The following is a 57089-nucleotide window of genomic DNA, read 5'->3' on the forward strand; positions in this document are numbered from 1 at the left end:
GGATGAGCCGCGCCTTGCGCAAAACATCATCCATTTTGCCCGCGCGCTGCGCAGAGCTGGCTTGCCGATTGGGCCGGGCCGGGTGATCGACGCGATCCGTGCCGTCGAAGCCGCGGGTTTCAGCGACCGCATGGATTTCTTTTGGACGTTGCACGCCTGTTTTGTAAATCGTCCCGAACACCGTTTGATCTATGCACAGGTCTTTCGGCTGTATTGGCGTGATCCGCGCTATCTTGAACATATGATGGCTTTGATGCTGCCGGCCGTCCGCGGCGTTCAAGAGGACAAGCAAGCCCAATCAGGTGAAAAACGCGCTGCTCAGGCCTTGCTTGGCGACGAGATGCCCGATGTCCCCGAGGGCGAACAAGAAGAGGACGGCACCCAGATCGAAGTCGACGCGTCGATGACGATCAGCAGCGATGAAATGCTGAAGTCTTTGGATTTCGAGCAGATGTCGACAGAGGAGATCGCCCAGGCCAAACGGATGTTGTCCCGACTGTCCTTGCCGGTAAAACCCTTTGCATCGCGGCGGTCTATGGCGTCGGCGCGCGGGTTGCGGACGGATTATCGCAAAACCATGCGCAATGCTCTGCGGCAGGGCGGAGAATTTCGCGCCATTGCCCATGCCAAACCGCGTTTGCGCTGGCCCAATCTGGTGGTGCTTTGCGATATTTCCGGCTCGATGAGCCAATATAGCCGCATGGTGCTGCATTTTCTTCATGCTGTTGCCAATGAAAAGGGCGCTGGCTGGTCCAAGGTCCACGCGTTTACTTTTGGAACCCAGTTGACCAACATCACCCGCCATTTGGCCACCCGCGATGTGGATGCGGCGCTGAAATCAGCCGGAGCCGAGGCTCAGGACTGGGAAGGCGGCACCCGTATTGGCGATTGCCTGCACGCTTTCAATCGGGACTGGTCGCGCCGCGTGATGGGACAGGGCGCAGTTGTTTTGCTGATCACCGACGGGTTGGATCGCGGTGTACCTGAAGATCTGGCCAAGGAAATGCACCGCATTCAACTGTCATCACGGCGGTTGATCTGGTTGAATCCATTGCTCAGGTGGGATGAATTCGCCCCCAAGGCCACTGGCATCCGCACCATGCTTCCCTTTGTTGACAGTTTTCGCGCGGGGCATTCGATCCAGTCTCTCGAGGATCTGGCCAGTGCGATTTCAAAGCCGGATGATGCAGGGGAAAAAGCCCGTTTGATGGCCATGCTCTAGCAAGAAGACACTCCAATTTTTGAAACACCTATTGAAATTGGAATGTATTTGATTTGAATCATTCTGATACTGGAATGTGTTCTTATGATCCTTCTCTATGAAATCCATTGGAGAGATCAAAATGGCACTTGATTGGAAAATCGGAGGCGTGCTTTTGGGGCTCGTCTTCTTTGCGGCGGTCTTGCTGGTCAAGCCGATCGGCGTATCAACGCAGTTTGTAATTCTGGACGGGATTGTGGCTGATGTTGCTTCACCGGACTTTATCACCCAAACCGAAGATGGTTTTACGTCTACCAATGCCTATATGGCCAAGTCGGACGGAAAATATGCCAAAAGCGCTGCCAATCCGTTGAACTATAGCTTTGTTTTTGTGCTGGCCATGATGATTGGTGCAGCGGCATCTTCCTACTTGCGCGGCGGGTTTGCAGCGGCGTCGCGTCTGCCAGATGTATGGGTTGCCAACTACGGAAATACACCACTCAAACGCTATATGGTTGCCTTTGTGGGCGGGTTTATTGCGCTCTATGGTGCGCGTTTGGCAGGGGGGTGCACCTCCGGTCACATGATGTCTGGTATGATGCAGACATCGATTTCGGGGTATTTGTTCACTGCAGCGACCTTTGCTGCCGCCGTTCCAACCGCAATGATTATGTATAAAAGGGGCTAAACCATGCAAATTTTACTAGCACTTTTGATCGGTGCGGGCTTTGGCGCGATGCTTGACCGAATTGGCGCTACCAATCCAAGTGTGCTGACGGGCATGTTGACACTGCGCCGTTTGAACCTTGCGAAAACCATTATGATGGCCATCGGAACCGGATCCATTTTGATGTTTGGCGGCCAGATGCTTGGCTTGGTCGATGTGGCCCATATGAGCGTCAAATCCGCTTATGTCGGGGTGTTGATTGGCGGTTTGATGTTGGGGGTCGGCTGGGCCATATCTGGCTTTTGTCCCGGTACAGGCGTTTGCGCGGCTGCGACAGGCCGCAAGGATGCGGTGTTCTTTATTTCTGGCGGATTGCTTGGCGCAGCTGCTTACATGGTGACTTATCCGGCATGGAAAGCATCCGGTCTGTTGGAGGATATCCTTGGCGGTAAGGTCACCTTGGGCGATGTTCCGGGTTCAAAATTTGACGGCCTTTTTGCGGTGCCAGGCGACATCTTGGGCATTTTGATCGGGGTGATCTTTATCCTTGTCGCCTATGTCTTGCCACACAGCTTGTCCGGTTTGGACAAGGGCGCAGAGGTACCTGCGGAATAAATATTGACAGACAAAACTCAAAAGGGGCGGCTGATGTTCAGCCGCCCCTTTTTGTCATTCTGGGTCTGGATCGGTCAGCTTGTTCAGACCATCATTTCCTTGGTCGCAGACAAGGTCACATCGGGGTAATCCCGTTCGATACGGTCAATGTCCCATTGCAGCCGTGTCAGGTAGACGACATCACCATCGTTGTCATAGCTGATGTGCTGTTTGTTGGCGTTGACGAATTTGTCGACCGCCGCATCGTCACCATGAACCCAGCGGGCAGAGGTGAACTGAGATGCGTCAAACCGCACCGGCAGACCATATTCCAGCTCGATCCGGCTGCCGAGCACTTCGAATTGCAAGGCACCAACAACGCCAACAATAAAACCGGACCCGATCATCGGTTTAAAGACTTTGGCGGCCCCTTCCTCGGCGAACTGCATCAGCGCTTTTTCCAGATGTTTGGATTTCAGCGGATCTCCGGCCCGCACCCCTTGCAGCAATTCTGGCGCAAAGCTCGGGATACCGGTGACTTTGATGGCTTCGCCTTCGGTCAATGTATCGCCGATGCGCAACTGTCCGTGGTTGGGAATACCGATGATGTCACCGGCCCATGCCTCTTCGGCCAATTCACGGTCGGCGGCCAGAAACAGCACGGGATTCGAAATCGCCATCGGCTTTTTCGTGCGCACATGGGTCAGCTTCATTCCGCGCTTGAAATGGCCAGAGGCTAGCCGGACAAACGCCACGCGGTCCCGATGTTTCGGGTCCATATTGGCCTGGACCTTAAATACAAATCCTGCAACCTTCTTTTCCTCGGGCGCGACAGACCGCGGCGAGGCGGTTTGGATCTGTGGTTCCGGCCCGTAGGTGCTGATGCCGTCCATCAGTTCTTTGACGCCAAAACTGTTGATCGCGGACCCGAACCAGATCGGGGTCATATGCCCTTCCAGCACTGACTGCGGGTCGAGTTTCGGCAGCAGTTCCTTGGCCATCTCGACCTCTTCGCGCAGTTGGGTTAGCAGCGCTTCGGGGATGTGTTTTTCCAGCTCGGGATCATCAAGGCCGTTGATCTGGATTGTTTCGGCCACAACGTTCCGGTCGGCGCGGTCCATCAGTTCCAGCCGGTCGTTGAGCATATCATAACAGCCAAGAAAATCGCGGCCCATGCCGATAGGCCAGCTGGCTGGTGTGACGTCGATTGCAAGGTTTTCCTGAATTTCGTCAATAATATCGAATGTATCCCGCGCTTCACGGTCCATTTTGTTACAAAACGTCAGAATGGGCAGGTCGCGCAACCGACACACTTCGAACAGTTTTTGGGTCTGGCTTTCGACGCCTTTTGCGCCATCAATCACCATCACAGCCGCATCCACCGCCGTTAAGGTGCGGTAGGTGTCTTCGGAGAAATCCGAGTGGCCGGGCGTATCGACGAGATTAAAGCGGTATTTGCCAAAATCAAAAGACATCGCGGAGGCGGAAACCGAAATCCCGCGGTCCTTTTCCATCTGCATAAAGTCAGAGCGTGTGCGCCGTGCTTCGCCTTTTGCACGCACCTGTCCCGCCATCTGAATAGCACCACCATAGAGCAGAAATTTTTCTGTCAGCGTGGTTTTCCCGGCATCCGGATGCGAGATGATCGCAAAGGTGCGGCGGCGGGCAATCTCGGGCGGGAGCGCGGGGCGGTTTGAGGCGGTGTCTTGCATGAACCGGCATATAACGATGCGGCGGGCGGCCTGCAATGGATGCCTGCGCTCCGGCCATAAAAGACGTCTCTATTCGTTCCCCTAGGGTCTGGTCGGCAAGCCTATAGGTTTAGCTGGTGGATGATTTGCGCAAGAGGTCAGCCAGATTGGGCTGTGACAGCAGGGATTTTTGTACTTCAAGCGCACCAAAACCAGACCGCTTGTGCCCCGGAATCAAGTCGCCAAGCGCACTGTCCAGCTCTTTTGGAAGGGCGGCGCTGGTGCGCGTATCAACCAGCATGCTTTCCGCAGCGATTCCTTCGGCATAGATGATTTGGTGACTGTCAAAGAGCATTTGATAATAGTCGATGAAGCCGCCAGTTACTGGCACCACGGTTGTGTCATTCACCAGATGCCGGGCGCGGACCAAAATCTCGGACCGGCCAACGCCAATTTCATCGCTGCGTTGATAGATGAAAAGCCTGTGGTCAGGGCTGACCAGCAAGTCACGAGAATTGTTCAAGGTGCCTTCGCGGATCAAGACGGGTGCAAAATCCCCGACAGCACGGGCGGTGTGATGGCCCAGCCAGCGAATGTCTTGTGGTCCGTCGTCGCGTGTCAGAACCCGATCTCCGACCCTGAGATCTTCGACGGGGCGCTGTGCGCCGTTGGCCATTGTGATCATTGTGCCGCCGGTAAAAGAGGCGCAGGCGGCCTGTGCAAAGCGGGGCAATGCGTTGTCCTTATCGACCCCAACCAATGCGTATTCGGAATCTGCCGTCATGGTGCCAAGCGGCAGTGCGTAGACTTGGGCGACGCTGCCTGTTTCATCGGTTTCCACCAGAACGATGCATTCCATTGTTTCGCCGCTGGTGGACATAAAGGTCAGGCAGCAATCAAGATACAGGTCAAAACCGGGGGTGCCCATTTCGGTGTCTTCGGCAATGGAAAACGGCGGAGTTGCGTTGGTGGCAACGCCCAGACTTACGGTCGCGGCAACTGGCGAAAGCCGGTACACATCGTCAGGCATCAGTTCATCGCAAAAGCCGAGAGGGTCCCCGAGGTTGGCCCCGTTGATCACGCGGATCATTTCGGCACGATACACATGTAATGTCTGGGCAGACCGGTTGTTTTGGCTATTCCTCATGACACCTCGTGACAGCGGGCCGGAGTACACATCCGCCAGAGTAAAACCTTTGGGCGAATCCCGGACAATTTTTTGGCTTCCGCTTTCGTATGCTACATGATTGTGGCATCAAATTGCCAGTGGTCCGGCCATTTGTCGGCGGACAGATACAACAAACGGCACGAGCGGCCGATGACAGGAGAGATCATGGATCTGGGGATTGCAGGGAAACGGGCGCTGGTATGCGCGTCTTCAAAGGGTTTGGGTCGGGGCTGCGCAGAAGCTTTGGCAGAGGCCGGGGTGAATTTGGTGATGAACGCCCGCGGCAGTGACGCGCTGGAAAGCACGGCGCAAGAGATTCGTGACACCTATGGGGTCGAAGTGACAACTGTCGCTGCGGATATCGTATCCGAAGAGGGCCGCGCCAAAGTTTTGGAAGCAGCAGGCGATGTTGATATTTTGGTGACCAATGCAGGCGGCCCGCCTCCGGGTGTCTGGTCTGACTGGGGCCGTGACGATTTCATTTCAGCCATAGATGCCAATATGTTGACGCCTATTGCATTGATGACAGCCTTGATGCCGAAAATGGCGGAAAAGGGCTGGGGGCGGGTGGTCAACATCACTTCGCAATCCGTTAAGGCTCCGATTCCGCAGCTTGGTCTTTCCAATGCCGCACGGACAGGTTTGACCGGTTATGTGGCCGGCACCGCACGCCAAGTTGCGGGGCAAGGTGTTGTTGTGAACAACATGTTGCCGGGCATTCATGCGACGGACCGCGCGATTTCCTTGGACACCGGTATTGCGAATGCCAAAGGCGTTACGCTGGAAGAGGCGTCGGCGCAGCGCGCGGCAACAATTCCTGCGGGGCGCTACGGCACACGGCAGGAATTTGGCCAGATGTGTGCGTTCCTGTGTTCGCAACATGCGGGATTCATTGTCGGGCAAAATGTATTGCTTGATGGCGGGGCAACCAACGCAACGCTTTAAGCAGGAGTGTCAAAAATCGTTCAAGATTTTTGGTGCGACCGGAAACTAAGGTAAAGGTGTTTTATGGCACGGGGTCCAGACGGGCAGGGCGGCGGCGCAGGGTTTTCCTTGGCTGACCAGTTGTTCAACGCAGACAGCGTTGGCGATTTAGCGCGCGAATACAGTGTATTGCCCGGATTTGACCCCGACGCATTTCAGCAAGAGGTTCTGGCAGGTTTCCCAAATTTGGGCCTGTTGGAACGGCTTGACTGGATTGCGACCTGTGTTGAAAAACGCCTGCCTGCAGGTTTTCCAGCCATGGCCGATGCATTGAGCGCGGCCATGGCTCCTGAATTGGACGCCGATAAAACTGACGATGATTTTGGCCGGTTCATCCATGCGGTTCCGGGCATTTTGGCGGTGCGTCACGGATTGGAAACCCACCGCGATTTGTCTTTGGATCTGATTCACGCAGCCACCAAACGGTTCTCGATGGAGTTTTATATCCGGCCCTTCATCAACCGCTGGCCCGATGAGACATTGGCGCGGCTTGATACATGGTGCGAAGACGAAAATTACCATGTGCGGCGGCTGGTGTCCGAAGGCACGCGTCCGCGTTTGCCTTGGGCGCGCAACATCGATATCGCGCCCTTGGTGCCGCTGCGCTATCTGGATCGGCTCTATGCCGACCCGACCCGCTATGTGACGCGGTCTTTGGCCAATCACATGAATGACCTTAGCAAAGTTGTTCCAGATGACGTGGTCCCGCGACTTGGCGCTTGGGCGGATAGCGGCGCGCAAGACCCCAAGGAAATGGCATGGATCACCCGGCATTCTCTGCGCACTGCTGTTAAACGCGGCGAACGCGGGGCTTTGGACTTGCTTGGGTATCATGCGGGCGACGTGACGGGGCAGCTGCGCATCCTGACGCCGCAGGTCACGGTTGGGGCTGCGCTGGAGTTTGAGATCGAGCTTTGCGCACCAAGTGATTTGCCGGTGATGGTTGACTATCGGTTGCGGTTCAAGCGGCCCAAAGGCAGCGCTGAAAAAGTGTTCAAGTTGAAGACTGCCAAACTGGCCAAGGGGGACATGTTGGCCTTGTCGAAAACCCACAAGCTAAAGGGCAATGCCAGCACCTTTACGCTGCATCCGGGAACGCATGGCGTCACCGTGCAAGTCAACGGCCAAGACGTGGCCAACGGCGAGTTTGAACTGGTGGCCGCTGATCCCTCGACCTGATCCGTTTTAGGTGAGCTTGGCCCACCGCTTTTCAAGCGTTTCGATGGCGGCAATACGTTCACCGCTTTTTGGGTGCGACAGCATCCAGGCGGGGGCTGTGCCGCCCCGTGATTGCGTCAGCGCGTCCAGTTTATGAAACAGGGCCTTTTGCGGGCCTGTGCCTATTCCCGCTTTGACCAACAAGGCAGAGGCATATTCATCCGCTTCATATTCATCGCTGCGTGATAGTTTGGCCGACAGCAAGGACATTGCGCTATGGGCAATCCATGTCCCGATGCCCGGTAAAAAGCGGTTCAACACCATAGCCAGAGCGGTTCTCATGGCATTTTGACCGGAAAAGTCGACCATACGCCGTTTTGAATGCCCGAGTGCGACATGGCCCAGTTCATGGGCAATTACCGATGACATTTCCTCAGCGGTTACATCGCCCGCCCTGTACCGGTTAAAGAACCCTCGGGTGATGAAAATCCGGCCATCCGCAGCGGCCAGACCGTTCACAGGCTCGATTTCGTAGATGAACACCTTGATCCGCGGCAGGTCGAGCGCGGCGGCCATTTGATCCGTCAGCTGTTTTAAACGTGGATCAGCCAGTTCGGTCGATTTTTCATCCAGTTCACGCGCCGTGCGCCATGTGGACATGCGAAAGGTGACATAGCCATAAATCAGGGCGAGCAGGATGGGGGCGAATTTCAACATAGGGTGAATATGGGGCTGAGAGGCGCGAAGGGCAATGCTTGGCAGCCGTCCTTTTGGTGTCACCCTCCAAGCAAAAAGCCCCCGTCAAACGACGAGGGCCCAGATTTTTTTCTGTGCGGAGCAGTTGTTAGGCGAAGAAGCCTGCAAAAGCGCTGCGACTGATGTCCGACAATTCTGCCAGTGGCGCTTCGGAGGCACCGAATTTTACGGTATCGCCAGTGAATTTGCCAACCGACGTGATTGGAACGCCAGCTTGGCCTGCGGCCAGCATCAAGGCTTCGGCCTGATCAAAGTTACAGGCGACCAGATAGCGAGCTTGGTCTTCGCCGAACAATTGTGCAGTGTCATCGGTGTCCAGCTGAACACCAACGCCAGAGGCATCTGCCATTTCAAACGCGGCCAAAGCCAGACCGCCATCGGACAGATCCGAGCAGCATTTGATCAAGGCGCGCTGCGCGCGGATGAAATCGCCGTTGCGGCGTTCAGCGGTTAGATCAACAGCAGGTGCATCGCCGTCTTCGCTGTTGAACACTTCGGCCAAAAGGGCAGACTGGCCAAGGTGGCCAATTGTGTCCCCGATGAGCAAAGCCACGTGGCCGTCGCGGGCCAGATCAAGGATTGGTTCTTCGCCAGCGGCGATCAGGCCGACCGCACCGATGGTCGGGGTCGGCAAAATGCCTTGGCCGTCGGTTTCATTATACAGCGATACGTTGCCCGAAACGATAGGCATATCAAGCGCAATACACGCCTGACCGATCCCGTCCAAGGCACCCACAAACTGGCCCATGATTTCGGGTTTTTCGGGATTGCCAAAGTTCAGGTTGTCAGTTGTGGCAAGCGGCTTGGCCCCAGTGGCGCACAGGTTGCGAAAGGCTTCGGCAACGGCCTGTTTGCCGCCCTCAACCGGGTTCGCCTTAACGTAGCGCGGAGTCACATCACTGGTGAAGGCCAGCATTTTGTCGGTGCCATGCACCCGGATCACACCCGCGCCATAGCCGGGCACCCGAACAGTGTCGGCCATCACCTGACTGTCGTATTGCTGGTAGACCCATTCGCGGCTGGAATAGTTGGTCGACCCGATCAGGGCCTTTAGCGCGTCGATGCCATCAATCTGCGGCACATCCTCAAGCGGGGCAGCAGCAGGCGTGGCAACCCACGGGCGGTCATATTCCGGCGCGGTCGAGCTGAGCTTGGACAAAACCATGTCGGCTTTGACTTCGCCGTTGTGGACGATCAAGAAGCGGTCTTCGGCCAGAGTTTCGCCAACAACGGCAAAATCGAGATCCCATTTCACAAACACGGCGCGGGCTTCAGCCTCTTTTGCGGGATCCAGAACCATCAGCATACGTTCTTGCGACTCTGACAGCATCATTTCGTAGGCGGTCATGTTCTGTTCACGCTGTGGCACGTTTTCCAGATCAAGACGCACGCCCAATTTGCCTTTGTCGCCCATTTCAACGGCGGAACAGGTCAGACCCGCAGCGCCCATATCCTGAATCGAGATCACAGCGCCGGTTTGCATCAGCTCAAGCGTGGCTTCCATCAGGCGTTTTTCGGTGAAAGGATCGCCAACCTGAACAGTGGGGCGCTTTTCTTCGATGGTGTCGTCGAATTCGGCTGAGGCCATCGTCGCGCCGCCAACTCCGTCGCGACCTGTTTTGGCCCCGAGGTAGACAACAGGGCGGCCAACGCCACTGGCTGCGGAATAGAAAATCTTGTCTGCGTCGGCCAGACCGGCGGCAAAAGCGTTTACAAGGCAGTTGCCGTTATAGGCCGGATGAAAGCGGACTTCGCCGCCAACAGTGGGAACGCCGAACGCGTTGCCATAGCCGCCAACACCCTCAACGACACCGTGCACCAGCTGGCGCGTCTTCGGGTGATCCTTTTCACCAAAGCTGAGCGCGTTCATCGCCGCAATCGGGCGGGCCCCCATGGTAAAGACGTCACGCAAGATGCCGCCAACGCCGGTGGCCGCGCCTTGGTAGGGTTCGATATAAGACGGGTGGTTGTGGCTTTCCATTTTGAACACCACGGCCTGACCGTCGCCGATATCAACCACACCGGCATTTTCGCCGGGGCCGCAAATGACCTGCGGGCCATCAACGGGCAACTTTTTCAGATGCAGTTTCGAGGATTTATAAGAACAGTGTTCGTTCCACATCGCCGAGAAAATCCCCAGCTCTGTGAACGAGGGTTCGCGGCCCATGATCTCAAGAATGCGGTCATATTCTTCGGCGTTGATCCCGTGGGATTGGATCAGCTCAGTGGTGATGGCCGGTTCTTGCATGGAAGCCCCCTATATATTCGCATCTGCTGGTGTCGCGCGCTCTTTACGACAAGCGACTGCAAAGGGGAAGGGGGATTGCTGGGCTTAGGGCTGCGCGGCTTGGCGCTGCTCTTGTGTCAGAACGGTTGGGGTCACGATGGGGGCACCGGTTTCATCAAAAAACGGCGACGTTTTGCCCTTGCCGGTGATGGCAGCCTTGGCGGCGCGAAAGAAGATGCCATAGACCGTGGCCGTCATGCCTGTCTGTTTGGTAGGCACGGTGGCGGACCCGGTGTTTACGCGGGCAGTGACGCGGCCAAAATGGTCATGCCCGGCAGGCAGAACAGCCCCGACAAAGGGAAAGCGGGCCTTTGGAACAGTATTGGCAATGGGCGTGTCACAGCATTTGGAATACCATCGAAACAAGCCGTTTGGTCCAAGCCGTTTTAGGCCCAAATGCTGCAGCCCTTTGTCAAAATGAAAATTGCCGGGAACAGTTTGAAACAACTGGGTGCCGCCATTGGTCAGATAGGTGTCCGCTTTGCCCAAGTGCCTTGGAAAGGTTTGGCAATCAGCACAATAGCACATCATATGCTTGCCTTCTGCACCTTCTGCGATGTGCCATTCCATTTTGCCGCAACTGCACGATAGGGAACATTGCTTGGTCATCGGAACTCCTTTGAAGGTGACACAGGTTTACTGAGGACCAGGCGGCCGCGTCAGAACAAAAAGTGCAGCGCCGCCAAGGCAGACTGCTTGGATAATCAGTACATGAGCCGGCAAGCCCAAGACAAGGCTCAGCCCGAAGGTTGCAGCCATCATCACGGCTGCCATGCGTTTGTGGCGCGGCGCAATTGCTCCGTGTTCTTCCCACGTCAATATGGGTTTGCCGAACCTCGGATGGTTTTCGAGCCAATGACGCAGGCGCGGCGATCCCTTGCCAAAGCAATATGCGGCCAGCAAAATAAAGGGGGTGGTCGGTAAAACAGGCAGCAAAATACCAATCACACCCAACACGAGGCTAACGGACCCCAACACCACCCATATCGGGCGTGTGATGTAATGATGTGTCTTGGAAGTCACCTGAATTCCTGTTCGCAAAGGCGATTGCTAATCTAAGAGGCAAGATGGCAGCGCTGGCTTGAAAAGCAAGACTGTAGGTCAAGGTTGGTCAATCAAAAGGTCTTGACCATGGCCCCAAAAAGAAAAAAGGCCGAGCATTAAGCTCGGCCGAAGTCCAACAGGGAGGTGATGATGCTGCTTGGATAAGCGTGCAATCATCATGTGCTGAATATGGCATCAGTTTAGAGTCGATCAAGATTTAATATGTCGCACATGCAGCATTACCGCTATGCGTTGTGTGCATACCACAGTGTTGCATTGTCGCAATGGTTGAGTCGGGGGTGTCTAGGTATCGTCAAGGGCGCGTAATGAGCGTCTGTGCTCCAAAATTTCCTCTTGAATAAAGTCGCGGAAGGCCGAGACCCGTTTGGATTGACGCAACTCTTCAGGATATGCAAGAAAAACAGGCACTTCGACTGACTCTACATCAGGCAGCACCCGAATGATGTCCGGATTTCCATCGATGATATAGTTTGGCAGCACTCCGATCCCGAGATTCGACGCAACTGCTTGTAGAACACCGAAATAATTGTTCACGGTAAGCGTTTTATGTGTGTGATCCAATAATTCTTCGTTCAGCTTCATACCGGCGCGTACCTGCGCGGATTGCGGGTTCTGACAAATCAGCCGGTGATCCTTCATGTCCTCGATAGATTCCGGCATGCCATTCGCCTCAATGTACTCCGGCGACGCATACAGGCGCATTTGAATGGCCATCAATCGTTTGCGAATCAAGTCTGCCTGACTTGGCTCTTTCATACGAATGGCGACATCCGCCTCTCGCATCGGTAGGTCGAGCACCCGTTCTTCAAGCATCAGATCAATCTTGAGGTCCGGATATTTCTCATACAGTTTGGCCAGACGCGGGGCGAGCCACATGGCCCCAAAGCCATTTGTAGTGGTCACCCGCAATTCACCGAAAACTTCTTCTTCGCTGTCGTGGATACGCGCCGTTGCGGCTTCTATCCGTTTTTTCATCGAAGTGGTCGTCTCAAAAAGCAATTCGCCTTGTTCGGTCAGAATCAGCCCCCGCGCGTGGCGATGAAACAAGGTGGTATTAAGCGAATCCTCAAGAGCACGAATTTGCCGAGACACCGCTGATTGCGACAAATGCAGGTAGTCACCGGCATGGGTCAGACTCCCCGCGTCGGCAACCGCATGAAATATTCGGAGCTTGTCCCAGTCCATATTAGCAACTTCCGCCTTTGTTAGCGCTCTCTTTACGACATAAACCCTTACTTGAAACGGACCATAACGTAACGGGTGAAAAAGACAAAAAATTCCCTATACAGGTCAGCAATTGTGACCTAATATTGCGCTATATTAGAATTGTATTCGGCGAGGGGAGGCGTGCGATGACCACTCAAAAGGTATCACTGAACGACCGTTTTGATCTGACCAAGGATCAAGTATTGCTCAATGGCACGCAGGCGCTTGTGCGCTTGATGCTCACCCAAGCCGCCCGCGACAAGGCGGCCGGTTTGGATACGGCGGGTTATGTGACCGGCTACCGCGGATCCCCCCTTGGGGCGGTTGATCTGCAAATGAGCAAGGCAGAAAAATTCCTGACCGAAGCTCAGGTGACATTCCAAGAAGGTCTGAACGAAGATCTTGCGGCCACCGCACTGTGGGGCGCACAGCAAGCCGAGCTTCGCGGCGAAGGCAAATACGACGGTGTGTTTGGGCTGTGGTACGGCAAGGGCCCCGGTGTTGACCGGTCCGGAGATGTGATGCGCCATGCCAATATGGCGGGCACCTCGCAGTATGGCGGCGTGTTGATGGCTATGGGCGACGATCACACCGGCGAAAGTTCAACCGTATTACACCAATCCGAATGGGCATTGGTCGATGCCTATATGCCGGTGGTGTCCCCTGCTGGCGTTCAGGAAATCATCGACTACGGTTTGTACGGCCTTGCTCTGTCGCGGTTCGCGGGCGTTTGGGTCGGGTTGAAAACCATGAAGGACACGGTCGAGGCGACAGCCGTTGTCGATGGACGTCCTGACCGCATGCAACTTGTTTTGCCAGAGTTCGAGATGCCCGAAGGCGGGTTGAATATTCGTCTGGGCGACACCCCGCATGCCCAAGAAACCCGAATGATTGACTACAAGCGTTTTGCGGCAGAGGCGTTCAGCCATGCCAACAAAATGGACAAGCGCATGTGGGGCAAACCGGGGGCCAAAATCGGCTTTGTGTCCGCAGGCAAAAACTGGCTGGATTTGCAGCACGCGCTGTCCTTGCTGGGGATTGATGAGGCTGAGGCAGAACGTCTGGGAATCACCACCTATAAAGTTGGTCAGACCTTTCCTTTGGATATGAAGGGCTTCACCACCTGGGCCGACGGTCTTGATTTGATTGTTGTTGTCGAAGAAAAGCGCAAATTGATCGAGGTTCAGATCAAAGAAGCGATCTTTGACACCCGCAAGGGGCGCCGTGTGTATGGCTGGTACAAGGGCGGCACCGGAGATGTCGGCCGCGAAGAATTGTTCCCGACCCGCGGGGCGCTCGATCCGATCTGGATTGCGCAAAAACTGGGCGGTATTCTGATCGAGGAAGGGCGGGGCACCGACGGTATTCAAGCCGGGCTTGCGCAGTTGGCAGAGACAACCCGCGCCGACAATGCCGAAGAAATTGCCACCCGCACACCATGGTTCTGTTCGGGCTGTCCGCACAACAGTTCTACCAAAGTACCCGATGGCAGCCGCGCCTATGCCGGTATTGGTTGTCATTATATGGTGCAATGGATGGACCGCGAAACCTCTGGTTTTACCCACATGGGGGCCGAAGGCGCGAATTGGATCGGCGAGGCTCCTTTTTCCAAAACCGAACATGTGTTCCAGAACCTTGGCGATGGCACCTATAACCATTCGGGCATTCAAGCGATCCGTGCGGCGATGTCCGCGAACACGACAATCACCTACAAAATACTGTTCAACGATGCCGTGGCCATGACTGGCGGGCAGGCAAACGAAGGCGGCCTCACTCCGCAGCGCATTGCCGCCGAAGTTTTGGCTATGGGGGTGCAGCACCTAACCGTTGTCTATGATGAAAAAGAAGACGTCGACCAAAGCCTGTTCCCCAAAGGGCTGACATTCCAAGAACGGGTGAACATGCCGGTGGTGCAGGCCGAAATGGCCAAGACCAAAGGCGTGTCGGTGATTTTGTACATTCAGACCTGCGCTGCCGAAAAGCGCCGTCGCCGCAAACGCGGGACATTCCCCGATCCGGACAAACGGGTGTTTATCAACACCGATGTGTGCGAAGGCTGCGGCGATTGCGGCGTGCAATCAAACTGTGTGTCGATTGTCCCAGCAGAAACGGAACTGGGCCGCAAACGCGCGATTGACCAGTCCTCGTGCAACAAGGATTTTTCCTGCGTCAACGGTTTTTGCCCATCCTTTGTGACCGTGCAAGGCGGCACTGTGAAAAAGGCAGCGACCCGCGAATTGGACCTGCCGGATTTGGCTGAACCGGAATTGCCAGTGATCAATGGCACCCACAACGTTGTCATCACCGGCGTCGGCGGTACTGGTGTTGTCACCATTGGCGCGGTTTTGGCACAGGCAGCTCAGATCGACGGCAAAGGCGCGGCAATGATGGAAATGGCTGGTCTCGCCCAAAAGGGCGGCGCGGTGCATATTCATTTGCGTCTGGCCGAAAAGCCCGAAGACATCAGCGCTGTGCGCGTCGCAACGGGCGAAGCCGATGCGTTGATTGGCGGCGATCTGGTGGTTTCTGCAGGTGCGAAAACCCTTGGGCTGACCAGCGTTGGCCGCACGGGCGCGGTGGTCAACAGCCATGAAATCGTGACCGGGGCCTTTACCCAGGATCCAAATTTTGCTCTGCCGACCGACCGCTTGCAATTGGCGCTTGAGGCGCGGATGCAAGACAAGGTTGCGATGTTCGATGCCTCGGATCTGGCCAAGGCAACCTTGGGCGACAGCATCTTTTCCAACATGATGATCCTTGGCGCGGCTTGGCAACGCAGCCTGGTTCCGCTGAGCCATGAAGCGATCACCACCGCGATTGATCTAAACGGTGCAGCCGTTGCAAAAAACCTGCGCGCCTTTGAAATCGGGCGTTGGGCGGTGCAATTCCCCGAAGATGCCGCCAGTTTTGCCGCACCAAAAGTTGTGGCACTGCCAAAGACACTGGATGAAAAAATCGCATTTCGCCGCGCTCATCTGGTCGCATACCAAGGCAAAGGTCTGGCCAAGCGGTTTGACAAGCTTTTGGCGCAAATCACCGATCCAGCGCTCAAGGAATCCGTGGCCAAAGGGTATCACAAGCTGCTGACCTATAAAGATGAATATGAGGTCGCACGCCTGCATCTGGAGACCCAAGCCAAGGCGGAGAAGGTTTTTGAGGGGGATCTGAAAATGACCTTTCACCTGGCCCCGCCGATGCTCACAAAAACAGGCCCCAATGGCCGACCAATGAAAAAAGAATACGGTATGGGGATGCTTCGTGGCTTTCGCTATCTGGCAAAACTAAAGGGGCTGCGCGGCACGCCGTTTGATCCCTTTGGCCGAACCGAAGAGCGCAAGATGGAGCGTGCTTTGATCAAGCAATACCAGCGCGATATGGCCGAATGGTTGCCCAAGGCGGATGGTGTGAATGCGGATGCATTGAGAGCACTGGCCGAACTGCCATTAGACATTCGCGGATTTGGTCCGGTCAAGCAGGCCAACGAAGCCAAGGCCGCCAAACGCCGTGAGGAAATATTGGTGGCGCTGCGCCAAGGTATCTCGGAGATGTCCAAAGCAGCAGAGTGATCCGTCATAAAAGGGTTACCGGTTTGTAGCAAAAATTAGGCCCCTGCGGTGTTTCCTTGTGTGGGAACCCGCAGGGGTTTTGATTTAGGGAATTGCCAAGCAAAAGGCTGAAACTATGAACACGCCCCTTTGGACCCAAGCAGATAGGCATGCAGCCCGCGACATTTCATACGCCCATTCTGCGCAAAGCAAACCGGGCCGGGCGATGATCCGATTGATGGAAAATGCCACCGGCCGGCTGGGCTTGATCAAGCGGGCGCAAGGCTATGAGGATGAAGTCGCGCGGGGCCGTGACTTTTGGCAAGTCATGGTGGATCGCTATGGGCTTGAACTTGATGTTATCGGCGGTGCGTTGGACAATATCCCTGAAAACGGGCCACTGATTGTGATTGCCAACCACCCTTACGGCATTCTTGATGGGCTGATGATGGGGCATATTTTGTCGGTTGTGCGGGGGGATTTTCGCATTCTGGCCCACCGCATTTTCCGCAAAGCAGAAGAGCTGGATCGCATTGTCCTGCCCGTCAGTTTTGACGACACCCGCGAGGCTGTCGCGCTGAACCTTGAGACCCGCAAAGAAAGCCTGCGCTATCTGGGGCAGGGCGGCTGCATCGGGATCTTTCCGGGCGGTACTGTGGCGACGGCGGAAAAGCCTTTTGGCCCACCGATGGATCCGGGCTGGCGCAGCTTTACTGCGCGGATGATCGAAAAGTCGAATGCTACGGTGGTGCCGGTCTATTTTGACGGGCACACATCGCGATTGTTCCAGCTGGCCAGCCACCTGCATGCGTCCTTGCGGATGGGTCTTTTGATCAAGGAATTTCGCGATCGCACCGATGCACCAGTGCGGGTTTGCATCGGAAAGCCCATCGCACCCGCCAAAATTGAGGCATATCGTGGCAATGCGCGTGGACTGATGGATTTCTTGCGCAAGTCCACATATGATCTATCCCCGAACCCAAGCCAAACCTATGACTTCGGGTTCGAGTTCGAGGCAAAACACAAGATCCGCAGATAAAGCCGGATCAAAGGCAAAGGGTAGTGCAATGGCAGTCGGTATTTTTGATTCTGGACTGGGTGGTTTAACGGTTCTGGATGCGGTGTCCAAAGCGCTGCCAGAGGTGCCGTTTGTCTATTATGGCGACAATTCCCATGCCCCTTATGGGGTGCGCGACGCTGATGACGTTTACAACCTCACCACCGCAGCCGTGGAACGGCTGTGGGACGAAGGCTGTGATCTGGTCATTTTGGCCTGTAACACCGCATCGGCAGCCGCGCTGCGCCGGATGCAAGAAAGCTGGATTCCGAAAGACAAACGTGTGTTGGGGGTTTTTGTTCCCCTGATCGAAGCGATGACAGAACGGCAGTGGGGTGACAATTCCCCACCGCGCGAAGTGGCTGTGGAACATGTTGCGCTGTTTGCGACGCCAGCCACAGTGCGCAGCCGTGCCTTTCAGCGCGAACTGGCCTTTCGCGCCATTGGCGTTGATGTAGAAGCGCAGGCCTGTGGTGGATTGGTCGATGCAATTGAAGACGGTGACATGATTTTGGCCGAGGCCTTGGTCCGGTCACATGTCGAAGCATTGAAGCGCAAAATGCCGGATCCGCAGGCAGCGATTTTGGGCTGTACCCATTATCCGCTGATGCAAGAGGTGTTCCAAGACGCGCTTGGGCCCGATGTAACTGTCTATTCACAGGCAAATCTGGTTGCGGATTCCTTGGCGGACTATTTGAAGCGCCATCCCGCGATGATCGGGGCAGGGCAAGAGGCCAAGTTTTTGACAACAGGTGATCCGAAAAAAGTGTCGGTTCATGCGACGCAGTTCTTGCGCCGCGAAATCAAATTTGAGGCGGCTTAATCTTCGAACATGAAAACGCCCACCGGCACGGGTGGGCGTTTTCATTTGGCGTCCGATCTGTTGGATTAGTCTTCGCGCAGCGCGTCTTCCAGCATCTTTTCATTGCGGGCTTCTTCGATGCGGTTGATGCGGTCGGCGTTCATGCGCATGTCAAACTTGTACTTCACCACGTTGATCAGGCTGATGGTCAGTAAAACAATCCCCATTCCCCAGTACCCTTTGGTGGCCAGCGGCACGTCTACGGACAGCCAAAGCGATACACCCAGCAGAAGATAAGCAAGCACAACACCGGCTGAGTTGATGAACATGATCATGCCGTTTTCTTTGGATTCATTATGCATTTTTTGGTCCTGACTTTTGAATTTTATGGTTGAAATTTGTGTTGGGGGAAGGGGTCAGTGCATGGATTTGATGCGGGCGAGCACATCATTGGCAGTGCTTTTGGACTTGGGGCCAAACCCTTGATCGGCCATGCGGTCGGCCAGATCCGACTTGTCTAAACCGGCGTCGATTTCCTTAAGGATCTGCCCTTGCTCAAAGGGGGCATCTTTTTGCAAAACACGGGCGATCAGCTCTTCGGCCTCTTCAAACGACGTGTCTTTGGACACATGCGCATTTAGACGCTTTTGGATATGCTGCTCTTTCTTGGCGGCGCGGGCGGCAATGGCCCCTTGTTTTAGATCGATAATGCGGCGGTTGGCGGTTTCAACCGATTGACGTAGCTGCAAAATGCGGGTTTCGAGGCGCTGGATCGTGCTGCGGCGCAAGGTGAGTTCGTTTTCCATCTCAGCGATCGCTTGGGCGGCCTGAGTGGCAAGATCAGCGCGGTCGCCGTCCATTGCCTCTTTGGCACGGGCCATCAAATCGGAGATCTTACCTTCAAGCGTTTCGGCTTGCCGGCTTTCGGCGCGCTCTCGCTGGATCAAGCTGGCCAGAGAATATTTGGCGGCTTTTAGGCTGGCCGCAGCTTCGCGGATCTTTTGATCAATCAGTTCGATACTGTAGTGGTCGCGGACGTTTTCTTCGGCGCGTGCATTAGCACCGGCAATCAACGTTTTCAATGTTCCAAACATGTCGCTCTCCTGTTTAACGTTCAGCGCTGTGAACGATGTTCATGAAATTGGTATAACGAGAGTGTGAACGTTGTTCAATCTATAAATGAACGATGTTCATTTTACGTGGCGTCACTGAACTCGGGAAAGAACCTGTGCAATCATTTGTTCGATCTGAGCAAGGGGAACACCGGAGATCCGTTTTTCCAATCCCAACAACACAATTCCATGCACAGATGAAAAGAGGGCGCGTGTTAACAAATCAAGTTCATGTTCGGGCATGTCGGGAAACAATTCGGCCAGCGGCGCCGCAATATAAGAGAACAAACCGCCGAGTGCATCCAAGTACCATTGAGGCACCGGACCATCCGCCGACATTTCAACATCAAACAAGGCGCGCCAGAGAAAGGCATGCTCAGCAGCGAAATGCAGATAGGCATGGGACATGGCAATCAGGCGGTCGCGAGGCGGCTGATCGGCGGCGGCTGCGACCGAGGCTGCGACGCTTGACCCAAGCCTGCGGAACGTCCGGCCGTTCACCTCTAGCACCAAAGCGTCAAGGTCAGTGAAATGCGTGTAGATGGCACCAACTGCACATCCTGCCTCTTTGGCAAGGCCGCGCGCGCGCAGCGACGAAAGGCCCTCTGCGGCAATCTGGGCCTCGGCCAATTCAATCAGCTTTTTGCGCAGGGCAGCTTTGCGGGCTTTGGTTGCATCTGACATGGATAGAGGCCTTGCTATTGGTTGAACGCCGTTCATCAATTAGCAAGAAAACGCGCGTGACAAAAGGCCAAGCTGCATTCATCGCGCCGCTTGCGCAAACCTATTGAAACGAAGCTGCGGCACAGGTATACGGCGGGAAAGGAGATCACTTATGCCCGATAAGGCCGTCCCGTTCTTGCGACGATGATTTTGGCGCTCAAGGCTGCATAGCCTTGGATTGATCTTTGTTTTCTGGCCCGCGCTTAGGGCCACCCCCAACCAGCACGAGACGTAATATGTCGCATTCCATCGCCATCATTGGTGCGTCCGGTTATACCGGCGCTGAACTTATCCGGCTTTTGGCCACGCATCCCAGCTTTGAGATCAAGGCGCTTGCTGCCAATTCCAAAGCGGGTCAGCCCTTGGCCAATGTCTTTCCGCATCTGCGCCATCTGGATTTGCCGGATTTGGTGACATGGGAAAAGATTGACTATTCCCAGATTGATCTGTGTTTTTGCGCCTTGCCGCATAAGACCAGCCAGGAGGTGATCTCGAAGCTGCCAAAATCGGTAAAGATCGTTGATCTGTCCGCAGACTTCCGACTGCGCGATCCGGCGGAATATGAAAAGTGGTATGGCAACGCCCATTCTGCCGTCGAAATGCAAAGTGAAGCGGTCTATGGTTTGACCGAGTTCTACCGTGACGAAATTTCTCAGGCGCGGTTGGTGGCAGGCACAGGCTGCAACGCGGCGACGGGACAGTATGCTTTGCGGCCTTTGGTTGCTGCTGGCGTGATTGATTTGGATGAAATCATCCTTGATCTGCAATGCGGAGTGTCCGGCGCGGGACGCTCGCTCAAAGAGAACCTTTTGCATGCTGAACTAAGCGAGGGCACAAACGCCTATGCCGTTGGTAGTACGCATCGCCATTTGGGTGAGTTTGATCAAGAGTTCAGCGCCATAGCGGGACGGGACGTGAAAATCCAGTTCACGCCGCATCTTGGACCGTTCAATCGCGGCATTCTGGCCACCGCCTATGTACGGGGTGATAGCGATGCGGTCTTGGCGGCTTTGCAATCCGCCTATGAGGATGAGCCATTCGTTGAAGTGCTGCCAAAGGGCGAAACACCGTCCACACATCACGTGCGCGGCTCGAACTATTGCCATATCGGCGTGGTCCAAGACCGATTGCCGGGCCGGGTGATTGTGGTTGCAGCTCTGGATAACCTGACCAAGGGCAGCTCTGGTCAAGCGTTGCAAAACGCCAACCTTATGCTGGGTGCCCCCGAGACGGCAGGCTTAACGCTGGCCCCTTGTTTTCCGTAGCGCATGAGGCCAGAGGCGGGCATTTGCTTGGGGCTTTTTGATACAGCAGGCGATTTGGGCGGAATAAACGCTGTCCAGACGCCGCCAATTTGCCCAAAGTCAAGGAAACGAAATGCCCCTGCGGCCTAGGGTGTGACAATTGGGGACTGCAAATTTCTGTTTGCGAAACCTATATAGAGTCTGGACGAACTGTTGGCAGAGCGAGACGAAAAATGGCTTTGAAATCTTTGAAGAAAAAACGCCGGGTGCAGGTGATTGCTCTGACGGCGGTTGCACTGACAGTGTCGACTATCTTGATCGGATACGCGATGCGAGATGGAATCAATCTCTTCCGCTCGCCGACGCAGGTATCCGAGGAACCGCCAGCCCCCAATGAAACCTTCAGGATCGGCGGGTTGGTCGAAGACGGATCCTTGATCCGTGGCCAAGGTCAAAAAATCACTTTTAGCGTGACAGATGGCGGCGCATCAGTGCCGGTGGTTTTTGATGGCGTATTGCCCGATCTGTTTGCCGAAAATCAGGGGATGGTCGGTACTGGCCGCTATGTAGATGGCGTGTTCGAAGCCTCCGAGATTTTGGCGAAGCACGATGAAAATTACATGCCCAAAGAGGTCGTCGACGCGCTCAAAGAGCAGGGCGTGTATCAAGAACCTGAAAGCTAATTTTGTAGTTCTTCCGGTTTGGCTTGCGGCAAGAGGATGGTAACCAACAAGCCACCTGCGGCGGCATTGTCTATTTCGAGAGCGCCGCCGGATTGTTTGGCAAAACCTTCTACAGCCGAGAGCCCCAAACCGGTTCCGGCCCGCACACCCTTTGTGGTGAAAAAAGGCTCTGACAGCTTGTTTAGTGTGTCGCTCTCTACTCCCGGACCCGCATCTTGGACGTATATCCCGACGAGCCGATGTCCGTCTTTAGCGCCAGGATTGCGGTTTGTACCCCGCTCAGGATAGCTGCTTGCACCGATGGTGATCTGACCATGTGCTTTCATAGCGTCTTGGGCGTTCAGACAAATTTGGATCAGGCTGGTCTCTAGCATATCACGGTCCGCAACCAGTAAAACCCGCCCTTTGATCGGGGCCAGCGTCAGCTTTACCTTTGGGTCCAACAAATCCTCTAGCACAGGGGCGATGTCGCCAAGCAATTGGGCAACATCTATCACGCCGTCGTTCAGACGCGTACGGCCACTAGAGGCCACAAGTTGATGGACGGTTTGGGCCGCGCGCTCTGCGGCGACACGGCATTGCTGCATGGCTGAGCGTCGCTCTTCGGCGTCGTCAAGCAGGTCAATCAATTCCAGATTACCCATGATGGCCGTTAGCTGGTTGTTGAAGTCATGGGCAACCCCACCGACAAACTGGTTCAATGCGCGGGCCTTTTGCGCCTGTGCATAACGCCGCTCGGCAGTGCGACGTGCCAATTGGCGTCGTTCGTCAACATGCTGTGCCCGCCAAAACAGATAAATGCAGATCGCACACATGCTTAGAACAACCACTTGATGGGCAAGACTGCTTAGATGCGGCCAGAGAATGGTTGCCAGTACCGCGCCGGACAGGGCGAAAAACAGAGTTTCAATAGGGATAGTGTCCCGAGACGGGTTTTCACGGTGCAAGATATAAAGCGCATTTGCGAGCAAAGCCAAAAGTGCGGCTGCGAAAAGGACAGGGTCGGGGTGGTGCAGGAAATACAATGGTGCGGATACGAAGATCCCCGCCCCGAAGAAATAAATGATCTTGGCTTGGGTCAGGCGGATCTGTGCGCCGCCCCGCCGCCTGGGATCTACCGTGCGAAAATACAGGTATTGTTGTCCATAGTAGGCCATGGCCCAAGCCATAAACAACCAGTTGTCAGTGGCGTAGACCAGAACCATCGACACAAAACCGGTTGATCCAAGCCGCACCAAAACTTCGGTGCGGTCCGCGAAATCCGCTCGATATAATTTCATTAACCTAGCAGAAGTGTCGCTGGACATGCTTGAGATGTTCTCTGGCTTATAGAAAGACAATGGCTGTCTACCATTCGATTATTCGAATTCATCCATAATTTTTGCAAAAGTAAAGGTCTGCGTGAAATTTGGGCAATTTGACGCTGTGCAAGGAGGGCACAAAAAAGGCGGCCTGATAGGCCGCCCTTGTCTTGATGATTTATGTCGGACCCAATTATTTCAGGATTGACCGACCGGCATATTCAGCCGTTTCTTCCAGCATTTCTTCGATGCGGATCAACTGGTTGTATTTTGCCAATCTGTCAGACCGTGCCAATGAACCGGTTTTGATCTGGCCGCAATTTGTGGCGACTGCCAGATCGGCGATTGTAGCGTCTTCGGTTTCACCTGAGCGGTGCGACATGACGTTGGTAAAGCCGGCACGATGGGCCATATCGACGGCCTTGAGTGTCTCGGTCAACGTGCCAATCTGGTTCACTTTTACCAGCATCGAATTGGCGCAGCCGCGATCAATGCCTTCGGCCAGACGCACAGGGTTGGTTACAAACAGATCGTCGCCTACCAGTTGGATCTTGTCGCCAAGAACGTCAGTCAGGGCTTTCCAGCCGTCCCAGTCATCTTCGGACATGCCATCTTCGATCGAGATAATCGGATAGTCATTGACCAGAGCGGCCAGATAGGCTGCGTTTTCTTCGCTGCTCAGGGTTTTGCCTTCGCCGGACAGGACGTATTTGCCGTCTTTGTAGTACTCAGTGGCGGCGCAATCCAAAGCAAGATGCATGTCGTCACCGGGTTTGTAACCGGCTTTTTCGATTGCTTTGAGGATGAAATCCAACGCTTCGCGGGTAGAGGCAATGTTGGGGGCAAAGCCGCCTTCGTCACCAACTCCGGTCGCCAGACCAGCATTTGACAGTTCTTTTTTCAGTGTATGGAACACTTCGGAGCCCATGCGAACCGCGTCACGGATGTTTTCCGCGGCGACCGGCATGATCATGAATTCCTGAATGTCGATCGGGTTGTCAGCGTGCTCGCCGCCGTTGATGATATTCATCATCGGAACGGGCAGGATGCGGGCAGAGGTGCCGCCAATGTAGCGGTACAAAGGCTGGCCGGTGAATTCCGCAGCAGCCTTTGCAGCCGCCATCGAAACGCCAAGGATCGCATTGGCACCCAAGCGGCCTTTGTTTTCAGTGCCGTCCAATTCGTTCATCGTCATGTCGATAGCGACTTGTTCGGTGGCGTCGAAGCCAAGGATCGCTTCGGCGATTTCACCGTTTACGGCGGCAACGGCTTCCAGAACGCCTTTGCCCATGTAACGGGATTTGTCGCCATCGCGGCGCTCGACCGCCTCATAGGCACCTGTTGATGCGCCCGATGGAACAGCTGCGCGGCCCATGGAGCCGTCTTCCAGTGTCACGTCTACTTCGACAGTTGGGTTGCCGCGGCTGTCTAGGATCTCGCGGGCGTGGATATCAATGATAGTGCTCATGGGGTGTCCCTTAGGCCTTGAAATTTGCTTGTCTCATAACAGGCTGGGCGGGAAAGGCAACGGAATCGTTATCGCTAACAGGCTTGCTTTTGTGCGGGTTGCGCTAACGTGTTGCGCTAACGGAGGTATTATTTTTCCTGCATCAAGCTGCGTTCGCGCAAGAAGCTGTAGATCCCGGCCGCCAGCACCAAACCCGCTCCGACCCAAGTCGCGGTATCCGGACGTTCGCCAAACACCAAAATCCCGAGACTGGTTGTAAAGAGAAGCCGCGTGTAGCGGAACGGTGCAACGATAGACACGGGGGCCATACGCATGGCTGCTGTAACCGCCAGATACCCAAAGGAGGTGAACAGGATGACGCCAAGGATTTGCGCCAAGACGATGGGCTCGGATGTCAGAGGGGTGTCTTCAAACATGTAAACGACCAAACCGACCGGAATGGTTGCACCGAAACCCCAAGCAGACATTGTCAGCGCGGGCAGGTGTGACGGTGCAAGCCGTGTGACCAGATCGCGCGCCGCGAGGCCGCACACGCCCATGACGGCGAAAAGCTCCCAACCTGAAAACGACGCGCCAAAGGGGCGGATAACGATCAGCATTCCGGTCAAGCCGACCAAGATCGCGGCCCAGCGACGCCAGCCCACAGGTTCGCCTAAAAACAAAGCCGCCCCAAGAACGGTCAACAACGGGGCAACCTGCATGATGGCTGCGAAAATCGACAGCGGGACATGGGTAAGGCCGACGATCAACCCGATTGCGCCGATAATCTCAAATCCATTGCGCAGCAAAACCATCGGATGCCAAAAGTCGGGAGACCAGACGATCAGGCCGCGTGATTTGGCCATGAACACGAACAGCAAAGTGCCGCCCGTGCTCAACAAAAACATGATTTGGCCCATCGGCGCGCTTTGGCCAGACTTTTTGATAAAGGCATCGCTAAACGCCAACAGTGCCATGCCTGCCACCATGATAGAGATTGCTCGAACGTTCATTTATGTAATCACAGTCGGGCGTTTACGGCCCGTTCGTTCGGCGATCATCGCCAGTTGGTCTGCGGCTTGGATCAACGGGATCAGTGCATCTTGCGGATTTCTGTGAATGTTTTGTGCATCCACCGTTTCCAGATAGACCCGCAGTGTTGCACCTACTGTTCCGGTTCCCGATAGACGAAACACCAAACGCGCGCCGCCGTGAAAGTGGATGCGAATGCCTTGCCCTTCGCTATGGGACCCGTCAATCGGATCATCGTAGGCAAATTCATCCGCCGCAATAATCCGCAAGCCGGCAACAATGCTGTCAGGCAAAGCGGACAGCTTTTCGCGTAGGCCCTGCATCAGATCATTGGCAATGCCGCTGTCTATGCCCTCGTAGTCATGGCGAGAATAATAGTTGCGGCCATAGGTTTGCCAATGGTCCGTCATCAACTCGGAAACCGAACATTTTCGCGCGGCCAATATGTTCAGCCAAAACAGAACTGCCCAAAGCCCGTCTTTTTCGCGGATATGATCGCTGCCGGTCCCGGCGCTTTCTTCGCCGCACAGGGTGGCGCGGCCAGCATCCAAAAGATTACCAAAGTATTTCCACCCGGTCGGGGTTTCATAGCATTCAATCCCCAGTTTGTCTGCAACGCGATCTAGGGCAAGGCTGGTCGGCATCGATCGGGCAACGCCTGCCAAACCATTTGCATAGGCCGGCACCAGCGCCGCATTGGCGGCCATGGCGGCCAAACTGTCTGACGGGGTTACATAGATACCGCGGCCCATGATCATGTTGCGATCACCGTCGCCATCGCTGGCGGCCCCGAAGTCAGGGCCGTCAGGGCGCATCATTTCGTTGACCAGTGCTTTGGCCCAAATCGGGTTCGGGTCCGGATGCCCTTGGCCAAAGTCGGGCAGGGGGACGGCATTCACAACGCTGCCTTTGGAGGCCCCGAGCCGGTTTTCCAAAATCAGTTTGGCATAGGGGCCGGTAATGGCATGCATGGCGTCGAACCGAATTCGAAAGCCACTGGAAAACAGGGCCGCAATTGCAGAGAAATCAAATATGCCCTCCATCAACGCAGCATAGTCTGCGACCGGATCGACGATTGCTATTTCAGTGCGGCCAAGCTGCGCGATGCCACAAAGTGACAGGTCGACGTCAGAGGTTTCCAGAATGCGGTAGACGTTGATTTCTTCCGTTGCAGCATGAATTGCAGCGGTGACGCCTTCTGGCGCAGGGCCGCCGTTGGCGATGTTGTATTTGACACCGAAATCGCCGTCTGGCCCGCCGGGATTGTGGCTGGCTGACAAAACAAGTCCACCATCTGCCCCGTGCAACCGGATCAGGTGAGAAGCCGCGGGAGTTGACAACAAGCCGTTTTGACCAACGATCACCCTTGCTGCGCCGCTGGCTGCGGCCATGCGCAGGACAATCTGGATGGCCTCGGTGTTGAAAAAACGACCATCTCCGCCCAGCACAAAAGTTTTGCCTTTTGTGCCGCCGATCCCGGTCCAGATCGCCTGAATGAAATTTTCCAGATATCCGGGTTCCTGAAACACCCGCGTCTTTTTACGCAGGCCTGACGTGCCGGGTTTTTGATTGGCTATAGGGGCAGTTTTGACGGTGATGACTGACATGCAACTGGCCTCGGACGGCAAAAGGAAGAGCCCGTCCGGTATTGCTTGGAAATGGCGGTTTTGCAAGCCTGAGAGGCGTTTAGCCGTCCAAGCCCATCTTTTCTGACAGGTGCCCTGCGCAACCCGCCAGTGGCGCATAGTCGTCTGTCATCAAGTGTACGGGGAACTGCGCCATAAATTCGCTGAACCGGCCTTTGTCGGCAAAGGCCTCTGCGAAGCCAAGGTCCAGCAAATGCGGGCCGACATGGCTCATCACGCCACCGACAAGATAGATGCCGCCAAAGGGCAGGGTGATCATCGCCAAGTCACTGGCATAGCGCCCTGCAAATCGGGTGAACATTCGTAATGTGCGGATGGCGCGGTCTTGCCCTTCGCCATAGGCACGCATGATCTGCGCGGCCTCCAAAAGGTCGCCTGCGCCGTCTTCTTTGCAATGAAAGGCATAGACGTGTTCCAAACCGCGGCCGGAAAGGGCTTCTTCGAAGCTGGGGGTGCCGTGACTTTCGGCGATCCACTCAAGCAGCCGTAATTCTTGTGCGGTTTGCGCGGGCAAGGACACATGGCCTGCCTCTGCGGGCGGAACAGATGTATGTCCGCCGGTGCGATAAACCGGTGCCATGTTTAGACCTGTGCCGACATTGACAACAAGGCGCACGGCCATTTCTGTGTTCGACGCAGGTAACCCGGGCAAGAGCTGCTGCAAACTGTCCGGCCCGATATGGGCAAGCGCATGACCCATTGCTTGCATGTCGTTGAGAAGAGCAACTGTTTTAGCCCCCGTCGTTTCCGCGACAGAGGTTGAATCGATCCGCCAATCAAGGTTGGTCAAAGTACCAATCCCTTCATGGACCGGCCCTGCCATATCGATGCACACCGCTTCGGGCTGTTCTTGCAGCTCGGCCAGATACTGCTTCAAAATCGGCTCGATTCCGGAGTTCTCACAGTTGCGAAACCGGCGGATGGTATCATGCCGCACATGCGTGCCACTGGTTAAGGCAACGCGGGTATTGGTGCCCCCAATGTCGGCGACAACAGCTTTGAATTGTTTCATGTTAGCGCTCTCAAGGCATGTTTTAGCGCGTAGTACGACGATTTGGGCGTACGCTCAAGGCTTTCAAAGTCAACATGGACCATTCCAAAGCGTTTTTCATAGCCAAGTGCCCACTCATAATTGTCCAAAAGTGACCACAAATAGTAGCCTTTGACCGGCACCCCATCTGCAAGCGCGCGCTTTAGCTGGGCAACATGCGCGTTGATAAACGCAATCCGATCAGGGTCATCGCAAACGCCGTTTTTCAGAACATCAGGAGCAGCCATGCCATTTTCGGTGACAACAAGCGGTAGATCGCCAGTGTATTCGTTTTTGGTGCGGGTGAGAAATTTATAGAGCCCCTCTGGGTAGATTTCCCAATCCATAAAGGTTTTTGGCAAAGGGCCTTCGGCTTCGACCAATGAGGGCCATGGCGAATTGTCGGGTTTGATCAATTTGCGGGTGTAGTAGTTCAATCCGCACCAATCGACCGGTGTGGTGATCGTGTCAAAGTCATTCTGCCAGCCCTTAGGCAGGTGTTGCTCTAGCCCCTCCAAAACGTTGGCCGGATATTCGCCTTTAAACACGCCTCCCAAGTACCATCGGTTGTAGATACTGTCGTAGAGCGCGGCTTTTTCCGCCGCCTCGGGGCTGTCATCTGCCGGTGTCGCCCATTCAAAGTTAAACACCGCTCCGAGATTATCCATCCCAAGGCTGCGCATTGCTTGGATCGCAGTGCCATGGGCCAGCAAAACGTGGTGCATCGCGCGGGCTGTGGCGCGGATGTCGCGCAAGCCTGGTGCGTGATGGCCCATGAAATGGCTCAGCCATGCGACGCACCATGGCTCGTTTATCGGGGCGGCAGAATACATCCGGTCGCCGATGCGGCCCATGATGGTTTCTGTATATTCACCAAACCATTTGGCGATGTCCGGATTTCTCCATCCGCCCAAATCCGCCAACGCCGAGGGCATCTCCCAATGGTACAAGGTGGCGCAGGGTTTAATGCCGCGTTCCAGCATTGCGTCGGTCAGGCGGTCGTAGAAATCCAAACCCTCTTGGTTGGGAGTTCTACCATCCGGCATCACGCGCGCCCAAGATGTTGAAAACCGATAGCAATCGATTCCGGCGTCCCTGATCAGATCAAAATCAGTTTCGTATCGGTGGTAATGATCACAGGCGACACCGCCATGTTCCGCACGCACAACATTGCCCGGCGTTGCGGCAAAATCATCCCAGTGCGTTGACCCGGCACCGCCAAAACCATGACCCTCGATTTGATAGCTTGATGTTGCAACTCCAAACAGGAAATCATCTGGAAAATCAGATCGTTGAAAGTTCATAGTAATTCTCTACTTTAAGCGTTTTGGCGGCGAGGTGCAGGGCCGGTTGAGGCTCCGATGATCAGTTCGGCTTCGATGATTTCGTGTATTGGTCCGGCAGAGGGGTCGCGGATCAGGCGAAGCAATATTTCCCCGGCGCGGATGCCCGCCTCGCGGACAGAGGACCGCGTTGCGGTGAAGATGGGGACATCATGGCCGTTCTTGAGATAGCCAAGATCGTCGTCATGGGTGATTACCGACACATCTTTGCCCAATGTCAGGCCGGCATCATGGATTGCGCGGCGCACGCCAATGGCCGTGATCATTGATGACGTCAAAAAGGCAGTGGGCGGGCTCTCTAGTTTCAGCATAGCACTGGCGCTGAGGAACCCTTTGATTTCTGTCATTTCCTTGCTGCACATCAAATCGCCGTCAAGTGCGATGCCGCGGCCGGTCAACGCGCCTTCATAGGCGAGCCTGCGCCGGTTGGCGTAGTCCATAAATTCGAGCCCGTTCATGAGAGCGATACGGGTGTGGCCAAGGTCGAGCAGGAATTCGGTCGCGCGTTGGAAGGCGCGGCTATTGTTCGTATCGAGCCAGGAGTAGGGGAGATCAATATTGGAAGCGCGACCATGCACAACGAAGGGCATGTTCAGCTCGCTCAGCAAGGCGATCCGCGGGTCGTCCATTGTTGGACCGTGAACAATAATGCCGTCGACATTGCGGCGCGCGCAGATGTCCCGATAGAGTTTCTCTTGGCTTTTGTCATCCACCAGACTGATCATCATCTCAAAGCCCGCAGCGGCATAGGCGGATCCTGCACCGGCGATAAAATCCCCAAAAACCGGATTCACCATTTCATGTTGGGTCGAAACGGGAATCACGTGCCCGATGGTTTGAGCCCGCCCTGTGGCAAGTCCCTTGGCGCGCGCATTTGGGCTGTAATTCAGCTCTTGAGCGGCTTGTTGCACCCTCATGCGTGTCTTTTCACTCACCTCCGGATAGCCGTTGAGCGCACGGCTCACCGTGGTTTGGGACAGTTTGAGGTGTTCTGATAGCGTTTTAAGGTTCATGCCCCATTAAGGGTCAAAGCGCTTCGGATTTGTCAAGGCTCTGATGCATCTTGCACCTATCTTTAAAATGGGGAAGCACTGTTGACCAAGTGGTAAAATCCAACAAAATATGGCTTTGATGCTTGACAGGTCGCTGCGACTCGGATCATTTGAAGCCATTCAAAGCGCTTTGAGGAAAATGTCAAAACACAACTTTGACGGCCAAAGCGCCCGAGTAAGGACACGCGCCCGTCGCGGCGTGATCAAATGGGAGGATCGTCCATGATGAAATCATTTTACCTTGGCGCGGCTGCGGCTGCGCTTATTGCTGGTTCGGCAGGGGCCGAGCAGCTGACAATCTCTGGCCCCTGGTTGGGTGCCGATGAGGAAAACGTTCAAAAGGTTCTGGATGTATTCCGGGCGTCCTCTGGCATTGATGTCAGCTATGTCGGTTCTGACAGCTTTGAGCAGCAGATCATCATCGATGCGGAATCCGGCTCTGCGCCCAACATCGCCGTGTTCCCGCAGCCGGGTCTGGCGTCGGACATGGCATCGCGCGGCTTCTTGACACCGCTAGCCGATGGCACTGGCGATTGGATCAAGGAAAACTACGCAGCTGGTCAAAGCTGGGTCGATCTGGGCACCTATGCGGGCAAAGATGGCGCGGACAACCTGTACGGGTTCTTCTACAAAGTTGATCTGAAGTCTCTGGTTTGGTTTGTGCCTGAAAACTTCGAAGACGCAGGCTACGAAGTGCCAACTTCGATGGAAGACCTGAAGGCGTTGAGCGATCAAATCGTCGCGGATGGAGGCACACCTTGGTGTATCGGTCTGGGATCAGGCGGCGCAACCGGCTGGCCGGCAACCGACTGGGTCGAAGACCTTCTGCTCCGCACCCAGACCCCCGACGTCTATGACGGTTGGGTCAGCAACGAGATCCCCTTCACCGACGAACGTATCGTTGGCGCGATCGAAGAATTCGGCGCATTTGCCCGCAATGACGATTATGTCGCTGGCGGTGCCGGTGCCGTGGCATCAACAGACTTCCGCGACAGCCCCAAAGGCATGTTTGCCTCGCCTCCGCAGTGCTACATGCACCGGCAGGCATCCTTCATTCCGGCCTTTTTCCCTGAAGGCACCGTGGTTGGCGAAGATGCAGATTTCTTCTACTTCCCATCTTACGCGGGCAAGGAGCTTGGCAATCCGGTACTTGGTGCGGGTACTCTTTGGGCCATCACCAACGACAGCCCCGAAGCGCATAAATTCGTAGAGTTCCTGCAAACCGCAGAAGCCCACGAAACTTGGATGGCTCTCAAAGGGTTCCTGACTCCGCACAAAGGTGTGAATCCGGAAGCCTTTGGTGATCCGACCTTGCAGAAAATGAACGAAGTCCTTTTGGGCGCCACAACTTTCCGGTTTGACGGCTCTGACCTGATGCCCGGCGGTGTTGGCGCGGGTTCATTCTGGACCGGCATGGTTGACTACGCAGGCGGCAAAGACGCCGGCGAAGTTGCCGCCGAGATCCAGTCCAGCTGGGACGCTTTGAAGTAAGCCACCCACTCACGGGAGGCCCCGGTGGCGCAGTTGCCATCGGGGCTTTTTTAGACAGATTTTCCACACTACCCGTCTTGATCCCCTTTGGGGCAAGGCCTCTGCCCGCGCTCTTTGGCGCATGGGAATCCTGACAGTTAGGGAGGGTACGATGCATCCAGCATTTCTGGGTCTTATAACAATTGTGATCGGGGTAGGGGGCTGCTTGGCCTATTACTTCAGCTCGAACTGGGTTTTGGACAATGTCCTGTATCCGGCCAAGGGGCCGCAGGCTGGTCGCAATATAAACCGTGCGAATATGATCCGGCCCTGGCTGTTTTTGTTGCCTGCGCTTTTGGCTCTGACGATCTATTTGGCGTACCCGGTGTTTGAAACATTGCGTTTGTCGCTGACGGATCGCGATGCGGACGGGGCCTTTGTCGGGCTAGACAACTACCGGCAGATGTTTGGCGAAAGCAAGTTTTGGGAAGCCATGCGCAACAACATGCTGTGGCTGATCTTTGTGCCCGCAATGTCTACGATGTTTGGCCTTATGGTGGCGCAACTGACCGACAGGATCAAATGGGGCAATGTGGCCAAATCCCTGATTTTTATGCCGATGGCGATTTCCTTTGTCGGCGCAGCGGTGATCTGGAAGCTGGTCTATGACGCGCGCCCCGAAGGCACTGAACAGATTGGCGTCTTGAACGCGATTTATGTCTGGTTTTCCGGCGGTGCACCGCAACAGTGGCTGACAATCCCGATTTGGAACAACTTTTTCTTGATGGCGGTCCTGATCTGGATCCAAACGGGATTTGCTATGGTGATCCTCAGCGCGGCCCTGCGCGGAATCCCAGAAGAAACCATTGAAGCCGCGATTGTCGATGGGGCCAACCCATGGCAAATCTTCTTTAAAATCAAAGTGCCACAAATCAAATCGACCATCATGGTGGTTTGGACAACGATTACCCTTGTGGTTCTCAAGGTGTTCGATCTGGTCTTTGCAATGACCAACGGCCAATGGGAAACGCAGGTCTTGGCCAACTACATGTTTAACCAATTGTTTGTGACACGGGACTGGGGCGTTGGATCGGCCTCGGCGATGATCATCATGCTTTTGGTGACGCCGATTTTGATTTGGAACGTGCGCAATGCACGCAAGGAGATGCGGTAATGGATAACATTGCAGGAACCAAAAGCACGCTGACATGGGCCGTGCATATCTCGGTCGCCTTCCTTGTGGCACTGTGGTTGTTTCCCACCGTCGGGTTGTTTGTGTCGTCGTTTCGGACGGCAGATCAGATTGCGACATCCGGTTGGTGGAATTCCCTGTTTCCATCGGAACAAAACCTGACATTGCGCAGCGCGGCCCCGGATACGCAGACTTTGATTGACGGGCTTTACGTGATCGAAGGCGACCTGTTCGAAGAAAAAGACGTCGAGATTTCAGTATGGGGAATCTCGTCGCGGGCCATTGCTGATTATACAGCGGGTCAAACAGCCGAATTGAAAAAAGGTGGCCGCGTTACTGTGACGGCCGATGGCCTGTACCGGATGGAGAACGAGGAGCCATTTACCGGTTCGCGCGGGACACGTATCTTTGTGACCGCGACGGCCCCTCCCGAATTCACCACCGAAAACTACGCCAATATGCTGTTGGACCCCAAGAATATCGATGGCATGGCCAATGCGTTCTTCAACACGCTTACGGTGACTATACCAGCGACGATCATCCCGATTGTTGTGGCGGCATTTGCGGCTTACGCCTTGGCTTGGATGGATTTTCCGGGACGGGCATTGCTGATCGCCTTTGTTGTGGGCCTGCTGGTTGTGCCGCTGCAACTGGCGCTGATCCCGCTGCTGAAACTGCATTTGGCGACCGGCATCGGCAAAGGGTATTTGGGGACTTGGATGGCGCATACCGGCTTTGGGCTGCCCTTGGCCATCTATCTGCTCAGGAACTATATGGTCGGTCTGCCGCGCGACATTATTGAAAATGCCCGTGTCGATGGCGCGACCGAGTTTCAGATCTTTACCAAAATTATCTTGCCGCTCAGCTTTCCAGCGCTCGCCAGTTTCGCGATTTTCCAGTTCCTTTGGACGTGGAATGACTTGCTGGTCGCCAAAGTGTTTTTGATCGACAGCACCGGTCAAACCACGGTGATGACCGCGCAGATTGTCGAATTGTTGGGCACACGCGGTGGCAATTGGGAAATTCTGGCCACGGCGGCTTTTGTATCGATTGCGGTGCCGTTGGCGGTGTTTTTCGCCATGCAAAAATATCTCGTACGTGGCTTGCTGGCCGGTTCGGTTAAATAGGCCGAGAACTTAGGAATGACGATGAATACGCACTCTCAAATCAACATCTCTCCGTTGGTCGCGGACAAAGACTGGTGGCGCGGTGCCGTGATCTACCAGATCTACCCGCGCAGTTACCAAGACAGTACTGGTGACGGTATTGGCGATCTTCCCGGCATCACGCGCCGCTTGCCACACATAGCATCGCTTGGGGTGGATGCGATCTGGATATCGCCGTTCTTTAAATCTCCGATGAAGGATTTTGGCTATGACGTCAGCGATTATTGCGATGTCGATCCGATGTTCGGGACGCTGGACGACTTTGATACGCTGATTGCACGGGCCCATGAACTGGGTCTTCGGGTTATGATAGATCAGGTCCTGTCGCACAGTTCCGATCAGCACGATTGGTTCAAAGAAAGCCGTTCCAGCCGCGACAATCCCAAGGCCGACTGGTACGTCTGGGCTGACCCGAATCCCGATGGCACGCCGCCAAACAACTGGCTATCGATCTTTGGCGGTTCGGCGTGGCAGTGGGATACACGCCGTGAACAGTACTTCATGCATAACTTCTTGACATCGCAGCCGGATTTGAATTTCCACTGCGCCGATGTGCAAGATGCCTTGTTGGACAGTGTGCGGTTCTGGCTGGATCGCGGCGTTGATGGCTTCCGGCTGGATACGATCAATTTCTACATCCACGACAAACAGCTGCGCAGCAATCCGGCACTGGCCCCCGAGGATCGCGACGACTCCATCGCGCCGCGTGTGAACCCGTATAATCACCAGCTGCATTTGTATTCCAAAAATCAGCCCGAAAATATCGCCTTTCTTGAACGGTTTCGCGCCCTTCTGGATGAATACCCCGCGGCAGCTGCCGTCGGCGAAGTTGGTGATGCGCAGCGCGGCCTGGAGATTATGGGAGAATACACCGCTGGCGATAACCGCGTTCATATGTGCTACTCATTTGAATTCCTGTCCGGCGATACTCCGTCAGCGGCGCGGGTCGTCGATGTTCTGACTAAGGTGGATGAGGCCGCGCCTGACGGTTGGGCCTGTTGGGCCTTTTCGAACCATGACGTCGTGCGCCACGCGTCGCGTTGGTCTTTGGACGGTGCCGCGCAAAGGGCTTTTGCCACATTGTTGATGTGTCTACGCGGGTCGGCCTGTTTGTACCAAGGCGAAGAACTTGGCCTAGAGGAGGCCGAGGTTGGCTTTGACGACTTGCAAGACCCCTATGGCATTGAATTCTGGCCGGAATTCAAAGGCCGCGACGGCTGCCGCACACCGATGGTTTGGGAGCAATCCAACAGCTTTGGCGGGTTTTCAGACGCCAAGCCTTGGCTGCCCGTTGCCCCCGAGCACCTAAGCCAGTCTGTGACCGCGCAAGAACAAGACCCAAGTGCCCTATTGCATCACTACCGCCGCGCTGTGGCCCTGCGCCACGCAGAACGGGCGTTGGCAAAGGGTGAACTGACCGGCTTACGCGCCTTTGGCGATGTCGTGGAGTTCCAACGCACAGACGGGGATGACGTGATTTACTGTGCATTCAATCTGAGCAATGGCGCAGCACCGGCTGTTTTGCCCGGCGGCGATTGGGAGGCGATTGGCGACGAGTTGAGCTGCACGCTTCCGCAATCAGGAAGCTATGAGCTGGGCCCATGGCAAGTCGCGCTGGCGCGGCGTATCAAGACATAAAGGGAGAGGGCGATGACTGATCTGAAGCTGACGAGCGTCGGCAAGACCTATGCGGGCGCGGTCGAAGTGCTCAAGGACATCAACCTTGATATCAAACAAGGCGAGTTGATCGTTTTTGTTGGCCCGTCGGGCTGCGGGAAATCAACCTTGTTGCGGATGATTGCGGGTCTTGAAAAGATCACCGCAGGTGAATTGGAAATCGGCGGCATGCTGGTCAACGATGTGCCACCCGCGCAGCGCGGAATCGCAATGGTGTTTCAAAGCTATGCGCTCTATCCGCATATGACAGTGCGCGAAAACATGAGCTTTGCTTTGAAGCTGGCCGGTAAATCCAAACCCGAAATTGACAAAGCTGTAAACAGCGCCGCCAAGATGTTGCAGCTGGATGAATACCTTGATCGCTTGCCCAAAGCTTTGTCCGGTGGTCAGCGGCAAAGGGTAGCGATTGGCCGGTCGATTGTGCGCGACCCCAAGGTGTATTTGTTCGATGAACCGCTGTCGAATCTGGACGCTGCGCTGCGCGTGGCGACCCGGATTGAGATTGCGCAGCTCAAGGAACAGATGCCCGACCGCACGATGATTTATGTGACCCATGATCAGGTTGAAGCCATGACTTTGGCGACGCGGATCGTTGTACTGGCAAACAAAGGCATTGCGCAGGTCGGATCGCCGCTTGAGCTGTATGAACGTCCAAATTCGGAGTTTGTGGCGCAGTTCATTGGCTCACCTGCCATGAACCTGATCCCCGGCGAAGTGGTTGGAACCGGCACCCAAACGCGGGTTAAACTTGAGGGCGGCGGCGAAACCCTATCCGATTACCCGACAACAGATGCGGACATGGGGTTAAAGGTGAATGTTGGCGTGCGGCCCGAAGATTTCGTCATGGCAGAAGACCAGATGATCTTTACCGGTAAAGTGAGCATCACAGAGGCTCTGGGTGAAGTCACCTTGTTGTATTTCGGCTCACCCGAAGGGGAACATTCCGTCATCGCCAAGCTGCCCGGTATCCACTTGGAGATGCGCGGCCGCGAAGTCGCGCTGACCACCACGCCGGACAAAGTGCATTTGTTCGCGGCTGGCACATCGCTGTTGTATCGCTAATCTCGGGATCTGGCGGGCTTACTTGCCCGCCAGACCTGACGCCTGCGCCCGACTGTGCAGTGCATCCCTGCCACCTGCGCAGTCAATGTGAAATCTTACTGTCAGTTTTTGGCGGTGGCGTGCTCACGTTCCCCTTTCGTACTAAAATATCCATTGGCGAATTGCAGGCTTTCCCCTATCTGTTAAGCACGCGTAAACGGGGGGCAAGATGCCAGAGCTTAAGCAGATCGAAGTGCGGGGCGCACGGGAACATAACCTCAAGTCGATTGATGTGGATATTCCGCGCGATCAGCTGGTGGTGATCACCGGGCTGTCGGGTTCGGGCAAGTCGAGCCTCGCCTTTGACACGATCTATGCGGAAGGTCAGCGGCGCTATGTCGAAAGTCTAAGCGCCTATGCCCGCCAATTCCTTGATATGATGGAAAAACCTGACGTTGACCACATCTCTGGTCTGTCGCCAGCTATTTCGATTGAACAAAAGACAACGTCGAAGAATCCGCGCTCGACCGTGGGCACGGTCACCGAAATCTACGATTACATGCGCCTGCTGTTTGCCCGTGTTGGCACCCCATTCAGCCCTGCAACCGGCCTGCCGATTGAGGCGCAGCAAGTTCAGGACATGATCGACCGTGTCATGACGATGGAAGAAGGCACGCGCGCCTATCTTTTGGCCCCGATTGTGCGCGACCGCAAAGGCGAATACCGCAAAGAGTTTTTGGAACTGCGTAAATCCGGCTTTCAACGTGTGAAAGTCGACGGCGAATTTTATGAGCTGGATGAGCCGCCAACGCTGGACAAGAAGTTCCGCCATAACATTGATGTTGTGGTCGATCGCGTTGTGGTTCGTGAAGGAATGGAAACCCGGCTCGCGGATAGTTTTCGCACGGCTTTGGATCTGGCCGAAGGCATCGCCATTCTGGAGACGGCCCCCAAAGAAGGTGATCCCGACCGCATTGTTTTCTCAGAGAATTTTGCCTGTCCCGAAAGCGGGTTCACCATTCCCGAGATCGAGCCGCGTTTGTTTTCCTTTAACGCGCCCTTTGGGGCCTGCCCGGAATGTGACGGGCTAGGCAAAGAGCTGTTCTTTGACGAACGTCTGGTGGTGCCTGACCAAACGCTGAAAATCTATGACGGGGCATTGGCCCCTTGGCGTAAAGGGAAGTCGCCCTATTTCCTTCAAACGATTGAAGCCATCGCCAAGCACTATGAGTTCGACAAAAATGCCCGCTGGAAGGATGTTCCAGCCCATGTGCAACAGGTGTTTTTATACGGTTCTGGCGAGGAAGAAATTCAATTTCGCTATGACGAAGGCGGCCGCGTTTACGAGGTGAAGCGTATCTTTGAAGGCGTTATCCCCAATATGGAGCGCCGCTACCGCGAGACAGACAGCAATTGGATTCGCGAAGAATTCGAACGGTATCAGAACAACCGGCCTTGTGGCTCATGTGGTGGATTCCGTCTGCGTCCCGAAGCCCTGGCTGTGAAAATCGCCGGTCTACATGTAGGCAAAGTGGTGGAAATGTCGATCAAAGAAGCCTTTGATTGGTGCAAGATGGTGCCGGATGCGCTGACGCCTCAAAAGAACGAAATCGCCCGTGCAATTCTAAAGGAAATCCGCGAACGGTTGGGGTTTTTGAACAATGTCGGGTTGGAGTATCTGACGCTGTCGCGCAATTCCGGCACCTTGTCGGGGGGCGAGAGCCAGCGCATTCGTTTGGCCAGTCAAATCGGTTCCGGCCTTACAGGTGTTTTGTATGTCTTGGATGAACCCTCAATCGGCCTTCACCAAAGGGACAATTCGCGGCTGCTCGAAACGCTGAAAAACCTGCGGGACCAAGGTAACACAGTGATTGTGGTCGAACACGACGAAGAGGCGATCCGCGAGGCGGATTATGTCTTTGACATCGGTCCGGGGGCAGGGGTGCATGGCGGACAGGTTGTGTCAAAGGGCACACCTGAAGAAGTGACCAATGATCCGGCCAGCCTAACCGGGCAATATCTGTCCGGTACGCGTGAAATTTCGGTGCCGTCCAAGCGGCGGAAAGGCAACGGCAAAAAGATCAAGGTCGTCAAGGCCACTGGGAACAACCTTCAAAATGTCACGGCTGAATTCCCGCTCGGAAAATTTGTTTGCGTGACCGGAGTGTCGGGCGGCGGAAAATCCACGCTAACGATTGAAACGCTGTTCAAAACCGCGTCGATGGCGCTGAATGGAGCGCGGCAAACACCAGCCCCCTGCGAAACAATCAAGGGTTTAGAGCACCTCGACAAGGTGATTGACATTGACCAGCGCGCGATTGGGCGGACACCGCGATCAAACCCTGCGACCTATACTGGCGCTTTCACGCCAATCCGCGATTGGTTCGCCGGTCTTCCTGAGTCCAAGGCGCGCGGCTATAAACCAGGGCGCTTCAGCTTCAACGTCAAGGGGGGCAGGTGCGAGGCCTGCCAAGGGGACGGCGTTATCAAGATTGAAATGCATTTTCTTCCCGATGTTTATGTGACGTGTGAGACGTGTCATGGGGCCAGATACAACCGCGAAACTCTTGAGATTAAGTTTAAAGGCAAGAGCATTGCAGATGTTTTGGACATGACTGTCGAAGACGCGCAGGGCTTTTTCCAAGCAGTGCCGACGATCCGCGACAAGATGGATGCGCTGGCCCGTGTGGGGCTTGGCTATATTAAGGTGGGCCAGCAGGCGACGACCCTGTCAGGCGGCGAAGCACAGCGCGTTAAATTGTCCAAGGAATTGGCAAAGCGGTCTACCGGGCGCACTTTGTATATTCTTGATGAGCCGACCACCGGGTTGCATTTCGAAGATGTGCGTAAGCTGTTGGAAGTGCTGCATGAGTTGGTCGATCAGGGCAACACCGTTGTGGTCATCGAACACAATCTGGATGTGGTCAAAACGGCAGATTGGGTGATTGATATTGGTCCCGAAGGCGGTGATGGCGGCGGCGAAATTGTTGCGGTCGGCACGCCCGAAAAGGTCTCCAAGGAGCCGCGTTCACATACTGGCCACTATCTCGCACCGATGCTGGGGCTGGTGCGCGAAGCTGCCGAATAGGCATACCTCGGCAAGTCGGATGGCGATGCGGTGCGAAACCGCATCGCCAGGAAACTCACTTTTTTTCTAGCGGGCAGGTGTTCATTCCGAACAGCTTGTAGGCACCACAGCGGCCGGTCAGTCCAGTCAGCAGCGGCACAACGCCAATCCACATCCAAACACCGTAACCCAGTAGTGCGCCGACGATCAGCAATGCGCCGATTACGATGCGAAGGATCTTGTCGATTCCGCCAACATTCTTTTCAAACATGTTTTGTCCTTTCAAGCGTCCCGGACTGTTCCGGTTTCAATACCTAATACATATTGCATATTGAATGTAACTTGATCCAGCGCAAGTTGGTCACGTTTGTGTGTTGCTAAGCTGCGGATATCAATAAAAGAGGAATCCAATATGTGGTTTATGAAGATGATCAAACTGGCCATAGTCGCACTGGCCATGGTTTTGCCGGGCGCTGGGGCCTACGCCGGGGACACCAAGACAGGGTTGTTTGTGAACCTGACGACGGATGACACGTGGTCCGCCGCCAAAGCCATCATGTTTGCCCATGAAAAAGCGCTCAAAAACGGTCATGAACCGGTTGCGATCTGGCTCAACGTTCGGGGCGTGTATCTGGCAGATAAAAAGCGCCCCAGCCACGTTCCGGGGCCGATGGCAGAGAAAGGCACGTCCATTCAGGACATGCTGGCGGCCTTTATCGCGGATGGTGGGCAGGTGTTGATGTGCAGCGCCTGTTCCAAGGCAGCAGGACTGACCAAAGACGACTATATTGATGGCGTCACAATGGGGACTTGGCCGGTGGTCGAAGGTCTGTTGTTTGATCCGAATGTCAAAACGCTGGCTTGGTAAGCTCAGGGATATTTAAGGACAGGGGGCCTGCATCGTTGCGGCCCCCTTTTTAGCACGGATTACCCGCGCGATTTGGTTTCAAAGCGCGGCAACATGGCGCTGAAGTCGCGGCCCAATCCGTCTTCGTTTTCGACAAATTGGGAATAAAGCGCTGTCGCGGCTTCGCCCATCGGGGTGTCTGCATCAGCCGCTTCGGCAGCCTGCTGAGACAGGCGCAAGTCCTTGAGCATCAGCTCGGCCGCGAAACCCGGAAGATAGCCGTTGTCGGCGGGGGATTTTGGCCCAACGCCGGGGGCAGGGCAGTAGGCATTCATTGACCAGCTATAGCCGGACGATGTGCTGACCACATCAAACATAGCTTCGCGTGACAGGCCCAGTTTATCTGCGAGGGCAAAGGCCTCGCAGGTTGCGATCATCGTGACCCCAAGGATCATATTGTTGCAGATTTTGGCGGCTTGACCATTACCAGCCTCGCCGCAATGCACAGCCTTTTGACCCATGATGTCAAAGAGCGGTTTGGCCGTTTCAAAGGCCGCTTGGCTGCCGCCGACCATAAAGGTCAAGGTGCCACCACTTGCGCCGCCGACACCGCCGGAAACAGGGGCGTCCAATGCGCCTACACCGGCTTTGGCGGCTTGTGCGGCCACATCGCGGGCGCTTTCGACATCAACGGTCGAGCAATCCAAAAGAACAGCTCCGGGTTTCATCGCGGGAATGACGTCATCGGCAACGCTGCGCAAAATACCGCCGTTGGGAAGCATGGTAATTACAACATCAGCGCCGGTTGCAGCCTCGGCCGCAGTTGACGCGCTACTGGCCCCGTCAATTGTTACTCCGGCAACATCATAGCCAGTGACCGTGTGGCCTGCTTTGACAAGGTTGGCCGCCATAGGGCCGCCCATATTGCCTAGTCCGATAAACCCAATTTTCATTCCATCCTCCCTAAAATCCAAGCTGTCCCTGCCCAAAGGCATCAACATTTTGGAGATCGCAATTGCAGGTACATCCCCATCGGCAAATTGCCACTTGGGGGATTTGTCTTTGTCGATAATGGCGGCGCGAATACCCTCAAGGAAGTCCCCGTGCTCCATCACGCGGTGGCTGACACGGTACTCCAGCTCAAGCGCCTTGCGAATGGTCAAAGACGGGGCGCGCAACCTGTGCAGCATCTCGATGGTCAGGGCCATTGACAGCGGTGAATTCCGGTTGATGGCCTTCAGCGCTTTTTCCGCAACTTCGCCGGTGCTGTTGTCTAGCAAATTGCGGATGTCGCCAAAGCTTTCACCGCTGAACAATGCGTCTATTTGCGGTTGAGTGGCAGCAAGCGGGCTTTCCGGAGTGGCCTGCGCCATGTTGCGGATGGTGGCGGCGTCGCCGGTTTCAATCAATGTGGCTTTGATGGTGTCCCAGCTGTCTTCGGGTGCATAGAAGTCGGCAAAGCCGGTGTAGACAGCGTCTCCGGGGCCCATGCGCGATGCGGTCAGGCCAATGTATTCGCCCAAGCGGCCCGGGGCACGGGATAGCAAATAGGTGCCCCCCACGTCGGGGATCAATCCGATGCCACATTCCGGCATGGCGATCTGGCTGCTGTCGCCAACAATCCGGTGGCTGCCGTGGCAGCCGACCCCAACGCCGCCGCCCATGGTAAAGCCCTGTAGAAAGCTGACGACCGGTTTGGGATACTCTGCCAGTTTGGCATTCATACGGTATTCGTCACGCCAGAACTTGCGCCCGAAATCAAAGTTGCCGTCCATGCCCGTGCGATACATTTCTGCAATGTCGCCGCCAGCGCAAAAGGCCTTGGGTCCCTCGGCATCAATGATCACCAAAGCGACGTCGGGGTCATTGCGCCATCGGTCAATGGCCTTTTCCAAAGCGATGCACATGTCATAAGACAGGGCATTTAATGCCTTTGGCCGCGTCAGAGTGATACGGCCAGCGCGGCCCTCCGTGCGGATATCGATATCGGACATGAATGGGTCCCCTTGGTCAGGCTTTGTGGCGCGCGCCAAAAGGTCTTAGCGCGCGATCAGGTGGCGGGCGACAATCACACGCATGATCTCATTGGTACCTTCCAGGATTTGATGCACACGCAAATCGCGGACAAGCTTTTCGATGCCATAGTCCGACAAGTAGCCATAGCCACCATGCAGTTGCAGACATTGATCCACCACATTGGACCCGGTTTCGGTCACGAACTTCTTGGCCATGGCGCAAAACGCGGTAGCATCCGGCGCGCCGGTGTCCAGCTTCCAAGCCGCTTGTCGCAAGAACGTCCGCGCTGCTTGCAGCTCGATCTCCATGTCGGCAAGCCGGAATTGCAGTGCCTGAAACTGGTCGATGCTTTTGCCAAAGGCTTTGCGTTCACTCATGTATTGCAAAGTAGCATTTAGGCCCGCTTGGGCGGCACCCAATGAACAAGCCGAGATATTCAGTCGGCCACCGTCCAAACCCGCCATGGCGTATTTGAAGCCGCTGCCCTCTTCACCAACCAGATTGTCTGTTGCGGTCAAACAGTTGTCAAAGTTGACCTGCGCAGTTGGTTGACTTCTCCAGCCCATCTTTTCCTCAAGTGCGCCAAAGCTGAGACCCTCGGCCCCGTCCTCGACAACAACGGTTGAGATCCCTTTGGGCCCATCTTCACCGGTACGGCACATCACAACGTATGCGTCAGAATAGCCTCCACCGGAGATGAATGCCTTGGATCCATTCAGGCGATAGCCTTCATTGGTTTTTTCGGCACGGGTTTTCAACGCGGCGGCATCTGATCCGGAACCCGGTTCGGTCAAGCAATAGCTGAGCACGGTTTCCATCGTCATCGCCTTGGGCAGGATGCGTGCCTTTAGCTCGTCTGATCCAAAGGTGTCGATCATTTTGGCGCACATGTTGTGGATCGACAAAAATGCCGCCACGGATGGGCATGCCATTGATAAGGCTTCAAATACCAGCGTTGCATCCAAACGGGAAAGGGCGGAACCGCCGCTTTCTTCGGATACATAAAGACCCCCGAATCCAAGGGCGGCCAGCTCGGGCCATAGGTCCTTGGGGATGGTGCCTTCGGCTTCCCACTTTTGCGCATGGGGCGCGATGTTATCTTGGCCAAACGCATAGGCCATATCGAAAATGGCGCTTTGTTCTTCGGTGAGCGCGAAATCCATGGGCTCCTCCTTAAGTCATGAATTGAACACTTGTTCATAACTTGACCGAGGGGGCCACAAAAAGCAAGGGAATTGCGCCCGTTTTTGGCCCGCAAAGTGCAGTGTTAGCGCCCGCAGTTGCAAGGATTTGTAGGATTTCACCCGCCCGGCGCGAAGGTAGGTGCCTGTCGGTCAAATCAAGGTCGCCTTCGAGAGATTCGAAGGTGGCCGCGACCACACAAACTAAGTCACGATGCGTTGGGACACAGCGTCTTGAGAATGGTGTCTTCGACCTTTTTCAACAAAATGGCATTGTCGAATTTGGCTTCTGCGGTCTTGCGGGCAGCCAAAGTCATCGCGGATCTGTCTGGCATATCCAGCACCCGAGTGATGCGGTCGGCAAACCCAGCTTCGTCCCACTCTGCAACCAGCAGACCGTTTTTGCCATCCTCAACCGCTTCGGGAATTCCGGCATGGACGGTTGAGATTGTGATGCAGCCGCAGGCCAATGCCTCTTGGATGGCGGTTGGCAATCCTTCGGTATTGCCGTCTTTGGCAGTGATTGAATGCTGTAAAAAGGTTTCTGTGACTTCGAGGTGCTTACGCACCTCGTCGTGGGGCAGGGCACCTGTAAATGTCACCTGCGATGCAACGCCCAATTCATTGGCCAAAGATTTGCAGGTCTCCAGCAAAGGACCGTCACCCACAAATGTCAAATGCGCCTCGCGTCCTTTGGCGGCTTTGGCAAAAGCCTGCAGGGTGATCTGAGGCGCTTTCTTTTCGACCATCCGCCCGACTGCCAGAAAGCTGCCGGGACGTTTTTCGGCGGGTTGAAACAAACGCACATTCACGCCAGATGGCACAACATGGGCATTGGGGTGATTGACGCCGTGTTTTGCGAGGTTGTCGAGCAAGAATTGGCTAACCGAAAACATCCCCGCCAACCGCGGCATCATAAGCTTATAGGACCGGACCCGCTGCGATGACCCCAGCGCCCGGCTGGCATCGGTGCCGCGCCAATAGGTAAAGACCGGAATACCCATGTCATTCCCCAGTTTGGCCACCACCAGCGCTTGCGTACCAAATTCGGCTAAAATGACTTCGACGCCGTTGTCGATAAGCCAGCTTTTGAGATTGCGGCGGTTGGTCCCGAAGGGCAACCGTGAGGTGCCGTGCAAAGCCGCCCCCGACAATGCTGCAAATGGAGCCAGTATTTTGTCCGTCAAAGACAGCGGAGATCGCCGGACAAAAAGCGGTTTTCCGTAGGGGTCTTCGCCATTGTGGCGTCCGCAAATCACCGTAGTATCACCGTCGAACATATGTTCGATGTGACGATTGATAAAGGTCTCGCCCATGACGAAATAGTCCGAGGTGACGATGGCAGTTTTCATGGTGCGACCTTTGTTGGTTGGCGGGTCTTATCACCCTAGCGCCAGAAGGCTGCAAGAGGTTTGGCAACGGGCAGGTGTTAAAGGTCTTGGTGAAACTCCTCGATCAGGTGGTGCACAACAGCGCGCATTTGTTCACCGTGATCCGCGCCGTTATCCAGGGCGGCGGCGCAGACGGCCCGTTGACGGTCTGCAGAATTGCCATTGGCGGCGATCTGTTTGATGCGGTGCAGCTCCGAAACACATCCCAGGGCTTCGGCGTCTTCTTGCAACAGGCTGCACAACTCCTCTGCCAGCTGCTCAAAAGACGCAATCTCGGCGGCTCCGAAATCAATCAAGCCAGCACTGACGCCATAGCGCTGCGCCCGCCAACGGTTTTCACCAATCAAGAATTGGTCATAGATGCGCCACCGTTGATTGCGCACCCGCAGGCGCCAAAGCATTCGCATCAGGCATTGCGTCAAAGCAGCCAGCGTCAGCGTATCTTCAAGTCGCGGTTGGACATCCATGATCCGGGTTTCCAAAGTCGGAAAGCGTGACGATGGCCGCAGATCCCACCAAATACGGCTGCTGTCCTCAATCACTCCAACGTCGATTAAAACCTGAACCGAGCGCTCAAAGTCTTGCCAGTTGTCAAATTGCGGCGGCAATCCGGTCCGAGGCAGATTGTCGAATACCGAAATGCGGTATGACGCAAGGCCGGTGTCACGGCCATTCCAAAACGGAGAGGAGGTGGAAAAGGCCAACAGATGGGGCAGGAAGTAGCTCATTTGACCCAATAGATCGGCGCGCAAAGGGTCATCGTTCAACCCGACATGCACGTGCATACCGCAAATTAGCATTCGCCGAACCACGCCGCCAAGATCGCGCTGCAATTCATTGTAGCGTTGTTTGTTTGTATGGTGTTGGGTTTTCCAATCGGCAAAGGGATGGCAAGAGGCTGCAAAAGCAGTCAGTCCAAAACTTTCGGCGTGGTGGGAAACGCTGGCGCGGAGACGGCGCAGGTCATCGCGCGCTTCGGAAATATTGGCGCAGGGTTTCGTGCCAATCTCAATCTGGCACTGCAAGAATTCAGGGCTGACCTGCCCGTGCAAATCTTTGGCGCAGGCCTCCATTAACCCGTCTGGCGCTTGGACCAAAGCGCCGCTTTGCGGATCGACCAAAAGGTATTCTTCTTCGATTCCTAGCGTGAATTCCGGTTGTGACATCCCAGTTCCCCCGTTGTGCCTTCAGTTTGACGCACAAACGGGTGGGGGTGCAAGTGGTCAGTCAGGTCTACCCAAAACCGAAAGGCTATCGCCATCGATGTCAAATCGGGACAAGGCTTTCTGGGCGCTGCGGACAACTTCGATGGGGTAGGGCAATTGGTCGTTGATCAAGGTTTGATACATGCGCGCGACCCCATAAAACAAATCGGTGGTGGCGATGATAACGCATAGGCTGCGTTCCATATGTTGCAGTTTGGGGGAAATGCTGTCGACAACCATCTGCATTTCCTTATAGGCAACTTCGCTGTCTTCGGCATCGGAGAAATCAATAATCAATTCATAAGTTGGGCGAAATTTTGGGTCCTTTAAATAGCGCTCAACGATACCCAAAGCCACCACTGCTGTGTAGGCTCCCGAAAAGCTCAAGACCACAAGGTTGTGTTTGGAATAGAATTCATACGTTGCAGGCATTGTATTTCTCAACACTGGTTTGTTTGAAAACGGCTCAAACGACAAATAAATAGCTGCGGTAATAAACAGCCGGCAATTGATAACTTTGGTCCCATTTTCTGTTCTGGCTAACAGGGCGACGGGGTCCGTTTTAGAATGGTTCTCAACCGTAGCTGAATTTGAGGACAAAATCCATGGCCTGCAGAGAAACCAATGTCGAAACGTTGGGTCAAATAAAAGCCCCCCGAAACCAATTGGTTTTGGGGGGCTTTGTATCACGTAGCAATGGATCTCAGGATCAATCCATGGCTTTGAAGTTAAATTCGCCGCCCTCTTTGATTCCGGAGAACCAGCGCGATGTGACCGTTTTGGTTCGGGTGTAGAACCGGAACGCATCAGGGCCGTACTGGTTCAAATCACCGAAGGCCGATTTTTTCCAGCCGCCGAACGTGTGATAGGACAGGGGCACCGGAATTGGGAAGTTGATCCCAACCATGCCGACATTCACACGGTTCGCATAATCGCGGGCAGTGTCGCCATCAGCGGTATAGATTGCGGTGCCATTGCCGTATTCATTATCCATGACCAGCTTAAGCGCTTCTTCGTAGTCATCGACGCGCACCTGGCACAATACGGGGCCAAAGATCTCTTCCTTGTAGATGTCCATGTCCGGGGTCACGTCATCAAAATAGCTGGCACCGACAAAATAGCCGTTCTCATAGCCCTGCAATTTGAAATCGCGACCATCGACGATTAGGTTCGCGCCCTGATCAACACCGCTTTCGACCAAACCGTTGATACGCGCCTGCGAAGCGGCAGTGATAACGGGCCCGAAATCGACATCGTCACCGGAGGTGTAGGGGCCAATTTTCAGCGCCTCGATACGTGGGATCAAGCGATCACGCAGCCCGTCAGCGGTTTCTTTTCCAACCGGAACAGCAACAGAAATCGCCATGCAGCGTTCGCCAGCCGCGCCAAAGCCCGCGCCAACCAGCGCATCAGCGGCCTTGTCCAGATCGGCGTCAGGCATGATAACCATGTGGTTTTTTGCACCGCCAAAGCACTGGGCACGTTTACCATTCGCAGTTGCGCGGCTGTAAATATATTGCGCAATCGGGGTTGAACCAACAAAGCCAACCGCTTGAATAGTTTCATTGTCCAGAAGTGCGTCCACAGCTTCTTTGTCACCATTGATGACCTGCAAGGCTCCGTCGGGAAGACCTGCTTCTTTCAGCAGCTCGGCCAAGCGCAAAGCCGTCGATGGCACACGTTCTGATGGTTTGAGGATCATAGTGTTGCCGGCAGACAGGGCGGGGCCCATTTTCCAAAGCGGGATCATCGCAGGAAAGTTGAACGGTGTGATCGCGGCAACAACGCCCAGTGGCTGACGCATGGAATGCAAATCAATGCCGGGTCCGCCTGAGTCGGTGAATTCACCCTTCAGCATGTGCGGTGCGCCCATGCAAACTTCGATCACTTCCAAGCCGCGCTGAACGTCGCCTTTGGCATCGGGAATCGTTTTGCCGTGCTCACGCGACAGCATTTCGGCTAGCTCGTCCATGTGTTGGTTGATCAGCTGGCCAAATTTCATCATGACGCGGGCGCGTTTTTGCGGGTTGGTGGCACCCCAAACTTTTTGCACTTCGGCGGCTTTGGCAACGGCGGCGTCGATTTCCGCGACAGAAGCCAAGGGCACTTTGGCCTGAACTTCGCCGGTGGCGGGATTCATTACGTCAGCGAAACGTCCGGATGCGCCTGGCACATGTTCACCGTTAATAAAATGACTAAGCTCTTGCATGGAGTCCTCCCTAAAGGTTTGACCGCAGACTAACCTTGCAAAAATGCGCAGGGAAGGGGTAATTTGCCAAATGGGTTTTGCATTTTTGCAAGGGTGGTGGGATGAGTAACTGGGACGACATGCGCATTTTCTTGGCCGTGGCGCGCGGCGAGAGCCTGTCCGCGGCAGGGCGCGATCTGCGTATGGATCCGGCAACCGTCGGCCGTCGGGTGTCCCGGCTTGAGCAAGATATCGGCGCGCCGCTGTTTGCAAAGTCGCCGCAAGGCTATGGGTTGACCGAAGCTGGCGCACGGCTTGTCACCCATGCAGAATCTGCTGAGCAAGCATTTTCGCTGGCCAATGAGGCTGTGCGCGGTCGGTCTGACGGGCTGTCCGGGCAAATTCGCATCGGGGCTCCGGATGGCTGTGCGAATTTCTTGCTGCCTCAGGTCTGCGCAGCAATTTCCGAGGATAATCCGGATCTCGATCTACAAATTGTTGCCTTGCCGCGTGTGTTGAACCTGTCGAGGCGCGAAGTGGATATGGCGATCACAGTATCGCCGCCAACAGCGGGCCGTCTTGTGGTGCACAAGTTGACAGATTACCGCCTGCATTTGGCTGCAAGCGCGGACTATCTGGCCGAACATGCCCCTATCAAAAACCTGTCTGACCTGAAGGGGCATCGGATCATCGGCTATATCCCGGATATGATCTTTGACAAAGAACTGGACTATCTTACCGCGCTGGGGATGGAGAGAGTGCCCTTGGCGTCAAATTCAGTCTCGGTGCAGTTTAATTGGGTGCGTACAGGGGCTGGAATCGGGGTTGTGCATGACTTCACCATGCCGGTAGCCCCTGATTTGCGACGGGTTTTGACGGATCAGGTCAATTTGATCCGCAGTTTCTATCTTGTGCGCCATGCAGATGATCAACGTCTTGAACGCATGAACCGCTTTGCCGAGGCGCTTTCGTCAGGAATAAGGCGCGAATTGGCGCGGTTAGAAGGTCTTGCTTGACAGTGCCCGCACTGCAGAGGACGCTGGGTTAGGATAGATAATGTGCGAGGAGGTTCATCATGCAGGTGCAGCAAATTCTAAAGAGCAAAGACTCTAACAATGTCTTTACGGTCAAGCCGGGGTCCTTGGTTTCTGATGCAGCCAAACTTCTGGCTGATAATCGGATTGGTACAGTGGTGATTTCCACAAACGGAAAAACCGCCGATGGCATCTTGTCCGAGCGCGATATCGTACGTGAACTGGCCGTGCGTGGTGCCGCCTGTCTCGCGGCCAAAGTCGACGATTATATGACCCGTGATCTGGTCACCTGCACGCGGGCGGATATGTCCGACGTTGTTTTGGAGAAAATGACCAACGGCCGGTTCCGTCACATGCCCGTTGTCGAAGACGGTGAACTTATCGGGCTGATCACACTTGGGGATGTTGTCAAAGCGCGCTTGGCGCATTTGGCGATGGAAAAAGATGCGCTCGAAGGGATGATTATGGGGCATTGAGGCCCTGCACGATAAAAAGCTAGGCAAGATGTCGCGATAATACTGCACAGCAGCATTGCGTGACATTTCGCTCTTGCAATCGCGCGCGCAATATTGTTGCGTGCGCGGCAAATTGCAATCAGCCCTCGGGGGAACCCCTATGCGCGTCGGCCTATATCCTGGTACGTTCGATCCAATCACACATGGTCATATTGACATCATCAGACGCGGTGCGTCCTTGGTGGACCGTCTCGTCATTGGTGTTGCAATCAACCGCGACAAGGGGCCGATGTTCACGCTCGAAGAACGGGTGGCGATGATCGAGGCGGAATGTGCGATCTTGTCCGAACAGACCGGCACTGAAATTGTTGTTCACCCCTTTGAGAATCTGTTGATTGATTGCGCCAAAGATGTCGGGGCTTCGATCATAGTGCGAGGGCTGCGCGCCGTTGCCGATTTCGAGTACGAATATCAGATGGTCGGCATGAACCGTGTTCTTGATGACAGTGTCGAGACGGTGTTTTTGATGGCAGAAGCACGTCATCAGGCGATCGCCTCTAAGCTGGTTAAAGAAATTGCCCGACTGGGTGGAGATGTATCGAAGTTCGTGCCGCCACGGGTTTTGGCAGCCCTCAGCGACCGGTTGGGGTGATCCTGCGCCGTGGGATATTGTTGCTGATAGGCGCTGCTGTTCTGCTGTATCTGGGATATGCGGCATTGCTCTATCGCAATCATGCCCATTTCATCTACCCGTTTTTACCGAACCAGTTGAAGATACCCGGTTTTGAGAGCACGCGAGTCGCAGTCCCGGGGGCCCGCAGTTTGCCTGTTCAAGTCTCTGCCGGAGACGCAGGCACCCCGACTGTATTGTTTCTCATGGGAAATGTCGGGGCGCTAGAACTGTTTGGCGCTATGTTGAAACACCATCAATCCAAGGGTCGTACCGTTGTGGCGATGCCCTATCGTGGCGGCGGCGGTGTGCCCGGCAGTTCTTCGGAGGACACTTTAAAACGCGATGCACTGGCGGTCTTTGATACGCTGCCAGAGCTGACTTCTGGCGGGCCTATCATCTTGCATGGGCATTCGTTGGGGACCGGGCTGGCAATGTATCTTGCTGCAAACCGTTCCGTGGACGGAATTTTGCTCAGTGCTCCGTTTTATCGGATGTGCGAAGTTATGGCTAAAGCCACCCGCCTGCCGGCCTGCGCAATGCCGGGTGTGCAACGTTGGGACAGTGCCGTGTTTACAGACGCAGTGACGGCCCCGACGCTGATTTTGCACGGAGAGTTGGACAAATTGATTCCGATTGACCACGGTCAACGCTTGGCGCGCAGTATGCCAACGGCGGATTTTTTTGCAATTGAAGGGGCGGGGCATACAGATCTATTCAAAACCCCACCCTATCTTGAGATGATTGACCAGTTTTTTGATCGCGTATCATCTCCATAAATCCTAATGGATTTTGACAATTTTTTGATGCCGAGCCTTTTGAAACGGTTGTCTTGGTTCCTTGCGGGATCGGGCCGATCCGGCCCCAGTAAGGTGTTGTAAACCAGTTTATGATAATCCTTTGTTCACCAAAGACAGCAATGCGCTCCGGCGGGGTGCCGCGCTGAAGTAAGGAGTGAACTATGGATGTTTTGATGTCTCAGCGCCGTCCGTTTATGCGGCCTGCGCGGCCAGAGCCGGTGCAACCCCAAATAAACGAGGCCCCGTTGCGGCGGGTTGCAGCACCTTTGCAACCGACTCAGGTGGTGCATTTGTGGATGGTTCCGCAATCACAACCCGAGCGGACCGGGGAAACTCCGGCACGGGCCGCGCTCGGGTATCAGGCCGCAAAAATGGCGGTTTTTGCAAAATAGGGCCGTCCAAAAAAGGACAGCCCCGGTATTCTGTAATCCGATCCAATCAGGGATCAAAGACCTGCGTTAGGTTTTAGATAAGCTTGCCCATGGCAACAGCGGTATCCGCCATGCGGTTCGAAAAGCCCCATTCGTTGTCATACCACGTCAGAATGCGCACCATGGTGCCTTCCAGAACTTTGGTTTGATCGGTTGCAAAGATTGACGACTGTGGATCGTGGTTGAAATCCATGCTGACCAGCTTGCGATCAGTATATCCTAGCACACCTTTCAGTGGGCCATCAGCAGCAGCGCGGATCGCTGCGTTGATTTCGTCAACGCTGGTGTCGCGGGCCGCTTCAAAGGTCAGATCAACAACCGATACGTTGGGCGTCGGCACCCGGATGGCGACGCCGTCCAACTTGCCTGCCAATTCAGGTAGAACCAGACCAACAGCCTTGGCGGCACCTGTGGATGTCGGGATCATGTTCATCGCTGCAGCGCGGGCGCGGTACAGGTCCTTGTGCATTGTGTCCAAAGTTGGCTGATCGCCAGTGTAGGAGTGCACAGTGGTCATGAAGCCTTTGACGATGCCAACAGTATCATTGAGCACTTTGACGACTGGCGACAGGCAGTTGGTGGTGCAAGATGCGTTGGATACAATCAAGTCCTCGGCGGTCAGAACGTCGTCATTGACGCCAAACACCACGGTTTTGTCAGCTCCGGCACCCGGTGCGGAAATCAGAACGCGGCTTGAACCGTTTTCCAAATGCGCCTGACAGGCTTCTTTGGATGTAAAGATACCCGTGCATTCTAGCACTACGTCAACGTCGGCCCATGGCAGGTCGGCAGGGTTGCGGATCGCCGTCACGCGGATCGGCCCGCGACCTACATCAATGCTGTCTTCAGTGGAGGTGACTTCGACTGGGAAGCGACCATGCACAGTATCATACTGCAGCAGGTGTGCATTTGTTTCGACAGGACCAAGATCGTTGATTGCGATCACTTCGATATCGGTGCGGCCAGATTCGATAATCGCACGCAGGATGTTGCGGCCGATACGGCCAAAGCCATTGATGGCGACTTTTACGGACATGTGGGTTCCCCCTGTTTGGCTCAAAAACGGCCGGTGTCAGCTGTTACCGCTAACAACCATCGGTTAGCCAAATTGTCAAGCCCCAGAGGGGGTATCCACCAGCATTCAGCGCCAGAACGCGATCCAATCCAGTAAAACAAAAAACTTGCGACCTAAGAACAGCAAGGCATCTGCATTGTTGAGCGTCATATCCGCAGCCACAGCAGCAATGATCGCAAGACCGATCATAATAGAGAGTTGAGTGGTCATGGTGGCGCTCCGGCTGTCTATAAGGGATCTGCAGGCGTAAATTAGATGTCAGTGCGCGCCGGGGAAACCACCCCGGCGGGCGCGTGTTAGCGGGGTAGGCGGCTGGCGTAAAAGAACATGCCTGCCAATGTGAGCGAAGCCATCACATTATAATTGGCCATACTCAGGCCAAACAGGTCCCACGCAATTTCGTCGCAGCGCACCAATGGTGCGTTCATAATCTGCTCCATCAATTCTTCTGCGGACAAGCCTGCAACAGGGGCCGAGGTGCAGGTTGACGGGCCTTCCCACCAGAACCGTTCGACACCGGAGTGGTAGATCGCCACCAATCCCGAGAATAGAACCCCGAGACCGGCAAGAAAGCTGAACAGGCGCGGCATTATTACCAGGGCCAAAGCTCCGGCCGCAATCGCCGCGAAATGTCCATAGCGCTGGGGCCAACACAAATCACAGGGGGTCAAACCGCCAATATACTGAAACCCGTAGGCCCCAACTATCAAACCCAAAGACCCGAGGGTCGCTAGCAAGATCAAGATGCGTCTCATAGATATTTCACCAGTATAAACCCGCCAAGCAACAGCGCCACAAATGCGACAAAGACAAGACCCAAGCGGCGCTCGATGAAATCGCGAATGGGGAGGCCGTATTTGCGCAGCAATGCCGCCACGATAAAGAACCGCAGCGCCCGCGCAATGATCGAAGTCACAACAAATGTTCCAAGCGGCATTGCGGTCCAACCGGACATAATCGTGATTACTTTGAACGGAAAGGGCGTGACACCAGCGGTTAGAACCGCCCAGAAGCCGACGTCGTTGAATTTCTCGTTGAACTCGGCCATCGAACCGGCCTTGCCCATGGCCTCAAGGATTGGCTGCCCAACACTGTCATAAAAGAAGAAGCCGATGCCATAGCCCAGCAATCCGCCGAGAACCGAGGATACGGTTGCAACCAGCGCAATCAGCCAGGCCCGGTTCGGCGCGGCGATAATCATCGGGATCAGCAGAACATCCGGGGGAATCGGAAAAACGGATGCTTCGATAAAGGCAACGGCGGCCAACACCCAAAGTGCGTGTTTGTGCTCGGCCTGTGCCATGGTCCAATCATAAAGGCTGCGCAGCATGCTTTGATAATCCCTGTTTTTATGGGCAAAGACCATGCTGGAAAGAAAGCGTCAAGCCAAAGCGATTTTCTATGCATTTTGCCCCTTTACCTTGCCCAGTGTGTTGGGTAAACGGTCGCCAGTGCCCAAGTGGCGGAATGGTAGACGCAGGGGATTCAAAATCCCCCGTCCTAGCGGACGTGCCGGTTCGAGTCCGGCCTTGGGTACCATCGTAACTCGATGGAAACGTTAAAGAACCCCGTCTCAGTAGAGGCGGGGTTCTTTGTTTCTTGGGTCGGGGTATTTGTCTGCTCACACATGCAGCTCACACTTTCCTGTTTTGTTTTTGTTCTGTTCTATAGACAGGCATACTCATTTTTCACGTCGCTTTTGGGCCGAGCGACTCAGAGTGCGGCGGCTGGCCTTAGACCGGTAGTAAGCAACCATTTCGGCGCTTTGACCTGTAACTGCTTGAATTTCGGCGTCGCTGCATCCCGCTTCTGCAAGCCTTACGATGGCCAATTTGCGCAGACCGTGCAGGACGTAGGGACGGGCTTTATCACCCAAAGTAGCGCGCCAGTTTCGAAACGCTTTTTCGATGGCATCATACCCCAACGGCTCGGTTAGGTTTTTGGCTAGAACGAATGTGCCATGACGAGGAAGCGTGCTTAAGTAGGTGCGCAGATGGTCGGGGCAAAAGGTTTCGAACTGCTTGCTTTGTTTTTCGTCTGTAACAATCATCCATTCGCCATCAAATTGGTCTCGCCGCATTTTGATGGCGGCGTTTGGTCTTTGACCAGTTCCGAGAATCAGCTCTGCCGCCGTTTTCACTTTGGTTGGTGCATGTTTCAGCTTTTCGACCATCCAGTCAGGCCAGGGCTCGAATTCTTTTTAGCGGCCATACTTTTCGATTCCTTTGGCAGGGTTTTCGCCAAGCGGCCAATCCAGCTTTTCAGCCCCAAAGTTCCAGAGCAAAGAAATGGTTTGTAGGTATTTGTCTGCCTTGCGCGGTGTCACGTGCAAGGCGGCATGCGCCGCGCGAACATGTTGGCGTTGCGTTTTGCGAACGTACTTGTCTGCGTTCTTGAACAGGATGGCGTCCATGTCGCGCCGGTAGCTGGCTTTTGTACTGGCCGCGAGATTTGACTGAATGCGGGGATCAGTGCGCCATGCAATCACTAGTTCCTTCCAGCAATATTTTGAAGGTGCCGGCCTTTGAGTTTGGTGGCGACCAGATTCGCATTGCCAAAACAACTCGTCCAGTTTTTGGCTGTCGCCTTGCCAGTCCAATCTTATAGTCTTTTCTTTGCGCCGACCCGCCTCGGTCCAAGTTATGCGGTGGTAGGGGTCCCATACCGCGCGGCGAGGATTCCATTTCCAAAGCAAACGCGGCTTATTGATCCGGGGTTTTGCTGGCTTAAAGCTCAAACTTTTCTTCCTCAGGTTTTGCGGCAAACCCGTCAATGATCGCAACTAGGTCTGCAACACGCCATCGGGCGATACCGCCTGGCAATGTGACGGGCTGAGGTAGCGCCCCCGCAGAAACCAACCTTGAAAATTGAGTGGCAGACATGTCTAGCATGGTCGCGGCGGTTCTATCGGTTACGGCCAGATGGTCGGGCGATTGTTTTGCCATCATTTTTGTCCCTTGGCGTCGACTAGGGTGCGTCGGTCGACCTCGACCGCACCGGCCTCGATCGCTAGCGTGCGTTTGGCTTTGCAAATGCCGAAATGTGGATGGCTTTGGGATTGGAACCATTTTCGGTCGACTCCGATGGTGTCGGCCATGGCAAGAAATTCGACCACGCTGTCGGCCAGCATATGGCACATTTCCATGCGGCCTAGCCTGTGCTGCGGTTTGTCGACGTAGACAGTCACAATGGCCACCATGCGCCGAAGTTGGCATTGGTTGCGTTCGCCCAAGTGGATAGTTTCCAAATAGCGTATGGCAGACCAACGAAGGTCAGCACTGCGCTGCCAATCAAGATGGCCAGGGTGAACAACCCGCTTGGATTTATTTTGAACTGGGTCAAAACGAAACCTCCAGGATGGCGGACTGGACGTTGCGGAGCGCAGTTTT

55 protein-coding genes, 1 tRNA gene and 1 pseudogene (2 of these 57 only partly in view) are annotated in these 57089 nt (G+C 55.1%); 23 read left to right on the forward strand and 34 right to left on the reverse strand.

Annotated elements, in window-relative coordinates:
• From C8N36_RS17685 to C8N36_RS17695, 3 genes are all read left to right on the forward strand, one after another.
• A protein-coding gene (locus tag C8N36_RS17685; RefSeq protein ID WP_097806152.1) for a vWA domain-containing protein crosses the window boundary here: on the forward strand, positions 1 to 1222 show its 3' portion. The gene continues 29 nt to the left of window position 1, outside the view; 1222 of the gene's 1251 nt are visible here — the last part of the coding sequence; its start codon lies off the left edge, out of view; its stop codon occupies positions 1220 to 1222.
• Between the two features lie 97 nt (positions 1223 to 1319).
• A complete protein-coding gene (locus C8N36_RS17690; protein WP_255253622.1) occupies positions 1320 to 1889 on the forward strand; it encodes a YeeE/YedE thiosulfate transporter family protein in 570 nt (189 codons plus the stop codon).
• Between the two features lie 3 nt (positions 1890 to 1892).
• Positions 1893 to 2483, forward strand: a complete 591-nt coding sequence (locus C8N36_RS17695; RefSeq protein WP_097806151.1) for a DUF6691 family protein — start codon at positions 1893 to 1895, stop codon at positions 2481 to 2483.
• An 83-nt stretch (positions 2484 to 2566) separates the two neighbouring features.
• Here the strand turns inward: C8N36_RS17695 and C8N36_RS17700 are convergent, their stop codons facing one another.
• Positions 2567 to 4174, reverse strand: coding sequence for a peptide chain release factor 3 (locus C8N36_RS17700; RefSeq protein ID WP_097806150.1), 1608 nt, complete (start codon positions 4172 to 4174; stop codon positions 2567 to 2569).
• Between the two features lie 109 nt (positions 4175 to 4283).
• The gene (locus tag C8N36_RS17705) at positions 4284 to 5300 is read right to left on the reverse strand and encodes a Hint domain-containing protein (protein WP_097806149.1); all 1017 of its coding nucleotides are present in this window, start codon (positions 5298 to 5300) and stop codon (positions 4284 to 4286) included.
• A 186-nt stretch (positions 5301 to 5486) separates the two neighbouring features.
• Between C8N36_RS17705 and C8N36_RS17710 the strand changes: the two genes are divergently transcribed.
• Positions 5487 to 6266: an SDR family oxidoreductase gene (locus tag C8N36_RS17710; protein WP_097806204.1), complete on the forward strand. Its 780-nt coding sequence runs from the start codon at positions 5487 to 5489 to the stop codon at positions 6264 to 6266.
• 63 nt (positions 6267 to 6329) lie between these two features.
• Entirely contained in the window at positions 6330 to 7484 is a 1155-nt protein-coding gene (locus C8N36_RS17715) for a hypothetical protein (protein ID WP_097806148.1), read from the forward strand.
• Between the two features lie 6 nt (positions 7485 to 7490).
• On the opposite strand, the gene C8N36_RS17720 is transcribed toward C8N36_RS17715, so the two are convergent.
• From C8N36_RS17720 to C8N36_RS17740, 5 genes are all read right to left on the reverse strand, one after another.
• Positions 7491 to 8180 (reverse strand): M48 family metallopeptidase, encoded by a 690-nt coding sequence (locus C8N36_RS17720; RefSeq protein WP_097806147.1) that lies wholly within the window; start codon positions 8178 to 8180, stop codon positions 7491 to 7493.
• Between the two features lie 127 nt (positions 8181 to 8307).
• Complete coding sequence (purL, locus tag C8N36_RS17725) at positions 8308 to 10467, reverse strand: phosphoribosylformylglycinamidine synthase subunit PurL (RefSeq protein ID WP_097806146.1); 2160 nt, start codon at positions 10465 to 10467, stop codon at positions 8308 to 8310.
• A gap of 84 nt (positions 10468 to 10551) precedes the next feature.
• Positions 10552 to 11115 carry a DUF6151 family protein gene (locus tag C8N36_RS17730; RefSeq protein WP_141468180.1) on the reverse strand — a complete coding sequence of 188 codons (564 nt, stop codon included), beginning with the start codon at positions 11113 to 11115 and terminating at the stop codon, positions 10552 to 10554.
• A gap of 27 nt (positions 11116 to 11142) precedes the next feature.
• Complete coding sequence (locus C8N36_RS17735; protein WP_245910942.1) at positions 11143 to 11529, reverse strand: YbaN family protein; 387 nt, start codon at positions 11527 to 11529, stop codon at positions 11143 to 11145.
• Positions 11530 to 11853: 324 nt separating this feature from the next.
• The gene (locus C8N36_RS17740) at positions 11854 to 12756 is read right to left on the reverse strand and encodes a LysR family transcriptional regulator (RefSeq protein ID WP_097806144.1); all 903 of its coding nucleotides are present in this window, start codon (positions 12754 to 12756) and stop codon (positions 11854 to 11856) included.
• Positions 12757 to 12923: 167 nt separating this feature from the next.
• On the opposite strand from C8N36_RS17740, the gene C8N36_RS17745 reads away from it, so the two are divergent.
• The 3 genes from C8N36_RS17745 to murI all read left to right on the forward strand — a co-directional run bounded on the left by C8N36_RS17745 (position 12924) and on the right by murI (position 18202).
• The gene (locus tag C8N36_RS17745; RefSeq protein ID WP_097806143.1) at positions 12924 to 16343 is read left to right on the forward strand and encodes an indolepyruvate ferredoxin oxidoreductase family protein; all 3420 of its coding nucleotides are present in this window, start codon (positions 12924 to 12926) and stop codon (positions 16341 to 16343) included.
• Positions 16344 to 16458: 115 nt separating this feature from the next.
• Positions 16459 to 17361: a lysophospholipid acyltransferase family protein gene (locus C8N36_RS17750; protein ID WP_245910944.1), complete on the forward strand. Its 903-nt coding sequence runs from the start codon at positions 16459 to 16461 to the stop codon at positions 17359 to 17361.
• Positions 17362 to 17389: 28 nt separating this feature from the next.
• On the forward strand, positions 17390 to 18202 hold the full coding sequence (gene murI / locus C8N36_RS17755) for a glutamate racemase (protein ID WP_097806142.1): 813 nt from the start codon (positions 17390 to 17392) through the stop codon (positions 18200 to 18202).
• A 65-nt stretch (positions 18203 to 18267) separates the two neighbouring features.
• Here the strand turns inward: murI and C8N36_RS17760 are convergent, their stop codons facing one another.
• The 3 genes from C8N36_RS17760 to C8N36_RS17770 all read right to left on the reverse strand — a co-directional run bounded on the left by C8N36_RS17760 (position 18268) and on the right by C8N36_RS17770 (position 19977).
• The gene (locus tag C8N36_RS17760) at positions 18268 to 18543 is read right to left on the reverse strand and encodes a YiaA/YiaB family inner membrane protein (RefSeq protein WP_097806141.1); all 276 of its coding nucleotides are present in this window, start codon (positions 18541 to 18543) and stop codon (positions 18268 to 18270) included.
• A 54-nt stretch (positions 18544 to 18597) separates the two neighbouring features.
• Positions 18598 to 19275 (reverse strand): PspA/IM30 family protein, encoded by a 678-nt coding sequence (locus C8N36_RS17765; protein ID WP_097806140.1) that lies wholly within the window; start codon positions 19273 to 19275, stop codon positions 18598 to 18600.
• 111 nt (positions 19276 to 19386) lie between these two features.
• A complete protein-coding gene (locus C8N36_RS17770) occupies positions 19387 to 19977 on the reverse strand; it encodes a TetR/AcrR family transcriptional regulator (protein WP_097806139.1) in 591 nt (196 codons plus the stop codon).
• Positions 19978 to 20252: 275 nt separating this feature from the next.
• On the opposite strand from C8N36_RS17770, the gene argC reads away from it, so the two are divergent.
• Both argC and ccmE read left to right on the forward strand, forming a co-directional pair.
• Positions 20253 to 21281, forward strand: a complete 1029-nt coding sequence (gene argC / locus C8N36_RS17775; RefSeq protein ID WP_097806138.1) for an N-acetyl-gamma-glutamyl-phosphate reductase — start codon at positions 20253 to 20255, stop codon at positions 21279 to 21281.
• 212 nt (positions 21282 to 21493) lie between these two features.
• Positions 21494 to 21943 carry a cytochrome c maturation protein CcmE gene (gene ccmE / locus C8N36_RS17780; protein WP_097806137.1) on the forward strand — a complete coding sequence of 150 codons (450 nt, stop codon included), beginning with the start codon at positions 21494 to 21496 and terminating at the stop codon, positions 21941 to 21943.
• Here ccmE and C8N36_RS17785 read toward each other — a convergent pair.
• The 7 genes from C8N36_RS17785 to C8N36_RS17815 form a co-directional block, all read right to left on the reverse strand.
• Positions 21940 to 23223 (reverse strand): sensor histidine kinase, encoded by a 1284-nt coding sequence (locus tag C8N36_RS17785; protein ID WP_170125913.1) that lies wholly within the window; start codon positions 23221 to 23223, stop codon positions 21940 to 21942. The two genes, ccmE and C8N36_RS17785, sit on opposite strands and share 4 nt — an antisense overlap.
• Before the next feature lie 214 nt (positions 23224 to 23437).
• Positions 23438 to 24712, reverse strand: a complete 1275-nt coding sequence (eno, locus tag C8N36_RS17790; RefSeq protein WP_097806135.1) for a phosphopyruvate hydratase — start codon at positions 24710 to 24712, stop codon at positions 23438 to 23440.
• A gap of 128 nt (positions 24713 to 24840) precedes the next feature.
• Positions 24841 to 25704, reverse strand: coding sequence for a DMT family transporter (locus C8N36_RS17795; RefSeq protein ID WP_097806134.1), 864 nt, complete (start codon positions 25702 to 25704; stop codon positions 24841 to 24843).
• Positions 25705 to 27330 carry an alpha-D-glucose phosphate-specific phosphoglucomutase gene (locus C8N36_RS17800; protein WP_097806133.1) on the reverse strand — a complete coding sequence of 542 codons (1626 nt, stop codon included), beginning with the start codon at positions 27328 to 27330 and terminating at the stop codon, positions 25705 to 25707.
• Between the two features lie 79 nt (positions 27331 to 27409).
• Positions 27410 to 28381, reverse strand: coding sequence for a glucokinase (locus C8N36_RS17805; RefSeq protein ID WP_097806132.1), 972 nt, complete (start codon positions 28379 to 28381; stop codon positions 27410 to 27412).
• On the reverse strand, positions 28378 to 29703 hold the full coding sequence (locus C8N36_RS17810; protein WP_097806131.1) for a GH1 family beta-glucosidase: 1326 nt from the start codon (positions 29701 to 29703) through the stop codon (positions 28378 to 28380). Before C8N36_RS17810 ends, C8N36_RS17805 begins: the two co-directional genes overlap by 4 nt.
• Before the next feature lie 14 nt (positions 29704 to 29717).
• Complete coding sequence (locus C8N36_RS17815; protein WP_097806130.1) at positions 29718 to 30755, reverse strand: LacI family DNA-binding transcriptional regulator; 1038 nt, start codon at positions 30753 to 30755, stop codon at positions 29718 to 29720.
• A gap of 264 nt (positions 30756 to 31019) precedes the next feature.
• On the opposite strand from C8N36_RS17815, the gene C8N36_RS17820 reads away from it, so the two are divergent.
• From C8N36_RS17820 to uvrA, 6 genes are all read left to right on the forward strand, one after another.
• Positions 31020 to 32285 (forward strand): ABC transporter substrate-binding protein, encoded by a 1266-nt coding sequence (locus tag C8N36_RS17820; RefSeq protein ID WP_211318252.1) that lies wholly within the window; start codon positions 31020 to 31022, stop codon positions 32283 to 32285.
• A gap of 151 nt (positions 32286 to 32436) precedes the next feature.
• Positions 32437 to 33438 (forward strand): carbohydrate ABC transporter permease, encoded by a 1002-nt coding sequence (locus C8N36_RS17825; protein ID WP_097806128.1) that lies wholly within the window; start codon positions 32437 to 32439, stop codon positions 33436 to 33438.
• Positions 33438 to 34583, forward strand: a complete 1146-nt coding sequence (locus tag C8N36_RS17830; protein WP_097806127.1) for a carbohydrate ABC transporter permease — start codon at positions 33438 to 33440, stop codon at positions 34581 to 34583. The genes C8N36_RS17825 and C8N36_RS17830 overlap by 1 nt, the downstream gene beginning before the upstream one ends.
• 21 nt (positions 34584 to 34604) lie before the next feature.
• The gene (locus tag C8N36_RS17835) at positions 34605 to 36260 is read left to right on the forward strand and encodes an alpha-glucosidase (RefSeq protein WP_097806126.1); all 1656 of its coding nucleotides are present in this window, start codon (positions 34605 to 34607) and stop codon (positions 36258 to 36260) included.
• Positions 36261 to 36272: 12 nt separating this feature from the next.
• The gene (locus C8N36_RS17840; protein ID WP_097806125.1) at positions 36273 to 37361 is read left to right on the forward strand and encodes an ABC transporter ATP-binding protein; all 1089 of its coding nucleotides are present in this window, start codon (positions 36273 to 36275) and stop codon (positions 37359 to 37361) included.
• A gap of 208 nt (positions 37362 to 37569) precedes the next feature.
• Positions 37570 to 40428, forward strand: coding sequence for an excinuclease ABC subunit UvrA (gene uvrA, locus C8N36_RS17845; protein ID WP_097806124.1), 2859 nt, complete (start codon positions 37570 to 37572; stop codon positions 40426 to 40428).
• A gap of 55 nt (positions 40429 to 40483) precedes the next feature.
• On the opposite strand, the gene C8N36_RS17850 is transcribed toward uvrA, so the two are convergent.
• Positions 40484 to 40678: a YgaP family membrane protein gene (locus tag C8N36_RS17850; protein WP_097806123.1), complete on the reverse strand. Its 195-nt coding sequence runs from the start codon at positions 40676 to 40678 to the stop codon at positions 40484 to 40486.
• 141 nt (positions 40679 to 40819) lie between these two features.
• Between C8N36_RS17850 and C8N36_RS17855 the strand changes: the two genes are divergently transcribed.
• The gene (locus C8N36_RS17855; protein ID WP_211318250.1) at positions 40820 to 41275 is read left to right on the forward strand and encodes a DsrE family protein; all 456 of its coding nucleotides are present in this window, start codon (positions 40820 to 40822) and stop codon (positions 41273 to 41275) included.
• A gap of 59 nt (positions 41276 to 41334) precedes the next feature.
• Here the strand turns inward: C8N36_RS17855 and mmsB are convergent, their stop codons facing one another.
• From mmsB to C8N36_RS17890, 7 genes and pseudogenes are all read right to left on the reverse strand, one after another.
• Positions 41335 to 42207: a 3-hydroxyisobutyrate dehydrogenase gene (gene mmsB, locus C8N36_RS24785; RefSeq protein ID WP_306456922.1), complete on the reverse strand. Its 873-nt coding sequence runs from the start codon at positions 42205 to 42207 to the stop codon at positions 41335 to 41337.
• 90 nt (positions 42208 to 42297) lie between these two features.
• Positions 42298 to 43248: pseudogene (locus C8N36_RS24790) on the reverse strand (enoyl-CoA hydratase/isomerase family protein); the annotation flags it as partial.
• 45 nt (positions 43249 to 43293) lie between these two features.
• The gene (locus C8N36_RS17865) at positions 43294 to 44433 is read right to left on the reverse strand and encodes an acyl-CoA dehydrogenase family protein (RefSeq protein ID WP_097806121.1); all 1140 of its coding nucleotides are present in this window, start codon (positions 44431 to 44433) and stop codon (positions 43294 to 43296) included.
• Positions 44434 to 44660: 227 nt separating this feature from the next.
• The gene (locus C8N36_RS17875) at positions 44661 to 45803 is read right to left on the reverse strand and encodes a glycosyltransferase (RefSeq protein ID WP_110767950.1); all 1143 of its coding nucleotides are present in this window, start codon (positions 45801 to 45803) and stop codon (positions 44661 to 44663) included.
• A 77-nt stretch (positions 45804 to 45880) separates the two neighbouring features.
• Positions 45881 to 47008, reverse strand: a complete 1128-nt coding sequence (locus C8N36_RS17880; protein WP_097806118.1) for a carboxylate-amine ligase — start codon at positions 47006 to 47008, stop codon at positions 45881 to 45883.
• Positions 47009 to 47065: 57 nt separating this feature from the next.
• Positions 47066 to 47479, reverse strand: coding sequence for a hypothetical protein (locus C8N36_RS17885; protein ID WP_097806117.1), 414 nt, complete (start codon positions 47477 to 47479; stop codon positions 47066 to 47068).
• A 277-nt stretch (positions 47480 to 47756) separates the two neighbouring features.
• A complete protein-coding gene (locus C8N36_RS17890) occupies positions 47757 to 49256 on the reverse strand; it encodes a CoA-acylating methylmalonate-semialdehyde dehydrogenase (protein ID WP_097806116.1) in 1500 nt (499 codons plus the stop codon).
• 101 nt (positions 49257 to 49357) lie between these two features.
• On the opposite strand from C8N36_RS17890, the gene C8N36_RS17895 reads away from it, so the two are divergent.
• From C8N36_RS17895 to C8N36_RS17915, 5 genes are all read left to right on the forward strand, one after another.
• Complete coding sequence (locus tag C8N36_RS17895; RefSeq protein WP_097806115.1) at positions 49358 to 50251, forward strand: LysR family transcriptional regulator; 894 nt, start codon at positions 49358 to 49360, stop codon at positions 50249 to 50251.
• A 59-nt stretch (positions 50252 to 50310) separates the two neighbouring features.
• Positions 50311 to 50745 (forward strand): CBS domain-containing protein, encoded by a 435-nt coding sequence (locus tag C8N36_RS17900; RefSeq protein WP_110767952.1) that lies wholly within the window; start codon positions 50311 to 50313, stop codon positions 50743 to 50745.
• Positions 50746 to 50884: 139 nt separating this feature from the next.
• Positions 50885 to 51376: a pantetheine-phosphate adenylyltransferase gene (gene coaD, locus C8N36_RS17905; protein ID WP_097806113.1), complete on the forward strand. Its 492-nt coding sequence runs from the start codon at positions 50885 to 50887 to the stop codon at positions 51374 to 51376.
• Complete coding sequence (locus C8N36_RS17910) at positions 51373 to 52173, forward strand: alpha/beta fold hydrolase (RefSeq protein ID WP_097806112.1); 801 nt, start codon at positions 51373 to 51375, stop codon at positions 52171 to 52173. Before coaD ends, C8N36_RS17910 begins: the two co-directional genes overlap by 4 nt.
• A 182-nt stretch (positions 52174 to 52355) precedes the next feature.
• Positions 52356 to 52586: a hypothetical protein gene (locus tag C8N36_RS17915; RefSeq protein WP_141468175.1), complete on the forward strand. Its 231-nt coding sequence runs from the start codon at positions 52356 to 52358 to the stop codon at positions 52584 to 52586.
• A gap of 73 nt (positions 52587 to 52659) precedes the next feature.
• Here C8N36_RS17915 and gap read toward each other — a convergent pair whose 3' ends face one another.
• The 4 genes from gap to C8N36_RS17930 form a co-directional block, all read right to left on the reverse strand.
• Positions 52660 to 53661 carry a type I glyceraldehyde-3-phosphate dehydrogenase gene (gene gap / locus C8N36_RS17920; protein WP_097806110.1) on the reverse strand — a complete coding sequence of 334 codons (1002 nt, stop codon included), beginning with the start codon at positions 53659 to 53661 and terminating at the stop codon, positions 52660 to 52662.
• Between the two features lie 105 nt (positions 53662 to 53766).
• Positions 53767 to 53910: a hypothetical protein gene (locus C8N36_RS24250; protein ID WP_170125914.1), complete on the reverse strand. Its 144-nt coding sequence runs from the start codon at positions 53908 to 53910 to the stop codon at positions 53767 to 53769.
• 86 nt (positions 53911 to 53996) lie between these two features.
• The gene (locus C8N36_RS17925) at positions 53997 to 54455 is read right to left on the reverse strand and encodes a disulfide bond formation protein B (protein WP_097806109.1); all 459 of its coding nucleotides are present in this window, start codon (positions 54453 to 54455) and stop codon (positions 53997 to 53999) included.
• Positions 54452 to 55030 carry a YqaA family protein gene (locus C8N36_RS17930; RefSeq protein WP_097806200.1) on the reverse strand — a complete coding sequence of 193 codons (579 nt, stop codon included), beginning with the start codon at positions 55028 to 55030 and terminating at the stop codon, positions 54452 to 54454. The genes C8N36_RS17925 and C8N36_RS17930 overlap by 4 nt, the downstream gene beginning before the upstream one ends.
• A 123-nt stretch (positions 55031 to 55153) precedes the next feature.
• Between C8N36_RS17930 and C8N36_RS17935 the strand changes: the two genes are divergently transcribed.
• Positions 55154 to 55239: transfer RNA gene (locus C8N36_RS17935), tRNA-Leu, on the forward strand.
• Between the two features lie 142 nt (positions 55240 to 55381).
• On the opposite strand, the gene C8N36_RS17940 is transcribed toward C8N36_RS17935, so the two are convergent.
• From C8N36_RS17940 to C8N36_RS17960, 5 genes are all read right to left on the reverse strand, one after another.
• Positions 55382 to 55873 (reverse strand): tyrosine-type recombinase/integrase, encoded by a 492-nt coding sequence (locus tag C8N36_RS17940; protein ID WP_097806108.1) that lies wholly within the window; start codon positions 55871 to 55873, stop codon positions 55382 to 55384.
• A 27-nt stretch (positions 55874 to 55900) separates the two neighbouring features.
• A complete protein-coding gene (locus tag C8N36_RS23990) occupies positions 55901 to 56188 on the reverse strand; it encodes a hypothetical protein (protein WP_097806107.1) in 288 nt (95 codons plus the stop codon).
• Between the two features lie 238 nt (positions 56189 to 56426).
• Complete coding sequence (locus C8N36_RS17950; RefSeq protein WP_211318251.1) at positions 56427 to 56648, reverse strand: helix-turn-helix transcriptional regulator; 222 nt, start codon at positions 56646 to 56648, stop codon at positions 56427 to 56429.
• Positions 56645 to 56887, reverse strand: a complete 243-nt coding sequence (locus tag C8N36_RS17955) for a DUF4031 domain-containing protein (RefSeq protein ID WP_097806199.1) — start codon at positions 56885 to 56887, stop codon at positions 56645 to 56647. Before C8N36_RS17955 ends, C8N36_RS17950 begins: the two co-directional genes overlap by 4 nt.
• A gap of 151 nt (positions 56888 to 57038) precedes the next feature.
• Positions 57039 to 57089, reverse strand: the 3' portion of a protein-coding gene (locus C8N36_RS17960) for a helix-turn-helix domain-containing protein (protein ID WP_097806105.1). It continues 300 nt past the right edge of the window; 51 of the gene's 351 nt are visible here — the last part of the coding sequence; the start codon falls outside the window, past its right edge; the stop codon is at positions 57039 to 57041.

It is taken from the genome of Pelagimonas varians, assembly GCF_003208435.1.
Classification (GTDB): Bacteria; Pseudomonadota; Alphaproteobacteria; order Rhodobacterales; family Rhodobacteraceae; genus Pelagimonas; species Pelagimonas varians.

Coding starts and splice junctions, on each gene's coding strand:
- C8N36_RS17690 (WP_255253622.1), top strand. CDS start 1,320: ATGAAATCCATTGGAGAGATCAAAATGGCACTTGATTGGAAAATCGGA.
- C8N36_RS17695 (WP_097806151.1), top strand. CDS start 1,893: ATGCAAATTTTACTAGCACTTTTGATCGGTGCGGGCTTTGGCGCGATG.
- C8N36_RS17700 (WP_097806150.1), bottom strand. CDS start 4,174: ATGCAAGACACCGCCTCAAACCGCCCCGCGCTCCCGCCCGAGATTGCC.
- C8N36_RS17705 (WP_097806149.1), bottom strand. CDS start 5,300: ATGAGGAATAGCCAAAACAACCGGTCTGCCCAGACATTACATGTGTAT.
- C8N36_RS17710 (WP_097806204.1), top strand. CDS start 5,487: ATGGATCTGGGGATTGCAGGGAAACGGGCGCTGGTATGCGCGTCTTCA.
- C8N36_RS17715 (WP_097806148.1), top strand. CDS start 6,330: ATGGCACGGGGTCCAGACGGGCAGGGCGGCGGCGCAGGGTTTTCCTTG.
- C8N36_RS17720 (WP_097806147.1), bottom strand. CDS start 8,180: ATGTTGAAATTCGCCCCCATCCTGCTCGCCCTGATTTATGGCTATGTC.
- purL (WP_097806146.1), bottom strand. CDS start 10,467: ATGCAAGAACCGGCCATCACCACTGAGCTGATCCAATCCCACGGGATC.
- C8N36_RS17730 (WP_141468180.1), bottom strand. CDS start 11,115: ATGACCAAGCAATGTTCCCTATCGTGCAGTTGCGGCAAAATGGAATGG.
- C8N36_RS17740 (WP_097806144.1), bottom strand. CDS start 12,756: ATGGACTGGGACAAGCTCCGAATATTTCATGCGGTTGCCGACGCGGGG.
- C8N36_RS17745 (WP_097806143.1), top strand. CDS start 12,924: ATGACCACTCAAAAGGTATCACTGAACGACCGTTTTGATCTGACCAAG.
- C8N36_RS17750 (WP_245910944.1), top strand. CDS start 16,459: ATGAACACGCCCCTTTGGACCCAAGCAGATAGGCATGCAGCCCGCGAC.
- murI (WP_097806142.1), top strand. CDS start 17,390: ATGGCAGTCGGTATTTTTGATTCTGGACTGGGTGGTTTAACGGTTCTG.
- C8N36_RS17760 (WP_097806141.1), bottom strand. CDS start 18,543: ATGCATAATGAATCCAAAGAAAACGGCATGATCATGTTCATCAACTCA.
- C8N36_RS17765 (WP_097806140.1), bottom strand. CDS start 19,275: ATGTTTGGAACATTGAAAACGTTGATTGCCGGTGCTAATGCACGCGCC.
- C8N36_RS17770 (WP_097806139.1), bottom strand. CDS start 19,977: ATGTCAGATGCAACCAAAGCCCGCAAAGCTGCCCTGCGCAAAAAGCTG.
- argC (WP_097806138.1), top strand. CDS start 20,253: ATGTCGCATTCCATCGCCATCATTGGTGCGTCCGGTTATACCGGCGCT.
- ccmE (WP_097806137.1), top strand. CDS start 21,494: ATGGCTTTGAAATCTTTGAAGAAAAAACGCCGGGTGCAGGTGATTGCT.
- C8N36_RS17785 (WP_170125913.1), bottom strand. CDS start 23,223: ATGAAATTATATCGAGCGGATTTCGCGGACCGCACCGAAGTTTTGGTG.
- eno (WP_097806135.1), bottom strand. CDS start 24,712: ATGAGCACTATCATTGATATCCACGCCCGCGAGATCCTAGACAGCCGC.
- C8N36_RS17795 (WP_097806134.1), bottom strand. CDS start 25,704: ATGAACGTTCGAGCAATCTCTATCATGGTGGCAGGCATGGCACTGTTG.
- C8N36_RS17800 (WP_097806133.1), bottom strand. CDS start 27,330: ATGTCAGTCATCACCGTCAAAACTGCCCCTATAGCCAATCAAAAACCC.
- C8N36_RS17805 (WP_097806132.1), bottom strand. CDS start 28,381: ATGAAACAATTCAAAGCTGTTGTCGCCGACATTGGGGGCACCAATACC.
- C8N36_RS17810 (WP_097806131.1), bottom strand. CDS start 29,703: ATGAACTTTCAACGATCTGATTTTCCAGATGATTTCCTGTTTGGAGTT.
- C8N36_RS17815 (WP_097806130.1), bottom strand. CDS start 30,755: ATGAACCTTAAAACGCTATCAGAACACCTCAAACTGTCCCAAACCACG.
- C8N36_RS17820 (WP_211318252.1), top strand. CDS start 31,020: ATGAAATCATTTTACCTTGGCGCGGCTGCGGCTGCGCTTATTGCTGGT.
- C8N36_RS17825 (WP_097806128.1), top strand. CDS start 32,437: ATGCATCCAGCATTTCTGGGTCTTATAACAATTGTGATCGGGGTAGGG.
- C8N36_RS17830 (WP_097806127.1), top strand. CDS start 33,438: ATGGATAACATTGCAGGAACCAAAAGCACGCTGACATGGGCCGTGCAT.
- C8N36_RS17835 (WP_097806126.1), top strand. CDS start 34,605: ATGAATACGCACTCTCAAATCAACATCTCTCCGTTGGTCGCGGACAAA.
- C8N36_RS17840 (WP_097806125.1), top strand. CDS start 36,273: ATGACTGATCTGAAGCTGACGAGCGTCGGCAAGACCTATGCGGGCGCG.
- uvrA (WP_097806124.1), top strand. CDS start 37,570: ATGCCAGAGCTTAAGCAGATCGAAGTGCGGGGCGCACGGGAACATAAC.
- C8N36_RS17850 (WP_097806123.1), bottom strand. CDS start 40,678: ATGTTTGAAAAGAATGTTGGCGGAATCGACAAGATCCTTCGCATCGTA.
- C8N36_RS17855 (WP_211318250.1), top strand. CDS start 40,820: ATGTGGTTTATGAAGATGATCAAACTGGCCATAGTCGCACTGGCCATG.
- mmsB (WP_306456922.1), bottom strand. CDS start 42,207: ATGAAAATTGGGTTTATCGGACTAGGCAATATGGGCGGCCCTATGGCG.
- C8N36_RS17865 (WP_097806121.1), bottom strand. CDS start 44,433: ATGGATTTCGCGCTCACCGAAGAACAAAGCGCCATTTTCGATATGGCC.
- C8N36_RS17875 (WP_110767950.1), bottom strand. CDS start 45,803: ATGAAAACTGCCATCGTCACCTCGGACTATTTCGTCATGGGCGAGACC.
- C8N36_RS17880 (WP_097806118.1), bottom strand. CDS start 47,008: ATGTCACAACCGGAATTCACGCTAGGAATCGAAGAAGAATACCTTTTG.
- C8N36_RS17885 (WP_097806117.1), bottom strand. CDS start 47,479: ATGCCTGCAACGTATGAATTCTATTCCAAACACAACCTTGTGGTCTTG.
- C8N36_RS17890 (WP_097806116.1), bottom strand. CDS start 49,256: ATGCAAGAGCTTAGTCATTTTATTAACGGTGAACATGTGCCAGGCGCA.
- C8N36_RS17895 (WP_097806115.1), top strand. CDS start 49,358: ATGAGTAACTGGGACGACATGCGCATTTTCTTGGCCGTGGCGCGCGGC.
- C8N36_RS17900 (WP_110767952.1), top strand. CDS start 50,311: ATGCAGGTGCAGCAAATTCTAAAGAGCAAAGACTCTAACAATGTCTTT.
- coaD (WP_097806113.1), top strand. CDS start 50,885: ATGCGCGTCGGCCTATATCCTGGTACGTTCGATCCAATCACACATGGT.
- C8N36_RS17915 (WP_141468175.1), top strand. CDS start 52,356: ATGGATGTTTTGATGTCTCAGCGCCGTCCGTTTATGCGGCCTGCGCGG.
- gap (WP_097806110.1), bottom strand. CDS start 53,661: ATGTCCGTAAAAGTCGCCATCAATGGCTTTGGCCGTATCGGCCGCAAC.
- C8N36_RS24250 (WP_170125914.1), bottom strand. CDS start 53,910: ATGACCACTCAACTCTCTATTATGATCGGTCTTGCGATCATTGCTGCT.
- C8N36_RS17925 (WP_097806109.1), bottom strand. CDS start 54,455: ATGAGACGCATCTTGATCTTGCTAGCGACCCTCGGGTCTTTGGGTTTG.
- C8N36_RS17930 (WP_097806200.1), bottom strand. CDS start 55,030: ATGCTGCGCAGCCTTTATGATTGGACCATGGCACAGGCCGAGCACAAA.
- C8N36_RS17940 (WP_097806108.1), bottom strand. CDS start 55,873: ATGGTCGAAAAGCTGAAACATGCACCAACCAAAGTGAAAACGGCGGCA.
- C8N36_RS17950 (WP_211318251.1), bottom strand. CDS start 56,648: ATGATGGCAAAACAATCGCCCGACCATCTGGCCGTAACCGATAGAACC.